This is a genomic window from Geodermatophilus sp. SYSU D00525, from assembly GCF_054050475.1.
The window spans coordinates 114,832-172,190 of the sequence record NZ_JBJGZK010000003.1 but is presented as its reverse complement, the minus strand read 5'-3'; the positions used below and the strand labels follow the sequence as shown (position 1 = coordinate 172,190).

Below are 57,359 nucleotides of genomic sequence, written 5' to 3'. Positions count from 1 at the left end.
AGCGGGACGAGCAGCGCGGTGCCGCCCACGACGAGGACGACCAGCAGGACCGGCAGCAGGCGGCGGGCGCGGCCGCGGCGCCGTGGCGGGCGCTGGGGTGCCACCGGCGCGGCGTGGCGGGCGGACGGCGGGGAAGACCGGTGGCGCACGGGGTGATTACCTCTTGAAGTCGACAAGTCGCTTTCTGTGACTTCGTGGAGAGTAGCCGTAGCCGGAGGTCACCCGGGAGGGTGACGTGACCGACGTCACATCACGAGTCGTGGGGGACGTCTCCGGGAGGCGCGGTGGGCTCCGGGTCCCCCTCCGGGCAGCATGGACGGACCACCACCCCGAGACGCGAGGAGCACGCCGCCGGTGAGCGACGTCTGGCTCGACATCGTCATGGTCGTCGTCTTCGTGTTGATCGGCGGCGTGTTCGCCGGCGCGGAGATCGCCCTGGTGTCCCTGCGCGAGGCCCAGGTCCGGGTGCTGTCCGAGCGGGGCCGCCGCGGCCGCGCGCTGGCTCGGCTGCTCGGCGACCCCAACCGGTTCCTCGCCGCCGTCCAGGTCGGCGTCACCCTCGCCGGCTTCCTGTCCGCCGCCTTCGGCGCCAGCACCCTGGCCGAGCCCTTCAGCGACTGGCTGGTCCGCCGCGGCCTCGGGGAGCGCGTCGCCGACCCGCTGGCCCTCGTGCTGGTCACCGTCGCCATCAGCTACGTGTCGCTGGTCGTGGGGGAGCTGACCCCCAAGCGGCTCGCGCTGCAGCGCGCCGAGGGCTTCTCGCTGCTCGTCGCCCGGCCGCTCAACACCATCGCCCGGCTCTCCCGCCCGGTCATCTGGCTGCTGTCGGCGTCGACGAACGTGCTGGTCCGGCTGCTCGGCGGCGACCCGAAGGCCAGCGGCGAGGCGATCAGCCAGGAGGAGCTGCGGGACCTCGTCGCCGCGCACGAGTCGCTGTCCAGCGACGAGCGGCGGCTCATCGACGAGGTCTTCCGCGCCGGCGACCGCGAGGTGCGCGAGGTCATGACCCCGCGCACCGAGGTCGAGTTCCTGGACGCGTCGACGACGGTCAGCCGCGCCGCCCGGCAGGTCGCCGAGTCCGGCTGGTCGCGCTACCCGGTCACCGGCCGCGACCAGGACGACGTCGTCGGCTTCGTGCACGTCCGGGACCTGCTGCTGCCCACGCACCCCGCCGGGCGCGCGGCGACCGTGGGCGACCTCGCCCGCGAGGTGAAGCGGCTACCCGGCACCGCGGGCGTGCTGACGGCGCTGTCGGAGATGCGCCGGGAGAACCAGCACCTGGCGATCGTCGTCGACGAGTACGGCGGCACCGACGGGATCGTCACGCTCGAGGACCTCATCGAGGAGGTCATCGGCGAGATCTACGACGAGTACGACGAGGAGGTCGCCGCCGAGGACGGCGAGGAGCCCGGCGGGCCGCACGACGTCGACGGGCTGCTCAACCTCGACGACTTCGCGCAGGTCACCGGCCTGCGGCTGCCCGAGGGCCCGTACGAGACGGTCGCCGGGTACGTGCTGGCCGAGCTCGGCCGGCTGCCGGACGTCGGCGACGCCGTCGAGGTCGAGGACCGCACGCTCACCGTCCTCGAGCTCGACGGGCGGCGGATCGCCCGGCTGTCGGTCACCCGGGCGCCCGACGTCGCGCCGGCCGGGGAGGACACCCCGGCCGGCTGAGACCCGGTCAGCCGCGCTTCTGCGCGACCTCCCACGCGTCGCGCACGATGCCGGTCAGGTCCGTGTGCCGCGGCGTCCAGCCCAGGTCCGCGCGGATGCGGTCGCTGGAGGCCACCAGCTGCGCCGGGTCGCCGGCCCGCCGGTCGCCCACCTGCACCGGCACCGGGTGGCCGGTGACCTCGCGGACGGCGTCGACCACCTGCTGCACGGAGAACCCGGTGCCGTTGCCCAGGTTGTAGATCCGGTGCTCGCCCGGCTCCGGGGCGGTCAGCGCGAGCAGGTGCGCGTCGGCGAGGTCGGAGACGTGGATGTAGTCGCGGATGCAGGTGCCGTCCGGCGTCGGGTAGTCCTCGCCGTAGACGGTCATCGCCTCGCGCTTCCCGGCCGCCACCTGCAGCGCGATCGGGATGAGGTGGGTCTCGGTGGTGTGCCGCTCGCCCAGGCCGTACGCGGCACCCGCCACGTTGAAGTACCGCAGGCTCACCGCGGCGAAGTCGTGGGCGGTCGCGTACGAGGTCAGCATCGCGTCGACGGCGAGCTTCGTGGCGCCGTAGGTGTTGGTCGGCTTCGTCTGCGCGTCCTCGCGGATCGGCACCTGCTCGGGCTCGCCGTAGGTGGCGGCGGTGGAGGAGAACACGATCCGCCGGCAGTCGGCCGCCCGCATCGCCTCGAGCAGCGCCAGCGACCCGCCGACGTTGTGCTCCCAGTAGATCTCCGGCTTGACCTGCGACTCGCCGACCAGGCTCTTCGCGGCGAAGTGCAGCACCGCCTCCGGCCGCACCTCGGCCAGCACCGGCGCCGAGTCCTGCAGCGTGGCCTGCACGAACCGGGCGCCCTCGGGCACCGCGTCGGCGTGCCCGGTCGACAGGTCGTCGAGCACGGTGACCTCGTGGCCGCCCTGCAGGAGGGCGGCGGTGACTACGCTGCCGATGTAGCCGGCCCCACCGGCGACGAGAACGCGCATGGGGCCACCCTAGGAGTCGTCGCCCGGGAGCACCGGGCGGGCGCGGAGGTCGAGCCCCGTGGTCACTGTCCGTCCGGCCGTCCAGGCGCTGCCGGCCTACAAGCCCGGCCGCAACCCGGCCGACCTGGCGCGGGAGCTCGGCGTCGACCGCGCCGTGAAGCTGGCCAGCAACGAGGTGCCCTTCCCGCCGCTGCCGGCCGTCGTCCGGGCGCTGGCGGAGACGGCGGGGGAGACCTACCGCTACCCCGACAACGGGGCCGTCGTCCTCACCGCCGCGCTGGCGGAGCGCTACGGCGTCGACCCGGCGCAGGTGGTCCCCGGCTGCGGCGCGGTCATGCTCTGCCAGCAGCTCGCGCAGTCCTTCAACGACCCCGGGACGGCGATCGCCTTCGCCTGGCGCTCGTTCGAGATGTACCCGCTGCTGGCGCAGGTCGCCGGCGCGCGCAGCCTCCAGGTGCCGCTGGTGCCCTCGGTCCCCGGTGGCGCCCCCGACACCCACGACCTCGACGCGCTGGCCGCCGCGGTGGACGACGACACCCGGCTGCTGTTCGTGTGCAACCCCAACAACCCCACCGGCACGGCGGTCCGGCGGGCGGAGCTCGAGCGCTTCCTCGACCGGGTGCCCGGGACGGTGCTGGTCGTGCTCGACGAGGCCTACCGCGAGTTCGTCACCGACCCCGAGGTCCCCGACGGCCTCGAGCTCGTGCGCGGGCGGCCGAACGTCGCGGTGCTGCGCACCTTCTCCAAGGCCTGGGGCCTGGCCGGACTGCGGGTCGGCTACCTGGTCGCGGAGGACCCCGCCGTCGCCGACGCCGTCCGCCGCACGCACGTGCCGTTCAGCGTCTCGGTGCTCGCCCAGGCCGCCGCCGTCGCCGCGCTCGGCAGCGAGGACGAGGTCCGCGGCCGCGTCGCCGCCGTCGTCGCCGAGCGCGACCGGCTCACCGCCGCCCTGCGCGGGCGCGGCCTGCAGGTCCCCGACAGCCAGGCCAACTTCGTGTGGCTGCCGCTGGGGGAGTCCTCCGCCGCGACCGCCGCGGCGCTGGAGGCGCGTGGCGTCATCACCCGGCCGTTCGCCGGCGAGGGGATCCGGGTGACCGTCGGCACGCCCGAGGAGGACGACCTGTTCCTCGCCGCGCTCGACGACGTGCTCGCCGCCGCCGACCCCGACACGGTGCGCCCCGGCGCGCCGGTCGCCTAGCGCCCGGCTGGTTTGATGGCCGTCGTGCCTCTTCCCCGTGTCCTGTCCGGCATCCAGCCGACGGCGGGCTCCTTCCACCTCGGCAACCACCTCGGTGCGCTCCGCCAGTGGGTCGCGCTGCAGGAGACGACCGAGGCCTTCTACTGCGTCGTCGACCTGCACGCGATCACGCTGCCGCAGGACCCCGCGGAGCTGCGCCGGAACACCCTGGTCTCGGCCGCCCAGCTGCTGGCCCTCGGCGTCGACCCGGAGCGCAGCACGCTGTTCGTGCAGAGCCACGTGCCCGAGCACCTGCAGCTGTCGTGGGTGCTCGAGTGCCTCACCGGCTTCGGCGAGGCCGGCCGGATGACGCAGTTCAAGGACAAGAGCCAGCGGGAGGGCACCGCCTCGGCCTCGGTCGGGCTGTTCACCTACCCGGTGCTCCAGGCCGCCGACATCCTCGTCTACCAGGCCGACCAGGTGCCGGTGGGGGAGGACCAGCGCCAGCACCTGGAGCTGACCCGGGACCTGGCCACCCGCTTCAACGGCCGCTTCGGCGAGACCTTCACGCTGCCGGAGACCCTCATCCCGGCCGGCGGCGCGCGGATCATGGACCTGCAGTCGCCGGACAAGAAGATGAGCAAGAGCCTGCCGCCGGCCGGCTGTGTGTTCCTGCTCGACGACCCGAAGGTGACGGCGAAGAAGATCCGCTCGGCGGTCACCGACACCGGCCGGGAGGTCGTGGCCGACCCGGTGGGCAAGCCAGGGGTCACCAACCTGCTGACCATCCACAGCGCGCTGTCGGGCACCCCGGTCGCGGAGCTGGAGGAGCGCTTCGCCGGCCGCGGCTACGGGGACCTCAAGAAGGAGCTCGCCGAGGTCGTCGCCGAGTTCGTGACGCCGGTCCGCGACCGCACGAACGCGCTGCTCGACGACCGCGCCGAGCTCGAGCGGCTACTGGCCGCCGGTGCCGCCCGGGCCCGCGAGGTGGCCGCGGAGACCGTCCGCACGGTCTACGAGCGGGTCGGCTTCCTCGCGCCGGTGGCGGGGTCGTGAACGACGACACCTTCGTCCCGCGCGGCCGGAACGCGCCGCCGGAGACCGCCGTCGTCGGGGTCCTGGTGCCGATCCCCGAGCCGTGGGCGCAGCTGCTGACCGACTGGCGCGCCAAGGTGGGCGACCCGCAGGCGGGCTTCGTGCCGCCGCACGTCACCCTCCTGCCGCCCACCGAGGTGCCCTGCGCCGACCGCGCGGCCATCACCGAGCACCTGGTCCGCGTCGCCGCGGCCCACCCACCCTTCGACATGCACCTGTCGGGCACCGGCACGTTCACACCGGTCTCCGAGGTGGTGTTCGTCGCCGTCGCCCGCGGCATCGGCAACTGCGAGCTGCTGGCCACCGACGTCCGGTCCGGCCCCCTGTCCCGGTCGCTGTCCTACCCGTACCACCCGCACGTGACCGTGGCCCACGACGTCCCGCGCGACATGCTCGAGCTGGCCTACAGCGGCCTCGGCGACCTCTCCGCGGAGTTCCGCGTCACCGCGTTCACCGAGTTCGAGCAGACGCCCGAGGGCACCTGGGCGGTCGCCCGCGAGTACCCGCTCACCGGCCCGCCGCTCTAGGCCCGCGCGCGGCACCCGCCTCCGGGGACCAGACTCGGACCGGTGGGTGCCCCCCGGGACGGACGGCCGCGCGCCGCCGACGTCGTCCGCGCGCCCTGGTCCCGCATCGCCGGCCTGGGCTCCCGGATCACCGCCGTCGTCGACGCGCAGCGCCGCCGCCGGCCCTGGTTCGACCACCTGGCGCGCGCCGGGGGGCGCTACACCCGCACCCAGGGCGACCTCATGGCCGCCGGCGTCACCTACTTCGTGTTCCTCGGGCTGTTCCCGGTCCTGCTGCTGGTCGCGTCGGTCATCGCGCTGGTCCTCTCCGGGGACGCGTTGCTGCAGCAGGAGCTCTACGACGCCATCCGCGAGACGTTCCCCGGCTCCACCGGGGAGCAGATCGTCCGTGAGCTGCGCTCGGCCGTCAGCGCGGCCGGCCTCACCGGCCTGATCGGGGTCGCCGGGTTCCTCTACGCCGGCCTGCGCGCGATGGACAAGCTGCGCATCGGCATGGAGCGGATCTGGAAGGGCGACGCCGACGAGCCGGAGTTCTGGCGGGACAACCTCGCCGACCTCGTCGCGCTGGTCGCCCTCGGCGCGGCCGGCCTGGCCAGCATCGGGCTGACCGGGTTCGCCACCCAGGCCACCAACGGCGTGCTGACGGTCTTCGGGGTCGAGGACGCGCCCGGCTGGGGCGTCGTCAGCAGCGTGCTCGGCATCGTGCTCGCCTTCACCGGCGACGTGCTGGTGTTCCTGTGGCTGCTGCGGGTGGTGCCCTCGACGTCGCACCCGCTGCGGCTGCTGCTGCCCGGCGCGGTCTTCGGTGCGGCCGGGTTCGAGCTGATGAAGCTGGCCGGCAGCCTCTACCTGTCGCTGATCTCCGGCAGCGTCACCTCGTCGGCGTTCGGCGGCGCCGTCGGCATCCTCGTCTGGATCAACCTCGTGGCCCGCTTCGCGTTCTTCACCGCGGCGTGGACGGCGACCCTCCCGGCCCTGGAGCGGGCGGCCCCTGCGGACCCCGAGGGTCGCGCCGACCCGGGGGACCCTGCCGACCCGCCGGTCCCGGCGGAGCCCGGCGCACCGCCCGCCGCCGGCCGATGAGGGTCGCGGTCACCACCGCGACCGCCGCCGCGCCGAGCGCCAGCGCGCCCAGCACGGGCGGGCCGTCGTCCGCGGGAGGAGCCGGCTCGGCCGGGCCGGCGGCGACCTCGGCCGGCCCGGCGGCGGAGGGGGCGGCGGTCGTCGTCGGCCCGGGAGGGACGACGTCGGCCGCGGAGTCGACCAGCGTGCCGACCCCGCCCAGCGACGGCGGCACGGTGAAGCCCCAGTCGAGCAGCAGCGCGGCCTGGTCGGCGGCGCGCCGCGGCACGTTCTCGGTGCCCATGACGCTGACCACCAGCCGCCGCCCGTCGCGCTCGGCGGCCGTGACGAAGGTGTGCCGGGCGGCGTCGGTGAAGCCGGTCTTGCCGCCCAGGTTCCCCGGGTAGCCGGCCAGCGGGTTCTGGTTCTGGATCTGGTAGCCGGGCGAGCGGCCCTCGACCGGGGGCATCTGCGCGGTGGGCGTCAGGAGGATCCCGGCGGTGACCGGGTCGGCGACCAGGGCCCGGAAGAACAGCGCGAGGTCGTAGGGCGAGGAGGACTGCCCGGTGACGTCGAGGCCCGACGGCGTGCCCGCGACCGTGTCGAAGGCGCCCATCTCCAGGGCGGTGGCGTTCATCGCGTCGACGGTGGCCGCCGTCCCGCCGAACGCCCGGGCCAGCGCGTTGGCCGCGTCGTTGCCCGACTGCATCACCAGCGCCTGGAACAGCAGCCCGACCGGGTAGTGGCCGCCGGCCACGATCCCGACCTTGCTGCCCTCCATCGCCTCGTCCTCGACGGTGCCGTCGACGACCGCCGCCGGGTCCAGCCGGTGCGCCAGGGTGAGCAGCGTCAGCGTCTTGAGCGTGCTCGCCGGGTAGTAGCGGCCGTGCGGGTCGCGGGCGGCCAGGACGTCGCCGGTGCCGGCGTCGGCGACCAGCCACCCGGCCGCGACGACGTCGGCCGGCAGCGGCGGCGCGCCCTCGACGACGACCGTGCCGCGGGTGTCCAGGCCCTCCCCGCCGACGGTGACCCCGCCGGGGCCCTCGCCCTGCGGCGGGCCGCCGGGCGGCGGCGCGGTCGGGGTCGGGGCGGCGAGGTCGACGGTGGGCCGCGCGGGGTCCGGGGCGGCCGCCGCCGTGGTGCCCCCGAGCAGCACGGCCAGCGCGGCCAGGACCGCCGCGAGCGCACCTCGTCGTCGCCGCACGGGGGGACGCTAGCCCCGGCGGGGCCCGTTCCGGTGACCCCGCGCAGTGGCGGGGGCCACGGATGCGGGCCGCTTCACAACGATCCCGTCTCGGTCCGCCGCAGGGATGGCGGCCCGCCCGGAGAGCGCGGTTAGCGTGCCGGGGTCGTCCACGTCCGGGCGGCCGCCCGCGGGCGGCCGCGACCAGGACCCACGGGAGCGCCCTCCGCGTCCTTCGCGGGCAGCTCCCTCCAGAGAGGAGATCGTCTTGCGCCGAGCGCGGAAGATGAAGGCCGCAGCGCTGCTGCTGGCCGGCAGCATGGCCCTGGCGGCCTGCGCGAGTGACGAGCCCGCCTCCGGTGGCGGCGGCGGGGGCGGCGGCACCGCCACCGAGGAGCTGCGCGTCGGCCTCGCCTACGACACCGGTGGCCGCGGTGACCGGTCGTTCAACGACTCCGCCTACGCCGGTCTGTCGGCGGCCGTCGAGGCCCTCGACGGCGAGCTGCAGGAGCTCAGCCCCAACGACGACGCCTCCAACCGCGCCGAGCTGCTCACCCAGCTGGCCGAGCAGGGCTTCAACCCGGTCGTCGCCGTCGGCTTCAACTACGACGACGTCATCGCCGAGGTCGCGCCGCAGTTCCCCGACACCACGTTCGCGCAGGTCGACGGGAGCAACGAGGACGGCGCCAAGGGCGACAACGTCACCGGGCTCGTCTTCGCCGAGGAGCAGGGCTCCTTCCTGGCCGGCGTCGCCGCCGCGCTGAAGAGCGAGAGCGGCCACATCGGCTTCGTCGGCGGCGTGGAGAGCCCGCTGATCGAGAAGTTCGAGGCCGGCTACGTGGCCGGCGCCCAGGCGGTCAACCCGCAGATCATCATCGACCGGCAGTACATCTCGCCGGCCGGTGACTTCACCGGCTTCAACGACCCGGCCCGCGGCCAGATCGTCGCCCAGGGCATGTACGACGCCGGGGCCGACATCGTCTACCACGCGGCCGGTGGCTCGGGCGTCGGCGTCTTCCAGGCCGCCGCCACCTCCGGCAAGCGCGCCATCGGCGTCGACTCCGACCAGTACCAGACGGTCGACGACCCGGCGCTGCAGGCCGTGATCATGACCTCGATGCTCAAGCGGGTCGACAACGCGGTGGAGCAGTTCGTCAACGACTTCGCCGAGGGCACCGTCGAGGGCGCCTCCGACGTCCGCTACGACCTGGAGGGCGAGGGTGTCGGCCTGTCCACGTCGGGCGGCTACATCGACGACATCCAGCAGGACATCGACGGCTACGCGCAGCAGATCATCGACGGCACCATCACGGTCCCGACGACGATCGAGTGACCCTCGTGCGGGCCTGCCCGCACGACTGATCCACCCTGCGACGCGGGCCCGGGCGGGAAACGCCCGGGCCCGCGGTGCGCCGGGGTCGCCCCGGGCTCGGACGGAGCCCGCGGAGTAGGGCACCATACGCACCGGCCCCCGGGCCCGAAGCCCGGCGCAGCGGCTGATCCCGCGCGCCGGCGCCGTCCGAAGTGACCTCCCGCCCACCGGCGGGCCACAGCGAGGAGATGCCGGCATGGCACCAGCGGACTCGCCAGCAGACAGTCCGGCGGCGGGCGAGGGCCCCCTCGCCGTCGAGCTGCGCGGGATCACCAAGCGCTTCCCCGGCGTGGTGGCGAACCGGGACATCGAGCTGCGGGTCCGCCGCGGCGAGGTGCACGCCATCGTGGGCGAGAACGGCGCCGGCAAGTCGACGCTGATGAAGACCCTCTACGGCGAGCACCGCCCCGACGAGGGCCAGGTCCTCGTCGACGGCCGCGAGGTGACCTTCCGCAGCCCGGCCGACGCCATCGCGGCGGGCATCGGCATGGTCCACCAGCACTTCATGCTGGCCGACAACTTCACCGTCCTGGAGAACGTCGTCCTCGGCAGCGAGCCCACCCGGCGCGGCCGGCTGGACCTCGCCGAGGCGCGCCGCCGCATCACCGGCATCTCCGACCGCTACTCCCTCGGGCTGCGGCCCGACGCGCTGGTCGAGGACCTCGGCGTCGGCGACCGGCAGCGCGTCGAGATCGCCAAGGTCCTCTACCGCAACGCGCGGACCCTGATCCTCGACGAGCCGACCGCCGTGCTCGTGCCGCAGGAGGTCGACGAGCTGTTCGCCAACCTCGCCGAGCTCAAGCGCGAGGGCCTGACGGTCATCTTCATCTCGCACAAGCTCGACGAGGTGCGCCGGGTCGCCGACTCGATCACCGTCATCCGGCGCGGCACCACGGTCGGCCGGGCCGACCCGAGGACGACGACGGCCAAGCAGCTGGCCGAGATGATGGTCGGTGCCGAGCTGCCCACCCCGGAGACCCGCGAGTCCACCGTCCGCGAGACCCCCGTGCTGCGGCTGACCGGCGTCACGGTCACCGACGTGGGGCACCGCCCCGTGGTGGACGACGTCACGCTCACCGTGCGGGAGGGCGAGGTCGTCGGCATCGCCGGCGTCGAGGGCAACGGCCAGGCCGAGCTCGTCGACGCGATCATGGGGCTGCGCACGCCGGCCGCCGGGTCGATCGTCCTCGGGACGGAGGACGTCACGGGCTGGAGCACCCGCGCCCGCCGGGAGGCCGGCGTCGGCTTCATCCCCGAGGACCGGCACCGGCAGGGCATGCTGCTGGACGCGCCGCTCTGGGAGAACCGGATCCTCGGCCACCAGACCCGCCCGCCGGCCGTGAAGGGGTTCTTCATCGACCGCCGCGGCGCCCGCGCCGACACCGCACGGATCATGCGGGAGTACGACGTGCGCGCGCCCGGTCCGGACACGCTGGCCGTCGCCCTCTCCGGCGGCAACCAGCAGAAGCTGATCGTGGGGCGCGAGATGAGCGCCGCGCCGCGGCTGCTCATCGCCGCCCACCCGACCCGCGGCGTCGACGTCGGCGCCCAGGCGGTGATCTGGGAGCTGCTCAAGGACGCCCGCGCGGAGGGACTGGGGATCGTGCTCATCTCCGCCGACCTCGACGAGCTCATCGGCCTGTCGGACACGCTGCACGTCATGCTCCGCGGCCGGCTGGTGGCCACCCTCGACCCGCGGCGGGTGACCCCCGAGGAGCTCGGCGGGCACATGACCGGCGCGCGCACGGCGGGTGCGGCGTGAACGGCCTCCTCCGCCGGGTGGGGCTCTCCCTGCTCGGCCCGGTGCTCGCCGTCCTGGTCGCCCTGGTCATCTCCGCGGTGGTCATCGCCCTCATCGGGCAGAACCCGCTCGAGGCGTTCCAGGTGATGGTCGACCTCGGCACCACGCCGTCGCAGCAGGTGCAGTCGATCGTCGTGATCCTCAACCGGGCGGTGCCGCTGTTCCTCGCCGGGCTGGCCGTCGCGGTCGCGTTCCGGATGGGCCTGTTCAACATCGGCGTCGAGGGCCAGTACCGGCTGGCCACCATCCTGGCCGCCGCGGTCGGCGCGGCCGTCGTGCTGCCCGGCCCGCTGCACGTGCTGCTCGTCGTGGTCGTCGCGATGGTGGTCGGGGCGCTGTGGGCCGGCATCGTCGGCGTGCTCAAGGTGACCCGCGGCGTCAGCGAGGTCATCAGCTCGATCATGCTGAACTTCGTCGCGCTGGGCCTGGCGTCGTTCCTGCTCACCGGCCCGCTGCGGGGCAGCCCGCCGGGTGCCTCGATCATCACGACCTCGGAGATCCCCGAGTCCGGCCGCTTCCCGAGCCTCAACGGGCTGCTCACCGGGCTGGGCCTGGCCGCGCCGCGCAGCGGTCTCTACGGCTTCCTGCTGGTCGCGATCGTGGTCGGGGTCGTGGTCGCCGTGCTGATCAAGCGCACCCGCTTCGGGTTCGACCTGCGCGCCACCGGCCTGTCGCCCTCCGCGGCCACCGCCAGCGGCGTCGACGCCCGGCGCATGGTCGTGAAGACCATGCTGATCTCCGGCGCGATCGCCGGCCTGATCGGCCTGCCCGACCTGCTCGGTTCGCAGTACGACTACGGCACCGAGTTCACCGCCGGCCTCGGCTTCCTCGGCATCGCCGTCGCCCTGCTGGGCCGCAGCACGCCGGTGGGCATCGCGCTGGCCGCGCTGCTGTTCGCCTTCCTCGACCGGGCGGCACTGCCCCTGCAGTTCGCCGACATCCCGTCCTCGGTCGTCACGATCATCCAGGGCACGATCGTGCTCGCCGTCGTCATCGCCAACGAGATCGCGCGGCGGCTGGCGCTGCGCTCGGCCGAGCGGGCCGGCGCGTCGGCCGGTCCGGCACCGGGTGGCGGCGGGGACGGCGCGACGCCACCGCCGCCCGCCCCGGACGGCGGGCAGCAGGTCCGCGCCGGTGCGCCCGGGGACCAGCAGGGAGCACGAGCATGAGCACCACGGCGACGACCAGTACCGGTCAGCCCAGCCGCGGCCCGCTGACCGACCTGCTGACCGGCGGTGGCCGGGCGCGGCGGGTGCTGTGGGTGCTCGTGGGCCTGTGGCTGCTGTTCTCGCTGGTCCGGGTGATCTCGGGCGAGCAGGAGCTCACCTCGTCCTCGACGCTCCGGGCCGCGCTGCTGCTCGCCGTCCCCATCGGACTGGCGGCGCTGGGCGGGCTGTGGTCCGAGCGCGCGGGCGTGGTGAACATCGGCCTCGAGGGGATGATGATCCTCGGCACCTGGGGCGCGGGCTGGGCCGGCTACCAGTGGGGCTGGGCCGGCGCGGTCATCGGCGGCGTGGTCTTCGGCGCGGCCGGCGGCCTGCTGCACGCGATCGCCACGGTGACGTTCGGCGTCGACCACGTGGTCTCCGGCGTCGCGATCAACATCCTCGCCGAGGGCGTGGTCCGCTTCCTGTCCGAGCTGCTGTTCAACGAGGAGACCGGCGGCGGCCCGACGCAGTCGCCGTCCCTGGCCGGTGACCCGCCGTCCTTCTCGCTGCCGGTGCTGTCCTCGGGACCGGACCTGCTCGGGGACCTGGAACGGCAGCACTGGTTCCTGGTCAGCGACGCGGCGGGCCTGCTGCGCGGGCTGACCAGCGGCGTGGGCCTGCTGACCCTGCTCGCCGTGCTGCTGGTGCCGGCCTCCTACCTGCTGCTGTGGCGGACGGCCTTCGGCCTGCGGCTGCGCTCGTGCGGCGAGAACCCGGCCGCCGCGGACTCCCTGGGCGTGCCGGTCTACCGGCTGAAGTACCTCGCCGTGGTCGTCTCCGGTGCGCTGGCCGGCCTGGGTGGCGTCTTCCTGGTGTTCGTGGCGGGCATCTACCGCGAGGGGCAGACCGGTGGCCGCGGCTTCATCGGCCTGGCCGCCCTGATCTTCGGCAACTGGCGGCCCGGCGGGCTGGCGGCCGGGGCGGGCCTGTTCGGGTTCGCCGACGCCCTGCAGCTGCGCAGCCAGACCGCGGTGGTGGCCCTGCTGCTGCTCATCGCCGTCCTCCTCGCCGTCCTGGCGGTCGTGCAGGCCCGGCGCGGGAAGTGGCTGGTCGCCGGCATCGCCGGGGTCTTCGCCGTCGCCTCGCTGGTCGGGTTCCTGACCATCGACCGGCTGCCCGAGGGGATCGTCTTCTTCACCCCGCACCTGACCACCCTGCTGGTCCTGTCGCTGGCGTCCCAACGGCTGCGGATGCCCAAGGCCGACGGGCTGGTCTACCGGAGGGGGGAGAACTAGATGGGGGACGTCGACTGGGACGCGCTGCGCGGCGCGGCCCGGGAGGCCATGACGCACGCCTACGCGCCGTACTCGCGGTTCCCCGTGGGCGTGGCCGGGCTGGTCGACGACGGCCGGGTGGTCACCGGCTGCAACGTCGAGAACGCCAGCTACGGCCTGGGCCTGTGCGCCGAGTGCGGGATGGTCAGCGACCTCGCCCGCACCGGCGGCGGCCGGCTGGTCGCGGTGGCCTGCGTCGGCGGGGACGGGGAGCCGCTCATGCCGTGCGGCCGCTGCCGGCAGCTGCTGTGGGAGCACGGCGGCGCCGAGATGCTCATCGAGACGGTGTCGCTGGGCATCGTGCCGATGCGCGAGGTGCTGCCCGACGCCTTCGGCCCCGACGACCTGGTCGCCGCGGCGGAGCGGGGGCAGGGCTGATGGCCGCGTTCGACGCCATCGACGTGCTGCGCGCCAAGCGCGACGGCGGCCGGCTCACCGACGAGCAGATCCGCTGGGTGATCGGCGCCTACACCGACGGCACGATCCCCGACGAGCAGATGAGCGCGCTGCTCATGGCGGTGTTCTTCCGGGGCATGTCCGCCGACGAGCTGTCGGTGTGGACGCAGGCGATGATCGACTCCGGTGAGCGCAAGGACCTGTCCTCGCTGGGCCGGCCGACGGCGGACAAGCACTCCACCGGCGGGGTCGGCGACAAGACCACCCTGCCGCTCGCGCCGCTGGTCGCCGCCTGCGGGGTGGCCGTGCCGCAGCTGTCGGGCCGGGGCCTGGGCCACACCGGCGGCACGTTGGACAAGCTCGAGTCGATCCCCGGCTGGCGGGCCGACGTGCACGAGGAGGCCTACCTCCGGCAGCTCGCCGAGGTGGGCGCGGTCATCTGCGCCGCCGGGCACGACCTCGCGCCGGCGGACAAGAAGCTCTACGCGCTGCGCGACGTGACCGCGACGGTCGAGTCGATCCCGCTGATCGCCAGCTCGATCATGAGCAAGAAGATCGCCGAGGGCGCCGACGCGCTGGTGCTCGACGTCAAGACCGGCTCGGGGGCGTTCATGAAGGACCCCGAGTCCTCCCGCGAGCTGGCCCGCACGATGGTCGGCCTCGGCGAGGCGGCCGGGGTGAACACCGTGGCGCTGGTGACCGCGATGGACCGGCCGCTGGGTCGTGCCGCGGGCAACGCCGTCGAGGTCGCCGAGTCGGTGGAGGTCCTCGCCGGCGGCGGCCCGGCCGACGTCGTCGAGCTCACCCTGGCCCTGGCGCGGGAGATGCTCACCGGTGCCGGGCGGCCCGACGTCGACCCCGCCGACGCGCTGCGCGACGGCCGGGCGATGGACGTGTGGCGGCGGATGATCGCGGCGCAGGGCGGCGACCCCGACGCGCCGCTGCCGCGGCCGGCGGAGAAGCACGTGGTGACCGCCCCGGCCACCGGGACGCTCACCCGCCTGGACGCCTACGCGCTGGGCGTCGCCGCCTGGCGGTTGGGCGCCGGCCGCGCCCGCAAGGAGGACCCGGTCTCGGCTGCTGCCGGCGTCACCTGGACGGCGACGGTGGGGGAGCGGGTCACCGAGGGCCAGCCGCTGCTCGAGCTGCACACCGACGACGCCGCGCGCATCCCGCGGGCGCTGGAGGCGCTGGAGGGCGCGGTCGGCGTCGACACCGGCGACGAGCCGCTGCCCCTGCTGATCGACCGCATCTCCGCCTAGCCGGCCCGTGCACGCCCGCGGATCCGCACCGTGCAGATCCGCGGGCGTGCACGGCGGCCGGGGCGGTCGGCGCGGGTCCGCAACCGGGGAGCACACTGGACCCTCGTGACCAGCACGTCCGCGGAACCGACCTCCGCCGCCGCCCCGCGCGCCGGGGAGCCCCTCGACCCGGACGCGGCGATCTCCGTCCGCGGGCTGGTGAAGCGCTACGGCGGCGCCACCGCCGTCGACGGCCTGGACCTCGACATCCGGCGCGGCGAGATCTTCGCTCTGCTCGGCCCCAACGGCGCCGGCAAGACGACGACGGTCGAGATCTGCGAGGGCTTCCGCGACCGCGACGGCGGCGAGGTGCGGGTGCTCGGCACCGACCCGGCCTCGGGCGGGCGGCGGTGGAAGGCGCAGCTGGGCATCGTGCTGCAGTCCGGCGCCGGGGACAGCCAGCTGACCTGCCGCGAGCTGCTGCGCGCGCAGGCGTCCTACTACCCCGACCCGCGCGACCCCGACGAGGTCCTCGAGCTGGTCGGGCTGACCGAGAAGGCCCGCGCCCGCGGCCGCTCGCTGTCGGGCGGCCAGCGCCGCCGGCTCGACGTCGCGCTCGGCATCGTCGGCCGTCCCGCGCTGCTGTTCCTCGACGAGCCGACCACCGGCTTCGACCCCGAGGCGCGGCGGCAGTTCTGGTCGCTGATCCGCTCGCTGCGCGACCTCGGCACCACGATGCTGCTCACCACCCACTACCTGGACGAGGCCGAGGCGCTGGCCGACCGGGTCGGCGTCATCGCGCGCGGGCGGCTGGCCGAGGTCGCCGTCCCGTCGGAGCTGGGCGGCCGGGGGCACGCGCCGGCGGTGGTCAGCTGGACCGAGGACGGCGTCCGGCGCAGCGAGGCCACCGCGACCCCGACGGCGTTCGTCTCCGCGCTGGCCGCGCGCTTCCCCGGCGAGGTGCCCGACCTGGCGGTGGCCCGCCCGACCCTCGAGGACGTGTACCTGCAGATGATCGGGGAGGCCCGCGCGTGAGCGCCGGAACCGTCGCCCAGGGCCGGACGGCACTGCCGTCGCTGCCCGCCGTCTACCGCTCCCGCGCCGGGGTGGAGCTCAAGGAGTTCTTCCGGCAGCGCGAGTCGGTGGTGTTCACCCTCGCGTTCCCGGTGATCCTGCTGGTCGTCTTCGGGGCGGTCCTCGACTACGACCTCGGTGGCGGCGTCACCTTCACCCAGTACTTCATGGCCGGGATCATCGCCGCGGGCATCCTCGGGGCGAGCCTGCAGAACATGGCGATCAGCATCGCCACCGAGCGCTCCGACGGGACGCTGAAGCACCTGTCGGGCACCCCGATGCCGAAGAGCGCCTACTTCGTCGGCAAGGTGGTGCAGGTCCTCGCGGTCACCGTGCTGATCGTGCTGATCCTGCTGGCGGTCGGGCGGCTGGCCTACGGTGTCGCGCTGCCGTCGGGCAGCGACTGGATCACCTTCCTGTGGGTGACCGCGCTCGGGTCGTCGGCGTGCACGCTCCTGGGCATCGCCGTCTCCAGCCTGGCCAAGAACGGCCGCTCGGCCTCGGCGATGGTCACCCCGATCGCGCTGGTGCTGCAGTTCATCTCCGGGGTGTTCTTCCAGTTCAGCCAGGTGCCGACGTGGATGCAGACGGTCGCCGCGCTGTTCCCGCTCAAGTGGATGGCGCAGGGCCTGCGGTCGGTGTTCCTGCCGGACTTCCTGGCCGCGCAGGAGCCGGCCGGGTCGTGGGAGCTCGGGCGGGTGGCGCTGGTGCTGGGCGTGTGGTGCGCGGCCGGCCTGGCGCTGTGCGTCCTGACCTTCCGCTGGCAGGAGCGCGGCACGAGATAGCGTCGGGCGGTGCCCGCACCACTCGACGCCGACTCGGTCCGCCGCGCGCCCAAGGTCCTCCTGCACGACCACCTCGACGGCGGGCTGCGTCCGCAGACGGTGCTCGAGCTCGCCGACGAGGCGGGCTACCGCGCCCTGCCCGCCCGCGACGCGGAGTCGCTGGGGACCTGGTTCCGCGAGGCCGCCGACTCCGGCTCGCTGGTGCGGTACCTGGAGACGTTCGCGCACACCGTCGGGGTGATGCAGCGGCCCGAGGCGGTGCACCGGGTGGCCCGCGAGTGCGCCCTCGACCTCGCCGCCGACGGCGTCGTGTACGCCGAGGTCCGCATGGCGCCGGAGCTGGTGACCGCGGGCGGCACCCCGATCGAGGAGGCCGTGGAGGCGATCCTCGACGGGTTCGCCGCGGGCAGCGCCGAGGCGGCCGCGGCGGGGACGCCGATCACCGTGGGCGCGCTGCTGTGCGCCATGCGGCAGGAGGACCGGTGGGAGGAGGTCGCCGGCCTCGTCGTCCGGTACCGGGACGCCGGCGTCGTCGGGTTCGACCTGGCCGGGCCGGAGATCGGCTTCCCGCCGGACCGGATCCCCGGGGCGATCGCGCTGCTCGACCGCGCCGGTGCGCACCGCACCGTCCACGCCGGCGAGGCGGCCGGTGTCGACAGCATCCGGGCCGCGCTGGACGGCGCCCGCGCCGAGCGGCTCGGCCACGGCGTGCGGATCGCCGACGAGGTGCCGATCGAGGGCCCGCTCGGCCCGCTGGCGCGGCGGGTGCTCGACGAGCAGGTGCCGCTGGAGGTCGCGCCGTCGTCGAACGTGCAGACCGGCGCCTACCCCTCGCTCGAGCGGCACCCGGTGGGCCGGCTGCACCGGCTGGGCTTCGCGGTCACGGTGAACACCGACAACCGGCTGATGAGCGGTGTCTCGGTGACCGGCGAGCTGACCGACGTCGCCGCCGCCCACGGCTGGGGCTGGGACGACCTCCAGACGGTCACCGAGCGGGCGCTGGCCGCGGCGTTCACCGACGACGCCGAGCGGGCCCGGCTGCTCGACGACGTCGTCCGCCCGGGGTACGCCGCCCTCCGCGGGTGATCACGGCCACCGCCCGGTGCGGAAGGGCGGACCGGGCGGCGCTGTTACCGTGGGTGTGCCGGCACTCGCCGGACATCCTCCCGGACGGTCCGTCCGGGCATGAGCGCATCCGTGCAGATCGCCGCGTCGTCGACGCCCGCGGTCGCCAGTGAGGACGCCTGGCCCCGTCGCAGGGGTGGCGCCCGCGCACCACCACGGGACGCGCCCGAGCTGTATCGGAGTCCCCACCCCCGCATGACCACGTCCGACACCGTCGACGTCCAGAGCACTCCCGACACCCCCGCCCCGGCGGGCCCCACGTTCGCCCAGCTGGGCCTGCCCCAGCAGCTGGTGACCGCCCTCGAGCGGCGCGACATCCGCGCTCCGTTCGCCATCCAGGCCTCCGTCCTGCCCGACGCCCTCGCCGGGCGCGACGTGCTGGGCAAGGCGGCCACCGGGTCCGGCAAGACCCTGGCCTTCGGCCTGCCGATGCTCGCCCGCATGGGCCTCACCGCCCGCCGCGGCCCGCGCGCCCCCCGGGCGCTGGTGCTCGTGCCCACGCGCGAGCTGGCCCAGCAGGTCTCCGACAACCTGGCCCCGCTCGGCCAGGCCGTCGGCACCCAGTTCGCCACCGTCTACGGCGGCGCCTCGATGGGCCGCCAGATCTCGCAGCTGCGCCGCGGCGTCGACGTCGTCGTCGCCACCCCCGGCCGGCTGCAGGACCTGATCGGCCAGCGCGAGGTCACCCTCGCCGACGTCGAGGTCAGCGTCGTGGACGAGGCCGACTTCATGTCCGACCTCGGCTTCCTGCCCGTCGTGCAGGAGCTGCTCGACCAGACCCGCCCCGACGCCCAGCGGCTGCTGTTCTCGGCCACGCTGGACGGCGAGGTGGACACGCTGGTCCGCCGCTACCTGACCGACCCCGCGCGGCACGAGGTCAAGCGCCCCGGCGACGACGCCCCGCCGGCCGAGCACCTGGCCTACAGCGTCGCCTTCCGCGACAAGGTGCCGGTGACCCAGGAGCTGGCCGCGCGGCCGGGCCGCACGATCGTGTTCGCCCGCACCCAGCTCGGCGTCGACCGGCTCACCGAGAACCTGCAGGCGGTCGGCATCAAGGCCGAGGCGATCCACGGCGGGCTGCCGCAGTCGGCCCGCCGCCGGGCGCTGGAGGCGTTCACCGACGCCCGCAGCCCCGTGCTGGTGGCCACCGACGTCGCCGCCCGCGGCATCCACGTCGACGACGTCTCGCTGGTCCTGCACTACGACCCGCCGGCCGACCACAAGACCTACCTGCACCGCTCGGGCCGCACCGCCCGCGCCGGCGCCGCCGGCGTCGTGGTCTCCCTGCTGCTGCCCGACCAGGTCGGCCAGGCCAAGCGGCGGTTCCGGCAGGCGAAGGTGGACCCGCAGGTCAGCCGCCTCCGGCCGGGCGACGCCCCGATCGCCGAGCTCGTCGCCAGCGGCGTGCCGGTGGAGCCGGTCGAGCGGCCGGCCCGCGAGTCGCGCCGTCCGCACGGCGGCCCCGGCGGCCGGCGTCCGCGCCGCGACGGCGACCGGCCGCGCCGCTCCTACGGCGACGGCGGCCGTCGCGACGACCGTCCGCGCCGGCCCTCCGGCGACCGCGACCGGTACCGCGGCCCCGGCGAGGGCCACCGCGGCGGCCGTCCCGACCGCTCGGCGCCCACGCACTGACGGCGTACTCCTGACGACGGCGGCCGGTCCCGGAACTCCCGGGGCCGGCCGCCGCCGTGTGCGGGGTCGCCCGTGCCGGCGGGGACGGCCGGGAGGTGGTCCCGCGCGCAGTCGTGGGGGGGGGGGGGGGGGGGGGGGGGGGGGGGGGGGGGGGCGGGGGGGGGGGGGGGGGGGGGGGGGGGGGGGGGGGGGGGGGGGGGGGGGGGGGGGGGGGGGGGCGGCGCCCCCGGCGGCCCCCCCCCCGGGCCCCCCCCCCCCCCCGCGCGGGCGGGGCGGCCGGCCCGGCTCAGAGGTACTGGCCGGTGTTGGTGGCGGTGTCGATCGCGCGGCCGGAGTCGTTGCCCTTGCCGCTGATGAGCGTGCGGATGTAGACGATCCGCTCGCCCTTCTTGCCCGAGATCCGCGCCCAGTCGTCGGGGTTGGTGGTGTTGGGCAGGTCCTCGTTCTCCTTGAACTCGTCGACGCAGGCCTGCATGAGGTGGCCGACCCGCAGCCCGGCGGTGCCGGTCTCCAGGTTCTCCTTGATGGCCATCTTCTTGGCGCGGTCGACGATGTTCTGCAGCATCGCGCCGGAGTTGAAGTCCTTGAAGTACAGGACCTCCTTGTCACCGTTGGCGTAGGTGACCTCGAGGAAGCGGTTCTCCTCGCTCTCGGTGTACATCCGCTCGACGGTGCGCTGGATCATCGCCTGGATGGTCGCCTCGGCGCTGCCGCCGTTCTCGGCGAGGTCGTCGGCGTGGATGGGCAGCGACGGCGTCAGGTACTTGCTGAAGATGTCGCGGGCGGCCTCGGCGTCGGGCCGCTCGATCTTGATCTTCACGTCCAGCCGGCCGGGCCGCAGGATCGCCGGGTCGATCATGTCCTCGCGGTTGGAGGCGCCGATGACGATGACGTTCTCCAGGCCCTCGACGCCGTCGATCTCGCTGAGCAGCTGCGGGACGATCGTCGACTCGACGTCGGAGGACACGCCCGATCCGCGGGTGCGGAAGATCGAGTCCATCTCGTCGAAGAACACGATGACCGGGGTGCCCTCGCTGGCCTTCTCCCGGGCCCGCTGGAACACCAGCCGGATGTGCCGCTCGGTCTCGCCGACGTACTTGTTGAGCAGCTCGGGGCCCTTGATGTTGAGGAAGTAGGACTTGGCCTGCCCCTCCCCCTTCACCGCGGAGACCTTCTTGGCCAGCGAGTTCGCCACCGCCTTGGCGATGAGCGTCTTGCCGCAGCCGGGCGGGCCGTAGAGCAGGATGCCCTTCGGCGGGCGCAGCTCGTACTCGCGGAACAGGTCCGCGTGCAGGAACGGCAGCTCGACGGCGTCGCGGATCTGCTCGATCTGCCGGGCCAGGCCGCCGATGTCGGAGTAGTCGATGTCGGGGACCTCCTCGAGGACGAGCTCCTCGACCTCGCTCTTGGGGATCCGCTCGTACACGTAGCCCGACCGCGCCTCCAGCAGCAGCGAGTCGCCGACCCGCAGCGGCTGGTCGGTGAGCGAGTCGGCCAGGTAGACCACCCGCTCCTCGTCGGTGTGGCCGATGACCAGGGCCCGTGGCGTGACGCCGTCGACAGGCTCCAGCAGCTCCTTGAGCATGACGACGTCGCCCTGCTTCTCGAAGCCGAGCGCCTCGACGACGTTCATGGCCTCGTTGAGCATGACCTCCTGGCCGGGCCGCAGCTCCTCGGCCTCGACGGCCGGGGACACCGAGACGCGCAGCTTCCGGCCGCCGGTGAAGACGTCGACCGTGCCGTCGTCGTGCCGCCCCAGGTAGACGCCGTAGCCCGACGGCGGCTGGCCGAGCCGGTCGATCTCCTCCTTGAGCGTCAGCAGCTGCTCGCGGGCGTCGCGCAGGGTGCCGGCGAGCTTGTCGTTGCGCTCGGAGAGGAAGGCAGCGCGGCCCTCCGCCTCGGCGATCCGCTCCTCGAGCACCCGCACCTGCCGGGGGCTGTCGGCCACCTTGCGGCGCAGGAGAGCGATCTCCTCCTCGAGGTAGGAGATCTGGGAGAGCAGGGCGGAGACGTCACGTTCGCGCCGCGCTCGGAACTCGTCGGGACCGCTGACAGGACCGGGGCCCATCGCGCACCTCCGCACATCGGGGGGAGCCAGGAGGCAAATCTATACACGCCTGCCGACGCCGCGCCCGCGTGCTCGCGGGGTCCGCGCGCCCCGGCGCGGCTACTTCTGGGGACGCCGCTGGCGGACCGGCGCGACCACGCCCTCGGCCAGCCGGCGGGCGGTCACGAGGAACGCGGTGTGCGCGACCATGCGGTGCTCGGGGCGCACCGCGAGGCCCACCGCGTGCCACGGGCGGACCAGCGACTCCCAGGCGTAGGGCTCGGTCCACACGCCCTGCGCGCGCAGCGCCTCGACGTAGGTGGACAGCTGGGTGACGGTCGCCACGTAGCCGATCAGCACGCCGCCGGGCCGCAGCGCCGCGGCCACCGTGGGCAGCACCGCCCACGGCTCGAGCATGTCGAGGACCACCCGGTCGACGACCTCGTCCGCGGGGTGGTCGGCGAGGTCGCCCAGGCGCAGGTCCCAGTTCTCCGGCACCCCGCCGAAGAAGGCGCCCACGTTGCCGCGGGCGACGTCGGCGAAGTCCTCGCGCCGCTCGTAGCTGGTGACCCGGCCCGACGCGCCGACGGCGCGCAGCAGCGAGCAGGTGAGCGCGCCCGACCCGGCGCCGGCCTCGAGGACCCGCATGCCGGGCCCGACGTCGCCGCTGCCGACGATCTGCGCGGCGTCCTTGGGGTAGACGACCTGGGCGCCGCGCGGCATGGACAGCACGAAGTCGGCCAGCAGGGGCCGGAACGCCAGGTACCCGGTGTTGGCCGTGGAGTGCACGACCGAGCCCTCGGGTGCGCCGATGAGGTCGTCGTGGGCGATGGCGCCGCGGTGGGTGTGGAACTGCCTGCCGGGCTCGAGGACGACGGTGTGCAGCCGGCCCTTGGGATCGGTGAGCTGCACCCGGTCGCCGACGGCGAAGGCGCCCGGCACCGGGGCGGCGACGGCGGCCGGCGGCCCGTCGTCCGCGGGGAGCGGCTCGGCGGCGGGGGCGGCGGCGGTCGCGTTCTGGCTGGGCTCGGGCTGCGGTTCCACGGGCGGCCAGCCTAGGCGAGCCGCGGGACGGGCCCGCCCGGCGCGGGCACTCGGAACTGTCGGAGGAGCGTCGTAGCGTCGGGTGCATGACGGCAGTGGCGCAGGACCCGGCGCACAGCGGCACGGTCTTCCCCGGCACGGCGTCCGACGGCGGCGGGCAGGCCCCCGACGGGGAGAAGGCGCCGCGCCGGCCCTCGCTGTCGCCCAGCCGGGCGGCCGACTTCAAGACGTGCCCGCTGCTCTACCGCTTCCGCACCATCGACCGGCTGCCGGAGAGGAAGAGCGCCGCGGCGGTGCGCGGCACGCTCGTGCACGCGGTGCTGGAGCGGCTCTACGACCTGCCACCGGCCGAGCGGACCGTCGAGGCGGCCCGCGGGCTGGTGGCGCCGGCGTGGGACGAGCTGCGCGCCGACCCGGAGGTCGAGGCGCTGTTCACCGCCGGCGAGGACGGGGCGGAGCCGCCGTCGCTGGAGGCCTGGCTGGACTCGGCCGGGACGCTGGTGGAGACCTACTTCCGGCTGGAGGACCCCACCCGCATCCAGCCCGAGGGCCGCGAGCAGCTGGTCGAGGTGACGCTGCCCGACGGGCTGCTGCTGCGCGGCTACGTCGACCGGCTCGACGTCGCCCGCAACGGCGCGCTGCGGGTGGTCGACTACAAGACCGGCTCGATGCCGCGCGAGGCGTTCGAGTCCAAGGCCCTGTTCCAGATGAAGTTCTACGCGCTGGTGCTGTGGCGCACCCGCGGCGTGGTGGCCTCCCAGCTCAAGCTCATCTACCTCGGCGACGGCGACGCGCTGACCTACGCCCCCGAGGAGGCCGAGCTGGTCCGCTTCGAGCGGACGCTGCTGGCGATCTGGGCGGCGATCGAGCGGGCGGTGGCCACCGGCGACTTCCGGCCCAACCGCACGCGGCTGTGCGCCTGGTGCGACCACCAGGCGCTGTGCCCCTCCTTCGGCGGCACTCCCCCGCCGTTCCCGGCCGAGGCCGCGGCGCGGGCCGGCTGGGCCACGCTGCCGATCGTCGAGCGCGACTGACGCTCCCGCCCGGCGCCCGGCGCCGGGCCGTCCCGCCCCGTGGGGACGATCATGGAGCCGCGGTGGCGACGCGCCGAGCGGTCGCGGCGTGTCGCCACCCGGACCCCGTGGTCGCGGGACACCGGCCCGGGCGCGTCCCCACGCAGCCGCCGCCCCTCCGCGGACCGGGCGGCTGGCGAGGTCGGCGCGTGAGTTGGGGATAACGGTCACCGCCGGCGACGGCGGGGGCGAACGAGACGCACCGGTCCCCGTCGACCGGCCGGCGCGGCCGGCCCTAGCGTCGGCTGCTCCCGCCACCCAGGAGGACCGGCATGCGGGGTTACCGGGCCGACCGCGCCTTCGACGGCGAGCGGGTGCTGCGTGACGGGGCCCTGCTGCTGGTCGACGACGGCCGGATCGTCGCCGTCGAGCCCGCCGGGGCCGCCCCGCCCGACGGCGTGCCCGTCACCGCCCTGCCCGGGACGACGCTGCTGCCCGGGCTGGTCGACACGCACGTGCACCTCTGCGGCGACAACGGCCCCCGCGCCCTCGACCAGCTCCCCGAGCTGGAGCCTGCGCAGGTGGACGCGATCGTCGCCGCCGCCCTGCGGCAGCACCTGGCCGCCGGGGTCACCGCGGTCCGCGACCTGGGCGACGTCGGCTGGGCGGTGGTCGAGCGGGCGCCCGCCGACGGCCCGACGGTGGTCGCCTCGGGCCCGCCGCTCACCTGCCCGGCCGGCCACTGCGCGGGGATGGGCGGCGTGGTGCGGGGAACCGAGGCGCTGCGGGGAGCGGTCCGCGAGCGCGCCGAGCGGGGTGCGGACGTCGTCAAGCTGATGGCCAGCGGCGGCGTGATGACCGCGGGCACCGACATGACCGCCTGCCAGTTCACCACCGCCGAGGTGCGCGCCGTCGTCGACGAGGCGCACCGGCTGGGCCTGCCGGTCACCGCGCACGCGCACGCGCTGAGCGCCGTCCGGCAGGTGCTGGCCGCCGGCGTCGACGGCATCGAGCACTGCTCGTGCCAGACCGCCACCGGCTGGGGCGTGCCGCCGGCGCTGGCCGCCCAGCTCGCCCGGGCGGGCACCGCCGTCTGCCCGACGCTGGGCCTGGCCGACGGCGCGGTGCCGCCGCCCCGCATCCAGGAGCTCCTCGACCGGATGGACATCACCGAGGAGGCGCGCGCCGCCGACGCGGCCCGCATGCACCGCGCGGGCGTCCGGGTGGTCAGCGGCGTCGACTCCGGGATCGGCCCCGGCAAGCCGCACGGGCTCCTGCCGCGCGCGGTCGCCTCGCTCGTCGGCGGTGGGGTGCCCGCCCCCGAGGCGCTGGCGACGGCGACCTCCGCGGCGGCCGCCGCCTGCGGCCTCGGCGGGCGCACCGGACGGCTGGCGCCCGGCCTGGACGCCGACCTGCTGCTGGTCGACGGCGACCCCACCGTCGACGTCGCCGCGCTGGAGCGGGTGCGGCTGGTGGTCTCCTGCGGCCGGGAGGTCGTGCCGGCCGGGTGAGGGCTCAGCGGCGGGGTGCGGCGTCCCGCCCGAGCAGCAGCCCCTCGAGGTCGGCGAGCCCGACGCCGGCCAGCGTGTCGCGCAGCACCAGGCCCGGCGCGGGCGCCAGCGGCTGCAGCGCGGGCACGCCGAGGACGGTGGCGCCCGCGGCCAGCCCCGCGGCCACCCCGGCCGCGGAGTCCTCGACGACGACGCAGTCGGCCGGGTCCACGCGAAGCGCGGCCGCGGCCTGCAGGTAGGGCGCCGGGTCGGGCTTGCGGGCGGGCACCTCGTCGCCGCACACGGTGACGTCGAACGGCGGCACGTCCGGGAACGCGGCCTCGACCTGCGCGAGGACCACGTCGGCCAGGCGGCGCGGCGTGGTCGTCACCAGGGCCGTGGGCAGCGCGGCGGCGCGCACCTCGGCCAGCAGCTCGCGCGCGCCGGGCCGCCAGTGCAGGTCGGTGGCGAGCAGGCCCGCGACGGTCTCCTCCACCCAGGCGACGTCGGCGCTCGTCTCCTCGGGCGTGCGCTCGATCCCGAGGTCGGCCTGCAGGATCCGCATCGACGTCGCCATGCTGGTGCCGACGGTGGCCTCGCGGGCGGTGGCGCTCAGCTCACCGCCGAGGCGCCGGGCGAGGGCGAACAGGGCGTGTCCCCAGTGCTGCTCGGACTCCACCAGCGTGCCGTCCATGTCGAACAGCACCGCGCGCAGGCCGGAGCGGGGATCAGGAGCAGGGAGGGTCACGGCAGGTCTCTCGGGCAGAGGGCAGGGGCACGACGGCCCGCGCCGGCCGACGTCCCCAGTGTCCCACCGTCCCGGGCCGGGCCGGTGCCCGCACGGGGGCGGTCAGTCCTCGACGCGGAACCCGATCTTCAGCGTCACCTGGACGTGCGCGACGTCGCCGTCGACGACCTGGCCGCGCACCTCCTGGACCTCGAACCACTCGACGTGCCGGATGGTCTGCGACGCCTTGCCGACGGCGGTGCGGATCGCGTCGTCGATGCCGGTCGGGCTGCTGCCGACGACCTCGGTGAGCCGGTACACGTGGTTGGCCATGGCGGTCTCCTCCCCGCACCCGGCGGCGCCGGGCGCGGGTCGATCCTGGCCCCGGGGGTGCCGGGCGGGGAACCGGGCGGATCAGCCGGGCAGGGTGTTGACCACCCGGGCGAGGACCACCACGAGGACGCCGAGGGAGATCAGCGACTGCAGCGCCATCAGGCCCTTCACCCGCAGCGTCAGCGGCATCGTGTCGGTCGGGCTGAAGGCGACCAGGTTGGTGAATGCCACGTACAGGTGGTCGCCGAAGTGGGGCCGCCATCCCGGCGGGGCGAGGCCGGGCGCGTCGGTCTGGGGGAACTGGAAGTCGGGGTGGGGCCGCGGCTCCGCGACCCGGCCGGCCGGCCCGCCGCCGTCCAGCTGCCAGTAGACCAGCGCGAAGGTGACCACGTTGACCAGCAGGACCAGCGCCGCCGCGACGAGCAGCCGGTCGGCGGTGAGCGGGACGTGGTCGACCTCGCCGCCGTCCAGCACGAGGACCACGAGCCGGGCGGCCGCGCCGGCGTTGGCGACCACGAGGGTGCCGAACAGCGCGAGCACCAGCGACCGGGCGCCGCGGGGCACCGGCCCGGGCCGGGCCGCGATGCCCAGCAGCACCAGCAGCGCGATCCCCTCCACCACCGGGACGAGCAGCGGCGGGCCCACCCGGTAGCCGGCGGGGATCAGGACCTGCAGCAGGATGACCACCACGACCGTGAGCAGCGGCCAGGTGTAGCTCTCCGGGGTGCCGGACCGGGTCCGGTCGACCGTGCGGTCCATCGCACCACCGCGTCCCTCCCGCCCCCGGGCGGCGCGGGTCGCCGGGAGGGCGGGCCGCGACGAGGGCGCTCCCGCGGCCCAGCCTCCGCAGCAGGGGCTCCGGCCGCGTCACCCGCCGCGGACGAGGGAGCGAGGTCAGGCGGTGCGGCGGCGCAGGCGGCGCAGCAGCACCGCGCCGACCCCGCCGGCCACGGCGACGCCGATCGCGAGCCCGGCGCCGTTGCCCTCGGCCGGCATCTGCGTGGCCGGCGGGCAGGCCGGATCGGCCTTGCGGGCGGCCAGGTTGGTGCTGCCCAGGTGCCACATCGGCCCGCCGCCGTTCCCGACGGTCACGGTGAACACGGCGTGCCGGACCCCGGGTGCGAAGGTCGTCGGCTGCGGCTCCCCGAGCGGGGCCGGCGTCACCTGGTTGGCCGGGCCCACCGGGATCTCCACCGTCTCCCCGGTGCGGTTGTCGTAGCCGAAGACCGCCGTCCAGGTGCCGTCGGCGTGCCGGACGACGCAGTCGACCAGCGGCACCACGTCCGGCGGGTCCGAGCGGTCCGGTGCCGCCGCGGCGACCCCGGGGGTCAGGGCGACGACGGCAGCGGCCGCCGTCGCCGCGAGCCCGCGCGCGAGGCGGGTCCGCCCGCGTCGCTCGGCCGTCGGTCCTGTCCTGTCCATGGCGTCCCGTTCGTGTGGGCGGCATCGTGCACCTGACACGGGACCATCGGCAGGGACCCGGCGGTCCTCCAGCGCGGCCGCCGGACGCCACCCGGGCGGGTGAGGCCTACTCGAAACGCACCGGCTGCCCGGTGGCCTCCAGCACCGACATCCACAGGTCGCCCAGCGGGTCGACGTGGTTGCGCCGGCTGACCGCCAGGGACATCGGGAGGTGCACGAAGCGCCGCCGCCGGCGCGCCACGATCACCTCGGTGCGGCCGGCCATCGCCGCGTGCACGGCGGCGTGCGCCAGCCGCAGGCAGTAGGCGCTGTCGTAGGGGTTGGCCGGCACGCTGCGGATGGCGTAGCTGGGGTCGAAGTAGCGGACGTTGTTCTCGACCTTCGCGTCGTCGAGGTGCTCGGTGATCAGCCGGCGCAGCAGCCGCCCGATGTCGCCGAGCCGGACGTTGCCCGACGCGTCGCGGCCGGGCTCGTGCTCCTCGATGTGCTCCTGCCCGGCCCCCTCGGCCACCACGACGACGGCGTGCCCGCGCTCCTCCACCCGGCGGCGCAGGTGCTCGAGGAAGCCGTGCTCGCCGTGCAGCGCGAACGGCACCTCGGGGATGAGCACGTAGTCGGCGTCGTCCTTGGCCAGCGTCGAGTAGCAGGCGATGAACCCCGAGTGCCGGCCCATGAGCTTGACCAGGCCGACGCCGCCGGGCGCCGACCGGGCCTCCACGCTGGCGGCGTGGATCGACTTGGTCGCCTCCGACATCGCCGTCTGGAAGCCGAAGCTCTGGTCGATGTAGGGGATGTCGTTGTCGATGGTCTTGGGCACCCCGACGACGGCGATCTTCAGGCCACGCTCCTCGACGACCCGCACGACCTCCATCGCCCCGCGGATCGTGCCGTCGCCGCCGATGACGAACAGGACGTTGATCGCCAGCCGCTCCAGGGCGTCGACGATCTCCTCGGGGTCCTGCATGCCGCGCGAGGTGCCGAGGATGGTGCCGCCCTCGTCGTCGATGTGCTGGACCACCTCGGGCGAGAGGTCGACGACGTCCTCGCCGTAGTGCGGGATGAAGCCGCGGTAGCCGTTGCGGAACCCGACGATGCGGCGCACGCCGTAGTGCCGGCACAGCTCGAGGACCAGCCCGCGGATGACGTCGTTGAGGCCGGGGCACAGCCCGCCGCAGGTGACGATGCCGACCCGGGTCTTGGCCGGGTCGAAGTAGATGCGCTTGCGCGGCCCGCCCGGCTCCAGGCTGGGCAGCCGGTCGACCGGGACGCCGCGGCTGCCGGCCATCGACAGGGTGTCGTCGAAGAGGATCCGGTCGTCCTCCTCCACCGAGTGCTGCGTGGTCTCCCGCGCGGCCAGCCGCTCCGCCAGCGGCGAGTCGATGCGGCACGGACCCAGCGTCCGCACGGCGAGGTCCTCGTGTCCGATCACGAGGGTCAACGCTCCCACACCGGGGTGCCGCCGCTGCGCGCGGCACCCCGGTCGTCAGGACGTCATGTCGACCTGGATCTCGGGGCCGGGCCCGGACCCCTCCGGCCGCCGCCCGGCGAGCACCTCGCCCACCTGCGCGAGCCCCACGGTGGCGGCCACCAGCGGCCGCGGGTCCACGGTGCCGGCGGCGTACGCGGCGACGGTGTCGGCCAGCCCCGGCGAGGCGGACAGCACGCCGACGGCGGTCACGTCGCCGAGCACCAGCGCCCGGGTGTCGACGGCGCTCGGGCGGCCGGCCGGCCCGACGCAGACGACCCGGCCGGCCGGCTTGACCAGCCCCAGCGCCCGCGCGGGGGCGCCGGCGTCGGTGGAGGCGTCGACGACGGCGTCGAACGGCCCGTCGGGCACGGTGTCGGCGGCGGTGAACCCGAGGTCCCGGGCGAAGGCCAGGGACCCGGGGGTGACGCCGAGCAGGTGCACCTCCGCGCCGGCCGCGTGCACGAACACCGCCGTCAGCAGGCCGATGGTGCCGGGTCCGACCACCAGCACCCGGTCCCCCGGCCCGGCCCCGGTGGCGCGGGCCGCGCGCAGCGCGTTGCCGCCGGGCTCGACCAGCGCGCCGAGCCCGGCGTCGACCGCGTCCAGCAGGGCGTGCAGCGACCGCGCCGGCACCGCGAGCCGCTCGGCCAGCGCGCCGGGCCGCCCACCGCGGATGCCCACCTCCTGGCGCTGCGCGCACACGTGCTGCTGCCCGCGCCGGCAGCGCCGGCAGGTGCCGTCGCCGAGCATCGTGTCCCCGGTGACCCGCCGGCCGGCCCAGCCGGGGTCCACCCCCTCCCCCACCGCGGCGACCGTGCCGGCCCACTCGTGGCCCAGCCGCATCGGGTAGGCCGCGTGCCCCTGGTGCAGGTAGGCCATCTCGCCGGTCCAGAACTCGACGTCGGTGCCGCACACGCCGACCCGCTCGACGTCGACGACCACCTCCCCGGGCGCCGGGACCGGTCCGGCCCCGCTGCAGGGTCCCGCCGCGAGCCTGCGAGTGGCGGGGGGCAGCGGGGTCCTTCGTCTAGTCGACGAGGTCGAGCGCCGCGCCGACCAGCGAGTCGACGTCGAGCCCGTGGTACCGGTACACGCCGTCGAGGTCGCCGCTCTGGCCGAACCGGGTGACGCCCAGGTGCGCCGCCGGCACCCCGCGGACCCCGGCGAGGAACGCCAGGGTGTGCGGGTGCCCGTCGAGCACGGTGACCAGCGGCGTGGCCCGGTCGGCGGGGAAGGCGCCGTCGAGCACCCACGGCGCGGCGTCGTCGAGGCCGCGGCGGGCCTGCACCGCCCGGAACAGCAGCCCGGGGCTGGTCACCACGACGACGTCGGCGGGGAACCCGAGCCCGTCCAGCCGCTCGGCGGCGGCCAGGGCCTCGGGGACGACGGCGCCCATCGCGGCCAGCGTCACCGCCGGGTGCGGCACCCGGCGCAGCGGGTACGCCCCGGCGACGACCTGCCGCCGGCGCCGCTCGCGGGCCGCGGCGTCGGCGGGCACCGCGGCCAGCGCCTGGTCGACCGGACGCGTGGACAGCCGCAGGTAGGCCGACTGCCCGCCCGGGCGGCCCATCTGGCCGAGCGCGGCGAGCAGGCACCACTCGGTGTCCAGGGCGAAGGCCGGCTCGTAGGTGAGGCAGCCGGGCTGCTCGAGGCCGATCGACGGCGTGGTGACCGACTGGTGCGCGCCGCCCTCGGGCGCCAGCGTCACCCCCGACGGCGTGCCGACCAGCAGCGACTGGCCGCCCGCGTAGATGGTGAACGACCACGGCTCCAGCGCCCGCTCGACGAACGGGTCGTAGAGCACGCCGATGGGCAGCAGCGGCTGGCCCCAGCGCGACCAGGTGGCGCCGAGCTCGCCGATGGCGCCGACCAGGTTGGTCTCGGCGATGCCGAGCTCCACGTGCTGCCCCGACGGCTTCTCCCGCCAGTGCAGGATCGTCTCGGCGTCGTCGGCGAACCAGTCGCGGCGGTCCTCGTGCGACCACACGCCGACCTTGTTCACCCAGCCGCCGAGGTTGGTCGAGCTGGACACGTCGGGGCTGACGGTGACCACCCGCCGGCCCACCTCCGGGGCGGCCCGGTTGAGGTCGAGCAGCGTGCGGCCCAGCGCCGCCTGCGTGGTGGCGGTGCCCGACGGGGTGCGGCCCAGGTCGGCCGGCACGGGAGGGGCGACGGCGTCGTCGACCGGCGGCCGGGCCAGCCGCCGCGCCGCGGCGGCGAGCAGCTCGGCGGGGCGGCCGCCGGCCGGGAACCCGGCCCACGGCCGCGCCGGGTCGACGCCGACGCGGGCGGCCAGCTCGTGCAGCTGGGCCTCGGTGAGCAGCGCGGAGTGGTTCTGGGGGTGCCCCTCGGTGGCCAGCCCGTAGCCCTTGAGCGTGTAGGCGATGACGACGGTGGGCCGGGTGTCGTCGATCTGCGCGAAGGCGGTCCGCAGCGCGGTGAGGTCGTGCCCGCCGAGGTTGCGCACGGCGGCGACCAGGTCGGCGTCGGGCACGCCGGCGATCAGCTCCCCGATCGCGGCCGCGCCGGGGCCGTCCCCGGGCAGCTCGCGGCGGACCTCCGCGGGCGTGCGGCGCAGCAGCCGCTGGTACTCGGCGTTGCTCATGCCGTCGATGCGGTCGCGCAGCGCAGGCCCGCCGGGCCGGGTGAACAGCTCCTCCAGCAGCGCCCCGTACTTGACGGTGAGCACCTGCCAGCCGGCCGCGGTGAACATGCCCTGCAGCCGGGTGGCGCCCATGGTCGGGACGACGCGGTCCAGCGACTGCCGATTGAGGTCGACGATCCAGTTCACCTCGCCGAGCTCGGCGACCATCGGGTCGAGCACGGCCTCCCAGACGGCGCCCTCGTCGAGCTCGGCGTCGCCGACCAGCGACCACTGCCGCCCGGTGCCGCCGGCGCCGAACTGGGTGTTGACGTAGCGGCGGGCCAGCGCGCCCCAGATCGGCGCGGTGGCCCCGATGCCGACCGAGCCGGTCGAGTAGTCCGCCGGCACGGGGTCCTTCAGCCGCGAGGGGTAGGACTGCAGCCCGCCGAACTCGCGCAGCGTGGTCAGCCACGAGGCGTCCAGCTGGCCGAGCAGGAACTCCAGCGCGTGCAGCACGGGGCTGGCGTGCGGCTTGACGCTCACCCGGTCGTCGGCGGCGAGCTGCTCCAGCCACAGCGCGGTCATGATCGTGACCATCGAGGCGCTGGACGCCTGGTGCCCGCCCACCTTGAGGCCGCTCGGGTTGGGGCGCACCCGGTTGGCGTGGTCGACGATCGCCGTCGCCAGCCACAGCACGCGCTGCTCGATCTCGCGCAGCGCGGCGTCGTCCGAGCCGGTGGCGGGGGGCCGCGGGGCGGCGAGCGTCATGGTCACTCCTGTCGGGTGGGCGGAGGACCAGCATCGCGCGTGCGCGCGGCTCCCCCGGAGAGAGGTCCGGTGTGCCACCGTGCGCCCCGTGACCGCCCCGGACCGCCCTGCCCTGCTGCACTCGCTCTACCGGGCCTTCACCGCCCGCGACGTCGACGCGGTGGTGGCCGCCATGGCGCCGGACGTGGACTGGCCCAACGGCTGGGAGGGCGGCCGGGTGCTCGGCCGGGACGGGGTGCGGGACTACTGGGAGCGGCAGTGGGCACGGATCCGCCCGCTGGTGCGGCCGACCGGCGTCGAGGAGCGCCCGGACGGCTCGGTCGCGGTCACCGTGGCGATGACCGTGCGCGACCCGGGCGGCACGGTGCTCGCGCGCGAGACGGTGCGCCACGTCTACCGGTTCACCGGCGACCTCGTGCAGCGGATGGACATCGAGCGGATGTACACGGAGCGGCAGGACACGGAGCGGTAGGACACGGAGCGGTAGGACGTCGGGTGGGGACGCGGCCCCCGGCCGGGGCGGGCCGGGGGCCGCGCCCGCTCACGGCACGAGGATCGCGCGTCCCCGTACCCGTCCGGCCGACAGGTCGTCGATCGCGGTCTGGTAGTCGTCGAGCGCGTACCGCTGCGTGTGCAGGGTGACCTTCTGCTGGGCGGCCAGCGCCATGAGCTCGACCAGGTCGTTGTAGCTGCCGACCAGGTTGCCCAGGATGTTGATCTCGCTGGAGATCAGGTCGATGGTCGGCACGTCGATGTTCTCGCCGTAGCCGACCACCAGGTAGTCGCCGGCCCGCCGGGTCATCGCCAGGCCCTCGGCGGTGGACCCGCCCTCGCCCACGAAGTCGATGACGACCTCCGCCCCGGCCACGCCGGTGAGCGACAGGACCTGCTCCACCTGGCCGCCGTCGGCGTGCACGGTGTGGTCGGCCCCGACCGACTGCGCCAGCTTGAGCGCCTCGGGGTTCCGGTCCACGACGATCAGCTCGGCGGGTGAGAGGGCGACCATGACCTGGATGCCGATGTGCCCCAGCCCCCCGGCGCCGATGATCACGCACCGGTCGCCGGGGCGCAGCCGCCGGGCCGCCTTGGCCGCGGCGTGGTAGGCGGTCAGGCCGGCGTCGGCGAGCGCGGCGACGTCGGCCGGCTCCAGCGACTCGTCGATCCTCACGCAGCTGCGCGCCGAGGTCTTGAGGTACTCGGCGTACCCGCCGTCGGTGTCGATGCCGGGGAACTGCGAGTTCTCGCAGTGCACGTCGTCCCCGGCGCGGCAGGCGCGGCACAGCCCGCAGGTGACCAGCGGGTGCAGGATCACCTTGTCCCCGACGGCCACGTTGGTCACCGCGTCCCCCACCGCGTCGACCCAGCCGGCGTTCTCGTGGCCGATCGTGTACGGCAGCGTGACCTGCGACTTCTCCGCCCACTGCCCCTCGAGGATGTGGATGTCGGTCCGGCACACCCCGGCCCCGCCGATCCGCACGACCACGTCGTGCGGGCCGGTCACCTCGGGCTTCGGGACGTCGTCCATCTGCAGCGGCTCGTGGTAGCCGACGACGCGGACGGCCTTCATGGCAGCACCTCCAGGGGGATGAGCGGACGCTCGTCGGGACGGGGGGTCTGGTCGGCCTCGGAGCCGGGGTAGCGGGTGGTGAGCAGGCCGCGGCAGAAGTGCGCGTTGCCGTCGACGGAGATCCGCACCGAGCGGGCCCGGCGCAGCACCGTCGGCGCGTCTTCGGGGCCCGGGCGGGTGCCGTCCTCGCGCAGCAGCACCGGGGCGGCGTCGTCGACGGGCAGGCCGAGGGCCGCGCGCCGGCGGCGCAGGGCGGCCGCGGCGTCGGCCGGGAGGTCGCCGAGGGTGACCCCCGTGACGTCGGCCGCCGGGTCGCTGCGGAGCAGGGCGGCGAGCGCCCGCTCCATCGCGGCGGTGTGCGCCTTGCGGGTGAACGTCGCCCGCAGCCCGTCCAGCGACTCCTCCGCCTCGTGCCCGAAGGTGCCGCGGTAGCCGAGCCCGGCGGCCAGCCCCCGGTTGATGAGGTCGGAGTCGTGGGGGGGGGGGGGGGGGGGGGGCGGGGGCGGGGCCCCCCGCCCCCCCCCCCCCCCCCCCCCCCCCCGCGCGCCACCCCGGGGACGGCGCTGACGGCGTCGTGGGCGTCGGAGACCATCAGCCAGGCGAAGTTCGGGGCGCAGAACGACGTCGGCAGCCGCAGGTGCACCTCGGCGGTCCCGCCGTCCGGGGAGTCGTGGACGGCCACCGAGCGGACGAACCCGAGGTCGGTGATCGGCTCGTCCAGCTCGGGGTCGACGACGGTGCCGAGCGCCGCGCGGACCTCGGCGACGAGGTCGGGCAGGACGGCGGTCACCGGGCACCCGCGAGGTCGGCCGCGGCCGGCTCGCGCGGGCCGGTCTGGGTCTCGTCGGCCTCGGGCAGCCGCAGGTGCTCGGGCACCGGCAGGTCGTAGAGGCGGGCGGCGTTGAGGCCGAGCACCTTCTTCTTCTGCTCGACGGTGATCGGCGCGTACTCCGGGCTCATGTCCTCGGGGACCTGGAAGTCCACGAACTGCTCGACCAGCCACTTCGGCGTCCAGAGCGCGTAGTCGCTGGAGAACAGGATCCGGTCCTCGCCGAGCCAGTAGAGGAGCTCGCCCATGATCTGCGCGAAGTAGCGCGGGCGGGTGTGGATGAACGGCATCGCCACGGCCAGCCCGGCGACCACGTTGGGCTCCTGGGTGGCGATCCAGCAGAAGTCCTCGAGCCGCGGCAGGCCGCAGTGCTCCACCACGAACGTCAGGTCGGTGAAGTCGGTGGCCACGTGGTCGACGTCGGCGACGTCGAAGGCGTCCCGGTCCAGCGGCCGGATGGTCGGGCCCTTGTGGATGTGGATGTTGGTGATGCCGAGCTCCCGGGACAGCTCCAGGTAGCGGCGGGCCATCGGGTCGGTGAGCTTCCAGCCGCGGGACTCGCCGTGCCAGTCGGCGGTGTAGAGCTTCACGCCCTTGAGGTGCATCCGGTCGGCGGCGGCGCGCAGCGCGTCCAGGCCCGCCTCGCCGTCGCGGGGGTCCCAGTAGTGGTTGTAGGTGAGCTTGTCCGGGTGGGCCTGCGCGAGGGCGAACGCCTCCTCGGTCTGGCCGAACCCGCGGTGGTAGAACTCCGCCAGCCGGGCCGGCTGGAAGACCGCGTGGTCGACGATGCCGTCGACGAACACGTCCCGCATCAGCCGCTCGCCGCCCTGGTACAGGTACTCCTCGTAGCCCCAGGTCTCGGACTCCGGGCTGAGGTTGCGGTGGTAGTCGTAGAAGCAGTCGATGAACTGCTTGCCGTGCACGTTGCGCTGGTTCTCCGGGCGCGCGTCCCACAGCGCGATGTGCGCGTCCACCACGTAGTACTGCTCGCCGTCCCTGGTGTACATCCGTCGGCCTCCGTCGGCTCCGGTCGTGAGCTGGGTCACGTTCTCGCCGCCGACGCTAGGGCGGGACGCGGCCACCGCGAACGGTCCCGGTGTCTCACTCTGAGACGCCGCAGCCGCCGCCGGGACGGGTACCTTCCCGTGACACGGGACACAGGCGTCCTGCCGTCCGGAGGTGACCGTGGACGAGCTGGTCGGTCCCCCGGAGCCGCTGCCCGACCCCGCACTGGCCGCCCGGGGCAGCGCCCCGCGGGTGCGCGCGTCGTGGCGGCGCAGCCAGGGCTACGGCGTGCCGCCCGACGAGGTCGTGCCGGTGTTCACCGGGACGCCGGACACCGGGTCGCTGCTCTACGAGTGCGCGCACCGGGTGCTCACCGACCTGCAGACCACGATCGCCGACGAGCCGGTGAGCCTCATGGTCGCCGACCCCGCCGGGTTCGTGCTGGCCCGCCTCGGCGACGACACCTCGATCCAGCGCGCGCTGGACCGGGTGCACCTGGCGCCGGGCTTCTCCTACGCCGAGCGCAACGCCGGCACCAACGGCCTGGGACTGTCCCTGGCCGACCGGGCGCCGTCGCTGGTGCGGGCCGGCGACCACTGGGTCAGCGACCTGCGCGGCTACACCTGCGCCGCCGCGCCGGTGCTCGCACCGGTCACCGGCGAGCTGGCCGGCAGCATCAACCTGACCACCTGGTCGGACTCCTCCTCCGACCTGCTGCTGGGCCTGGCGCAGACGGCGGCCAGCGCCACCAGCGCCCTCATGGCGGTCCGCTCGGGCGGCCGGCTGCTGCGCCCGGCGCCGCGCGGCGAGGTGTTCCGGGTGGTCGGCGGGTCACTCGCCCCCGACGACGGCGACCCGTGCGTCTCCGCCTCCTGGCGGGCGGCGGTCGACCGGGCGGGGGTCGCGGTCTCCTCGGGCCGGCTGGCGGTCGTCGTCGGCGAGGCGGGCGCGGGCAAGGCGACGGCGGCCGCGCTGGCCCGGCGGCGACTGCCCGGCCGGCAGCGGCTGCTGCACGCCCGGGCGCCGGAGGCCGGGGACGTCGCCCCGTGGCTGGAGCTGTGGACCCCCGAGCTGCGCGACGCCGACACGTGCGTGATCGTCTCCGGGCTGCACCGGCTGCCGGCCTGGGCCGCCGGGGAGCTGGCGCAGGTGCTGGCCGCGGTCCGCCGCGCCGGGCGCCCGCAGCCGGCGGTGCTCACCGCACCGGAGTACGCGGCGCTGCCCGAGCCGATCGCCCGGCTGGCCGACGCCGTCGTCGAGGTGCCGCCGCTGCGCGACCGGGTCGACGACGTGCTGCCGCTGGCGGCCTGGACCGCGCGGCAGGAGCGGCACCGGGACGTGTCGTTCACCCCGCGCGCGGCCCGGGCGCTGGCCGCCTGCGGCTGGCCGGGCAACGTCGCGCAGCTGCGCCGGGTGGTGCGGGAGGCGGCGGCCCGCACCGACGTCGTCGACGTGCACCACCTCGCACCGGAGGTGCTCGACGGCGGCGCCCGCCCGCTGTCCCGGCTGGAGCGGCTCGAGCGCGACGAGATCGTGCGGTGCCTGACCGAGCCGGGCACCACGATGACCCGCGTCGCCGAGGAGCTCGGCATCGGCCGGGCGACCCTCTACCGCAAGATCGCCCACTACAGGATCACCGTCCCGGACCGTGCCCCCGGGAGCCATTAGCGCGACGAAGGCGCTCTAGTCCTCGTCGGTGCGGTAGCCCAGGTTGGGGGCGAGCCAGCGCTCGGCCTCGGCGAGCGTCCAGCCCTTGCGGCGGGCGTAGTCCTCGACCTGGTCGCGGCCGATCCGGCCCAGGTTGAAGTACCGCGCCTCCGGGTGCGAGAAGTACAGCCCGCTGACCGCGGCGCCGGGCCACATGGCCATCGACTCGGTCAGCTGCAGCCCGATCGAGGCCTCGACGTCGAGCAGGTCCCAGATCGTCTGCTTCTCGGTGTGCTCGGGGCAGGCCGGGTAGCCGGGCGCGGGGCGGATGCCGCGGTAGCGCTCGGCGATCAGGGCGTCGTTGTCCAGCCGCTCGTCGGCGGCGTAGCCCCAGAACTCCCGGCGCACCCGCTCGTGCAGCCGCTCGGCGAACGCCTCGGCCAGCCGGTCGGCCAGCGCCTCCAGCAGGATCGCCGAGTAGTCGTCGTGGGCGGCCTTGAACGCCGCGACCCGCTCGGCCGACCCGAGCCCGGCGGTGACGGCGAAGGCGCCGACGTGGTCGCGCAGCCCGGTCTCCCTCGGCGCGACGAAGTCCGCGAGCGACTTGCGCGAGGCGCCGTCGCGGCCCTCGGTCTGCTGCCGGAGCTGGTGCAGCACGGCGCGCACCTGGGTGCGGGACTCGTCGGTGTAGACCTCGATGTCCTCCCCGCCGACCCGGGCCGCGGGGAACAGCCCGAGGACGCCGTTCGCGGTGAGCCAGCGCTCGGCGACGATCCGGTCGAGCATCTGCTGCGCGTCGGCGTACAGCCGCCGCGCCGCCTCGCCGGTGGCCGGGTTGTGCAGCAGGTCGGGGAACCGGCCGCGCATCTCCCAGGCGGTGAAGAACGGCTGCCAGTCGACGTACCCGCGCAGCTCCTCCAGCGGGTAGTCGCGCAGCACGCGGGTGTACCCCACCTCGGCGTCGCCGTGCGCGTGGTCGCAGGCCGGCCCGGTGCACACGTCGCGGGCCTGCTGCAGCAGCATCCGCGGCCGCGGCGGGGTGTAGGCCGACCAGTCCAGCGCCGGCGCGGCGGCGCGGGCGGCGGCCAGCGGCAGCAGCGTGCGGGTGTCGGTGCGCGCGGCGTGCCGCTCGCGCAGGGTCTCGTACTCGGTCTCGGTGGCCGCCAGCAGGCCGGGGCGCTGCTCGTCGGACAGCAGCGCCGCGACGACGGGCACCGACCGGGACGCGTCCTTCACCCAGATGACCGGGCCGTGGTAGCGCGGCGCGACCTTGACCGCGGTGTGCGCCCGCGACGTCGTCGCCCCGCCGATGAGCAGCGGCACCTCGAAGCCCTGCCGCTCCATCTCGCCGGCCAGGTTCACCATCTCGTCCAGCGACGGGGTGATCAGCCCGGACAGGCCGATGACGTCGGCGCCGACCTCCTTGGCGGTGTCGAGCACCTTCTGCGCCGGCACCATGACGCCGAGGTCGACGACGTCGTAGTTGTTGCACTGCAGCACGACGCCGACGATGTTCTTGCCGATGTCGTGGACGTCGCCCTTCACCGTCGCCATGACCACGGTGCCGTTGCTGCGGTCGGCGTCGCCGGGCTGCTTCTCCGCCTCGATGAAGGGCACGAGGTGGGCCACGGCCTTCTTCATGACCCGCGCGGACTTCACCACCTGCGGCAGGAACATCTTCCCGGCGCCGAACAGGTCGCCGACGACGTTCATCCCGCCCATCAGCGGGCCCTCGATGACCTCGATCGGCCGGCCGCCGCGCGCGGCGATCTCCAGCCGCAGCTCCTCGGTGTCGGCCTCGACGAAGTCGTCGATGCCCTTCACCAGCGCGTGGGTGATCCGCTCCTCGACCGGCAGCGCCCGCCACTCCTCGGCGGCGGCCTCCTCGGCGGCCCCGGAGGCGGCGTACTCGCCGGCGATCTCCAGCAGCCGTTCGGTGGCGTCGGGCCGGCGGGCCAGGACGACGTCCTCGATGCGCTCGCGCAGCCGCTCGGGGACCTCCTCGTACACCTCGAGCGCGCCGGCGTTGACGATGCCCATGTCCATGCCGGCGCCGACGGCGTGGAAGAGGAAGACGGCGTGGATGGCCTCGCGGACGCGGTTGTTGCCGCGGAAGGAGAACGAGACGTTGGAGACGCCGCCGGACACCAGCGCGCCCGGCAGGTTCTCCTTGATCCAGCGGGTGGCCTCGATGAAGTCCAGGCCGTAGCGGGCGTGCTCCTCGATGCCGGTGGCGACGGCGAAGACGTTGGGGTCGAAGATCACGTCCTCGGCGGGGAAGCCGACCCGGTCCACCAGGATGTCGTAGGCGCGGCGGCAGATCTGCTGCCGGCGCTCGAGGGTGTCGGCCTGCCCGTCCTCGTCGAAGGCCATGACGACGACGGCCGCGCCGTACTTCCGGCACAGCCGCGCCTGCTCGACGAACTCCGCCTCGCCGTTCTTCAGCGAGATCGAGTTGACGATCGACTTGCCCTGCAGCTGCTGGAGGCCGGCCTCGATGACCTCCCACTTGGAGGAGTCGACCATCACCGGCACGCGGCAGATGTCGGGCTCGGCGGCGATCAGGCGGGTGAAGCGGGTCATCGCCGCGACGCCGTCGATCATGCCCTCGTCCATGTTGACGTCGATGACCTGCGCGCCGGCCTCGACCTGCTGCCGGGCGACGGCCAGCGCCGTCGGGTAGTCGCCGTCGCGGATCAGCCGGCGGAAGCGGGCCGAGCCGGTGATGTTGGTGCGCTCGCCGACGTTGACGAACAGCGAGTCGGCGTCGACCGTCAGCGGCTCCAGCCCCGACAGCCGCAGCGCCGGGCGGACGGCCGGCGGCGTGCGCGGCGGCAGCCCGTCGACGGCCGCGCCGACCGCCGCGATGTGCTCGGGCGTGGTGCCGCAGCAGCCGCCGACGACGTTGACGAAGCCGTCCTCGGCGAAGCCGTGCAACACGCCGGCGGTGTCGGCGGGCGCCTCGTCGTACTCGCCGAACGCGTTGGGCAGCCCGGCGTTGGGATAGCAGGAGACGAACGCGTCGGCGACCCGCGCCAGCTCGGCCACGTAGGGCCGCATCTCCTCGGCGCCCAGCGCGCAGTTGAGCCCGACCACCAGCGGCCGCACGTGGCGCACCGAGTGCCAGAACGCCTCGGTCGTCTGGCCCGACAGCGTCCGGCCGGAGGCGTCGGTGATCGTGCCGGAGATCATCACCGGCCAGCGGCGGCCCCGCTGCTCGAACAGTGTCTCCAGCGCGACGATCGCGGCCTTGGCGTTGAGCGTGTCGAAGATCGTCTCGACCAGCAGCAGGTCCGCGCCGCCGTCGACCAGGCCGCCGGCCTGCTCGAGGTAGGCCTCGACCAGCTCCGGGAAGGTGACGTTGCGGGCGCCGGGGTCGTTGACGTCGGGCGAGATGGACGCCGTCCGGGTGGTGGGGCCGATCGCGCCGGCGACGTACCGGGGCTTCCCGGGGGTGCGTGCGGTGGCCGCGTCGGCCTCCCGGCGGGCCAGCCGGGCCGCCGCGACGTTGATCTCCCGCGACAGCTCCGCCATGCCGTAGTCGGCCAGCGAGACGGCGTTGGCGTTGAAGGTGTTGGTCTCGACCAGGTCGGCGCCGGCGTCGAGGTACTCGCGGTGGATGCCCGCGACCAGCTCCGGCTGGGTGAGCACGAGCAGGTCGTTGTTGCCCTGGACGTCGACCGGCCAGTCGGCGAAGCGCTCCCCGCGGTAGCCGGCCTCGCTCGGGCGGTCCCGCTGGATCGCCGTCCCCATCGCGCCGTCGAGCACGAGGATCCGCTGCTCCAGCAGGGCGGTGAGCTCCGCCGTCGCGTCGGGCCGGAGGTCGGGGGCGTCGGTCACGGGCATCCTCGGGGTGCGTTCGGAACGGTGCCGGGAACTCCTGTGCAAGCGTGCCCGACACCGGAGCCGGGTGGTCCGAGGAGCAACCCGGGACGTCCGGGACATCTTCCCATCCCGCTCCACCCGGGTCAGGCGGCCCGACCGACGTAGGCTCGCAGGGGTGATCGACCCGAAGTCCGCTCCCGAGGACCTGCCCCAGCTGGACCGGCCGGTGGCGGTGGTCGCCTTCGAGGGCTGGAACGACGCCGGGGACGCCGCGACCGGGGCGCTCGAGCACCTGGAGCTCATCTGGGACGCGACGCCCCTGGCGGCGCTCGACCCCGAGGACTACTACGACTTCCAGGTCAACCGGCCCACCGTCTCGCTCGTCGGCGGGGTGAGCCGGCGCGTCGAGTGGCCGACGACGCGCGTCTCGGTGGCCCGCCCGCCGGGCAGCGACCGCGACGTCGTCCTGATCCGCGGGATCGAGCCCAACATGCGCTGGCGCGGGTTCTGCGCCGAGCTGATCGAGCTGTGCGAGGAGCTCGGCGTCCAGACGGTGGTGGCGCTGGGTGCCCTGCTCGCCGACACCCCGCACACCCGGCCCACCCCGGTCACCGGCTCGGCCTACGACCAGGAGTCCGCGCGCGCCTACGGCCTGGAGACCTCCCGCTACGAGGGGCCGACCGGCATCCTCGGCGTCTTCCAGGACGCGTGCGTGCAGGCCGGCCTGCCGGCGGTGAGCTTCTGGGCGGCGGTCCCCCACTACGTCTCCCAGCCGCCCTCGCCGCGGGCGACCGTCGCGCTGCTGCAGCGGGTCGAGGAGGTGCTGGAGCTGGCCGTGCCGCTCGGCGCGCTCCCCCAGCAGGCCGACGAGTGGGTGAAGACCGTCGACGAGATGGCCCAGGAGGACGCCGAGGTCGTGGAGTACGTGCGCTCGCTCGAGGAGCGCGCCACCGAGACCGACCTGTCCCAGGCCGACGGCGACCAGATCGCCCGCGAGTTCGAGCGCTACCTCCGCCGCCGCGGCTCCTCCCCCAACTGAGCGGGCCGCCTCTCCCCGTCGAGATCACGTGATCTCGCACGTCCCGGACCCGTCCGTTGGGCGAGATCACGTGATCTCGCACGTCCCGGGCCCGTCCGCTGGGTGAGATCACGTGATCTCGCCGCCTCACCCACCGGCTCTCCCCGCGGCCGAGACCGTGGCGGAGTTGGGGCCGCGGAGTTGGGGATAACGGTCGACGGGCGCTCAGGCGGGCGCCGACGACCGCGACCGGCACGATCACTCCCGGCGCAGCAGCGGGGCCATGCGGGCCGCGGCGTCGTCGCCGAACAGGCGGTCGTGGGTGGCCAGCGCGTACCGGTCGGTCATCCCCGAGACGTAGTCGACGACCTGGGTGACGACGTCGGCCTCGGTGTCCCGGTAGGACGCCGGGATGAGGCCGGGCGCGGCGAGGTGGTGGTCGACCAGCCGCCGGATGACGTCGACCGCCAGCTGCTTCTGCCCCGCGGCGGTCTCGGACAGGTAGACCCGCCGGAACATGAACGTCCGCAGCTCGTCCATCGCGGCCAGCGGCCCGTCGGCCATGACCACCGCGCCGCCGTCGGCCAGGGACCCGGCGACGACGGCGTCGACCATCGCGCCCACCATCGCGCTGCCGGGCTCGCCGAACAGCTCGCAGGCGCGGGCCGGCAGGTCGGGCACGCGGAGCACCCCGGCGCGGACGGCGTCGAGCGCGTCGTGGGAGAGGTAGGCGATCCGGTCGGCGTACCGCACGCACTCCCCCTCGCGGGTGGCCGGCGGCGGGCTGATCTTCCAGCTGTGCGCGCGGATGCCGTCACGCACCTCCCAGGTGAGGTTCAGGTGCTCGAGCACCTCGACGATCCGCACCCCCTGCGCCGCGTGGTGCCACCCGCCGGGGACGTAGGGGTCGAACGCGTCCTCGCCGATGTGGCCGAACGGCGAGTGGCCGACGTCGTGGCCCAGCGCGATCGCCTCGGCGAGGGTCTCGTTGAGCCCCAGCGCGCGGGCGATGGCGCGGGCGACCTGGGTGACCTGCAGCGTGTGGGTGAGCCGGGTGACGAAGTGGTCGCCGTCGGGGTTGAGGAAGACCTGCGTCTTGTGCTTGAGCCGGCGGAAGGCCTTGGCGTGCAGGATGCGGTCCCGGTCGCGCTCGAAGGCGGTGCGCAGCGGGTCCTCGGGCTCGTCGACGGCGCGGCCGCGGGTGGCCGCCGAGCGGGCGGCGGCCGGGGCGAGGTCCTGCTCCGCCCGCTCGCGCGCGGCGCGGTCGGTGAAGCAGAACCCCGGGGGCATCAGGCCTCCCGCAGGGCGGTGTCGAGCTCGACGCCGAGCAGCGCGTCGACGGCGTCGGCGACGATCGCCGGGGCGCCGTCCTCGGCCTCCCCGTCCCCGGCCAGGGTCGCCTGCGCCCAGGCGTCGACGGCGGCGATCGCGCCGGGGCTGTCGAGGTCGTCGGCCAGCCGGTCGCGCAGCGCGGCCAGCACCGGCGCGGCCGGGGCGCCGGCGTCGCGGGCGGTGGCCTGCCGCCAGGTGGCCAGCCGCGCCTCGGCGGTGGCCAGCAGGTCCGGCGTCCAGGCGCGGTCGGTGCGGTAGTGACCCGACAGCAGCGCCAGCCGGATCGCCATCGGGTCGACGCCCTCGCCGCGCAGCTTGGAGACGAACACCAGGTTGCCCCGGCTCTTGCTCATCTTCTCGCCGTCCAGGCCGATCATCGCCGCGTGCACGTAGGCCCGGGCGAAGGGCTTGGTCCCGGTGAGCGCCTCGGCGTGGACGGCGGAGTACTCGTGGTGCGGGAAGACCAGGTCGCTGCCGCCGCCCTGCACGTCGAAGCCCATGCCGATGGTGTCCAGCGCGATCGCGGCGCACTCGACGTGCCAGCCGGGCCGGCCCGCGATGCCGCGCGGGCCGGGCCAGGACGGCTCGCCCTCGCGGGCGCCGCGCCACAGCAGCGGGTCGAGCCGGTTGCGCTTGCCCGGGCGGTCGGGGTCACCGCCGCGCTCGGCCGACAGCGCGAGCATGGTGGCCTCGTCGTACCCGGACTCCTCGCCGAAGCCCGGCGCCTGCGCGACGTCGTGGTAGACGTCGCCGGTGCCGTCGTCGAGGACGTAGGCCAGGCCCGCGTCGAGCAGCGTCTCCACGTGGGCGACGATCATCGGGATCGCCCCGACGGCGCCGACGTAGTCCTCCGGCGGCAGCACCCGCAGCGCGGTCATGTCCTCACGGAACAGCGCGGTCTCGCGCATGCCGAGGACGACCCAGTCCTCGCCGTCGCGCTCGGCGCGCTCGAGCAGCGGGTCGTCGATGTCGGTCACGTTCTGCACGTAGTGGACCGCGTGGCCGGCGTCCCGCCACACCCGGTTGACCAGGTCGAAGGCCAGGTAGGTGGCGGCGTGGCCGAGGTGGGTGGCGTCGTAGGGGGTGATCCCGCAGACGTACATCCGCGCCACGGCGCCGGGCTCGGTGTCCACGACCTGCCCGCGCGCGGTGTCGTAGAGCCGCAGGACCGGACCGGAGCCCGGGAGGGTCGGCAGGAGCGGGGCGGGCCAGCTGAGCACGTCGTCGAGCCTAGTTGCGCTCCCGGCGCGCCCGCGGGACCGGCTGCCTGCTGGTCGCCGGCTACCGGTCGCCCGGCTACTGGTCGTCGTCGTCGACCCACTCGAGGGTCCGGCTCACCGCCTTCTGCCACTTGCGGTAGTACCGGTCGCGGGTGGCCTGGTCCATGTCCGGGCTCCACCGCTTGTCCTCGGCCCACTGGCTGGTGAGCTCCTCCTCGTCGGCCCAGAAGCCGACCGCGAGGCCGGCGGCGTAGGCCGCGCCCAGCGCCGTCGTCTCGGCGATCTTCGGGCGGACGACGTCGACGCCGAGGATGTCCGCCTGGAACTGCATGAGCAGCTCGTTGACCACCATGCCGCCGTCGACCCGCAGCTCGGTGAGGGCGACCCCCGAGTCGGCGTTCATGGCGTCGACGACCTCGCGGGTCTGGTAGGCCGTGGCCTCCAGCACCGCCCGGGCCAGGTGGCCGCGGTTGACGTAGCGGGTGAGCCCGACCAGCGCGCCGCGGGCGTCGGAGCGCCAGTGCGGGGCGAACAGGCCGGAGAACGCCGGCACGAAGTAGGCGCCGCCGTTGTCGTCCACCGACCGGGCCACCGCCTCGATCTCCCCGGCGCCGCCGATCAGCCGCAGGTTGTCCCGCACCCACTGCACCAGCGAGCCGGTGACGGCGATCGAGCCCTCCAGCGCGTACACCGGCTTGCGGCCGCCGATCTGGTAGCAGACCGTCGTCAGCAGGCCGTTGCGCGACGACACCGCCTCCTCGCCGGTGTTGAGCAGCAGGAAGTTGCCGGTGCCGTAGGTGTTCTTGGCCATGCCCTTCTGGAAGCAGACCTGGCCGAAGGTGGCCGCCTGCTGGTCGCCCAGCGAGCCGGCGATCTTCACGCCGGCCAGGGCGCCGGCCTTGCGGCCCTCGCCGTAGACCTCGGAGTTGGACCGGATCTCCGGCAGCATCGACACCGGGATGCGCATGTCCGCGGCGATCGACTCGTCCCACGCCAGGGTGCTGTAGTCCATGAGCATGGTGCGCGAGGCGTTGCTGACGTCGGTGATGTGCAGGCCGCCGTCGGTCCCGCCGGTCATCTGCCACAGCAGCCAGCTGTCGATCGTGCCCATGAGCAGGTCGCCGCGCTCGGCGCGCTCGCGGGCGCCCTCGACGTTGTCGAGGATCCAGGTCACCTTCGGCCCGGCGAAATAGGTGGCCAGCGGCAGGCCGACCTTCTCCTTGTACCGGTCCGCTCCCCCGCCGAGCTCGCCGAGCTCGGTGACGATGCGGTCGGTGCGGGTGTCCTGCCAGACGATCGCGTTGTACACCGGCTCGCCGGTGTTCTTGTCCCACACGACGGTGGTCTCGCGCTGGTTGGTGATGCCGACGGCGGCGAGGTCGGAGCCGACCAGGTCGGCGCGGGCCAGCGCCTGCCCGACCACCTCGCGGACGTTGCTCCAGATCTCCACCGGGTCGTGCTCGACCCAGCCGGCGCGCGGGAAGATCTGCGCGTGCTCCTTCTGCGCCACGGCGACGACGGCGCCGTCGTGGTCGAAGACCATGCAGCGGGTGCTGGTGGTGCCCTGGTCGATGGCGGCGATGTAGCTGCTCACGGTTCCTCCGGGTGCGACGTTGCAGGGGGACGGTGCAGGGGACGGGTGCGGACGGTCGGGACGGGTGGCCGGCGGGACGGCCGGGCCGTCAGAAGCCCTGGGCGAGCAGGCCGGCCAGGGCACCGCCGACGAGCGGGCCGACGACGGGGACCCACGCGTAGCCCCAGTCGCTGCCGCCCTTCTTCGGGATGGGCAGCACCGCGTGCGCGATCCGGGGGCCGAGGTCGCGGGCCGGGTTGATCGCGTAGCCGGTGGGCCCACCGAGCGAGTTGCCGATCCCGATGACCAGCAGGGCGACGGCGATCGGGCCGATCTCGCTCGGCGTGTTCCCGAACCTCAGGATGATGTACACGAGCACGAAGGTGCCGATGGCCTCGGTGACCGTGTTCCACGGCAGGCTGCGGATCGCCGGGCCCGTGGAGAAGGTCGCCAGGATCTCCCCGGGCTCGTCGTGCCGGGCGTAGTGCTTCTGGTAGGCGAGCCAGGCGACGACGGCGCCGAGGAACGCGCCGACGAACTCCCCGGCGAAGTAGACCAGGGTGCTGCCGAACGTGACGTCCACGCCGGGGGCGTACTCGTCGGCCCCGGAGGCCCACAGCCCGACGGTGACCGCCGGGTTGAGGTGGGCACCGCTGCGGTAGGCCGCGTAGACGCCGGCGAAGACGCCCAGGCCCCAGCCGAAGTTGATGAGCAGCCAGCCGCCGCCGTGGCCCTTGGAGTCGGTGAGCAGGACGTTGGCGACGACGCCGACGCCGAAGAGCAGCAGGACCGCGGTGCCGAGCACCTCGGAGAAGAAGACGGAGGTCAGTGACACGCTGAGACACCTCTCTGTGTCCGGATGTGCCGTGATGGGGGCCCGCCCGGTCCGGGCGGGACGTGCCGTGCCCTGCGTCCACCTCCTCTCCGGGAGCGGCGGTCGGGTCGGGCCGGCGGGACGCCCCGCCGGCCCGCGGTCTCAGGAGGCCCCGGCGAAGGGCCGGATGTCCGGCGCCCGCAGGCGCGCCCGCTCGGCGGAGGTGTCGTCGGGCATCGCCTCGGCGGCGCGCTCGGCCTCCACCCGCGCCAGGTAGGTGCTGATCTCCCGCTCCCGCTGGGCGTCGTCCCAGCCGAGCAGGGGCGCCATGAGGTCGGCCGCGGCCCGCGCGGAGGCGGTGCCCCGGTCGGCCTGCTCGTAGGACAGCCGGGTGCGGCGGGTGAGCACGTCCTCCAGGTGCAGGGCGCCCTCGGCGGTGACCGCGTAGACGACCTCGGCCGGCAGGTAGTCCGGCGCGCCCTCCAGCGGGCGGCCCATCTCCGGGTCGGCGTCGACCAGGGCGAGCACCTCGTCGACCAGGCTGCCGTAGCGGTCGAGCAGGTGCTCCACGCGCTTCTCGGTCCAGCCGTGCGCGGCGGCCAGGTGCGCCTTGCGGTTCCAGCGCACGCGGTAGCCGTCGGCGCCGGCCAGGGGCAGCTCCTCGGTGAGCGAGGACGGGATCGGCGCGTCGGGGTCCTCGCCGGGTGCCCGGTCGGCCAGGGCCATGTCGACGACGTCGCGGGCCATGACGCGGTAGGTCGTGTACTTGCCGCCGGCGATCATCGTCAGGCCGGGCCGGACGGTGGCGGCGGTGTGCTCGCGCGAGACCCGCGTCGTCCCCCCGGCCTCCTCCCCGACCGGCTGCAGCAGCGGGCGCAGGCCGGTGTAGACGCCCAGGACGTCCTCGCGGGTGAGCGGGCGGGCGAGCACCGCGTTGGCGTGGTCGAGCAGGTAGTCGACGTCGGCGGCCGAGGCGACCGGGTGGTCCTTGGCCAGGTCCCACGGGGTGTCGGTGGTGCCGATCACCCAGTGCGTCGGCCACGGGATGATGAACAGAACGCTCTTCTCGGTGCGCAGGATGAACCCGTCCTCGCCGGCGATCGCCTCGCGCGGCACGGCGATGTGCACGCCCTTGGAGGCGCGCACGGTCAGGCCCTGGGCGCGGAAGAGCTCCTCCGTCTCGTCGGTCCACACGCCGGTGGCGCCGACGACGTGGCGGGCGCGGACGGTGAGCTCGCGGCCGGTCTCGAGGTCCACGGCGCGCACGCCCGCGACCCGGCCGTCCTCCTCGAGGTAGCCGGTGACCTGGGTGCGGCTGGCGGCCAGCGCGCCGTGCCCGACGGCGGTGCGCACGAGCACCTGCACGAGGCGGGCGTCGTCCACCTTGGCGTCCCAGTAGCGGATGGCGCCGACGGCCACGTCGTCCTTCAGCGAGGGCGCGGCCCGCCGCAACCCCTTCTTCGACAGGTGCCGGTGCAGCGGCACGCCGTGGCCGTCGCGGCGGCCGAGCAGGCCGCCGAGGGTGTCGTAGAGCGCGATGCCCGCGCCGATGTAGGCGCGCTCCCACACGCGGTGCCGGATCGGGTAGAGGAACGGCACCGGGTGGACCAGGTGCGGGGCGAGCCGGCCGACGAGCAGGCCGCGCTCGTGCAGCGCCTCGCGGACCAGCGCGAAGTCGAGCATCTCCAGGTACCGCAGGCCGCCGTGCACCAGCTTGCTGGCCCGGCTCGAGGTGCCCGAGGCCCAGTCGCGCTGCTCGAGCAGGCCGACCGTCAGGCCGCGGCTGGCCGCGTCGAGCGCGGCCCCGGCCCCGGTGACCCCGCCGCCGATGACCAGGACGTCCAGCACGTCCCGGGACATGCGGTCGAGGGCGGAGGTGCGGACCTCGGGCGAGAGGGCTGTGGACACCGGGCACTCCTGAGGTGGTGCGGGGGTGGTGCGGGGCGCCGGCGGGGTGCCGGCACCCGAGGACGAGGGTCAACCTGCACCTGTTGGGCTCGCAGGGCAACCACCTGCACCTCCGTGCACGACCGGCCTAGCGTGGACGCCGACCGCGGGGTGTCGCCCGCGTCGGGAGGGAGGGCGGCGTGGCGTCCGAGGACGACCTCGAGCGGGTGGCCCGTCGGTACTGGCTGGACCGCGTCCGGATGGAGGACATCGCCGCCGAGGAGGGGGTCTCGCGGTCCACCGTGTCCCGCATGCTGGACGCCGCCCGGGCGCTCGGCATCGTCACCGTCGCGGTCAGCGCCGTGCACGGACGTGCAGCCTCGATGGCGGGCGAGCTCGGCGCCCGGTTCGGCGTCACGGCCCGGGTGGTCACGGTGCCCGAGGACGCCCCCGACGTCGCCCGGCTGCAGCTGGTGGCCGACCGGACGGCGGCGGTCCTCGACGAGGCGATGGGCGACGGGATGACCCTCGGGCTGGCGTGGGGCACCACCACCAGCGCCGTCGGCCAGCACCTGCGGGCCCGGCCGCTGCGGGACGCGCACGTCGTCCAGCTCAACGGCGCGATGAACACCCACAGCAGCGGCGTCGGCTACGGCAGCGACGTCCTCGGCCGGTTCGGCACCGCCTGGGACGCGCAGGTGCACCACTTCCCCGTGCCGGCGTTCTTCGACCGGTCCGAGACCCGCCAGGCGATGTGGCGCGAGCGCAGCGTGCGCCGGGTGCTGGCGATCCAGCAGTCCGCCGACGTCGCGCTGTTCGGGGTCGGCGCGATGGCCGGCCCGGTGCCGAGCCGGGTCTGGGCCGAGGGCTACCTCGGCCCCGCCGACCGCGCCGACCTCGCCGCCGCCTCCGTGGTGGGCGACGTGTGCACCGTCTTCCTGCGCGGCGACGGGACCTGGGAGGGCATCCCGATCAACACGCGCACCAGCGGCCTGGTCCCGCCGGCGCTGCGCCGCATCCCGCGGCGGGTGTGCGCGGTCGCCGGCGTCAGCAAGGTCACCGCGCTGGCCGCGGCGCTGGCCGGCGGGCTGGTCACCGACCTGGTGCTGGACCAGCGCACCGCCGCGGCGCTGCTGCTGCGCCGGGCCGCGCCCCGCCCGGTGCCGGCCCTGTGGGCCCGCTGACCGGCTAGCGTCGGGGCCCGTCCCCGCGCGAGGAGGCCGCGATGGAGCTGTCGGGCTACCTGCCGGTGCTGCGGCGCACCGACGCCCGGTTCGCCGACGCCGCCGCCGAGGCCGTGCTGGCCGGCGGCTGGACCGCCCCGGTACCGGGGTGCCCCGGCTGGACGCTGGCCGACCTGGTGTGGCACCTCGGCGAGGTCCAGCACTTCTGGGCGTGGGTGGTGCGCACCCGCGCCGCCGACCCCGGCGGGTACGTGCAGCCGCACCGCCGTCCCGACGACGAGCTGCTGGGCTGGGCGTCCGGGCAGTCCGCGGAGCTGGAGGCCGCGCTGGCCGGCGCCGACCCCGCCGAGCGGGTGTGGACCTGGGCGCCCCGGCAGGACGTCGCCTTCGTGCTGCGCCGCCAGGTGCAGGAGGCCGTCGTCCACACCGTCGACGTCGAGCAGGTGCTCGGCGACGTGCGGCCCATCCCCACCGACGTCGGCCTCGACGGCCTCGACGAGTGGCTGGAGGTGATGGTGCCCGGCGCGCTGCCCGACGGCCCGCCCGAGGGCGCGCACCCGGTGGTGCTGCACGCCATCGACGCCGGCGTCGAGCGGACGCTGTTCGCCGGCACCCGGCCACAGCCGGTGGCCACGCTGCGCGGCACCGCCGGTGACCTGCTGCTGGCGTGCTGGCGGCGGGTGCCGCTGGAGGTGCTCACCGTCGACGGCGACGGCCTCCAGGCGGCCGCGATGATCGCCGCGGTCGACCTGACCTGACCCGGTCCGGGCCCACCCGACGGCCCGCCGGCGCGTGAGCGTGTGCGCCGACGCGGGGTTCCGGCGTCCCGGGTGCGGCGTCAGCGCACACCGTCGAACGCCCACGGCCCGTTCCGGCACCCGAGTGGGCCGCCGGCGTACGACGGTGCCCGGGTCGGGCGCCGCGACCGGTCAGAAGGGAGGCCAGGGCAGGGCGGGCCAGTCCCCCGACGGCTCGGGGTGCAGCTGGGTGCGCAGGAGCTCGGCCACCCGCTGCTGCGTGCAGCGGACCTCGCGCCGGGTCAGGTGCTCGTGCAGCGCCGCGCCGAGGTCCCCGCGCAGGTCGTCGGCCAGCCGCTCGAGCACCGCCAGCGCCTCCAGCGGCAGCGGCCGGCCCGCCCAGCGCCACAGCAGGGTGCGCAGCTTCGGGTCGGTGGAGAAACAGATGCCGTGGTCGACGCCGTACACGTGGCCCGACGTCGTCGGGATGATGTGCCCGCCCTTGCGGTCGGCGTTGTTCACCACGGCGTCGAACACCGCCATGCGGCGCAGCCCCGGGTGGTCGGAGCGGACGAACGCGGCCAGGTCGACGTCGGGGTCGCCGTCGATCCACAGCTGCACCATGCCGGGGCCGAACGGGCCCTCGCGCAGCACGGTGGGCGGGACGACGTCCCAGCCGGTGGCCTCGCTGACCAGCGCCGCCGACACCTCGCGCCCGGCGAGGGTGCCGTCGGGGAAGTCCCACAGCGGCCGCTCGCCGGCGACCGGCTTGTAGACGCACTCGGCCTCGAGCGTGCCGGTGCGGACGGTGCCGAACAGCGTCACGTTGCTCGCGTCGAGCATGCGGCCCTCGACGTCGATCTCGCCCTCGCGCAGCAGGGCGCGCGCCTCGGCGGCGGTGGCCGGGGCGCGGAGGTCCTCCGCGGGCTCGCTCATCGCCGTCGTCCGGGGATCAGCGGCGGTAGCCGTTCTGCCGGGGGCAGACGTGCCCGGTCGGGTCCAGCGGCAGCGAGCACAGCGGGCAGGAGGGCCGGCCGGCGGCGACGACGCGGCGGGCGCGGGCCACGAACGAGCGGGCGGCGCCGGGGGTGATGGTCACCCGCAGCGCGTCGGGGCCCTCCTCGGCGTCGGACAGGATGGCCTCCTCGTCGACCGGCTCGTCGGTGGCGGCCACGGCCTCGACGACGACGGCCTGCGCCTCGCCGTCCCAGGCCAAGCCCATGGCGGCGACGCGGAACTCCTCGTCGACGGGCGCGGTGAGCGGCTCGAGGTCGTCGACGTCGGCGGTCGGCGGGACGGCGGTGCCGGGGCGGGTGGAGATCTCGTCGAGCAGCTCGTCCATGCGCTCGGCGAGGACCTGCACCTGCGACTTCTCCAGCGCGACGCTGACCACGCGCCCCTCGGCGTCGGACGCCTGCAGGTAGAAGGTGCGGTCCCCGGGCTGGCCCACCGTCCCGGCGACGAACCGGGACGGGCGGTCGAAGCGGAAGACCTGGCGAGGCACGCGCCCAGGTTACGCGGGGAGGCGGACGGTTGCGTTCAGGTCGCGGCCGCCCCGGCCCCGCCGCCCACCACGGCGTCGGAGTCGGCCTTCCGCTCCTTCGGGAGGAGTGCCGCGACGTCGCCGCCGGTGTCGTTCACCCGGACGACGAACGGCCGGGTCTCGGTGTAGGTGACCACCGAGATCGACGCCGGGTCGACGACGATCCGCTGGAAGGCGTCCAGGTGCAGGCCGAGGGCGTCGGCGAGGACGGCCTTGATGACGTCGCCGTGGCTGCACGCCAGCCACACCGCGTCGGGCCCCAGCCGCGCGTTCCACTCGCGGACGGCGGCCACCGCGCGCGCCTGGGTCTGCGCCAGCCCCTCCCCCTCCGGGCCGGGGAACACCGCGGCGGAGGGGTGCTGCTGCACGACCTTCCACAGCGGGTCCTCGACCAGCTCCTCGAGCTTCCGGCCGGTCCAGTCGCCGTAGCGGGCCTCGCCGAGCCGGTCGTCGGCCTGCAGCTCCAGGTCGCGGTCGGCGAGGACCGCCTCGGCGGTCTGCCGGCAGCGCTCCAGCGGGCTGCTGACCACCGCGGCCAGCGGCACCGGCGCCAGCCGCCGGCCCACCGCGGCCGCCTGCTCCTGCCCGGTCTCGTCGAGCCGCACGCCCGGGGTCCAGCCGGCCAGCACGCCGCCGGCGTTCGCCGTCGTCCGGCCGTGCCGCAGGAGGATGACGGTGGTCACGACGCCCGAGCCTAGGCGTCAGCGCGGGGCCAGCACCCCGACGCCGACCAGCGCGAGCAGCGCCAGGCCGAGCACCACGCGGTAGACGACGAACGGCGTGAACGTGCCGCGGTCGAGGTAGCGCAGCAGCCAGGCGATCACCGACAGGCCGACGCCGAAGGCGATGACCGTGGCCAGCAGGGTCGGCCCCCAGGAGACGGTCTCCCCCGCGACGTCGCCGGTGAGCGCCTCGTAGACCTGGAAGAAGCCCGACCCGAGCACCGCCGGGATGGCCAGCAGGAACGAGTACCGGGCGGCGGCCGCGCGGGTGTAGCCGAGGAACAGGCCCATGGTGATCGTGCCGCCGGAGCGGGACACGCCCGGCACCAGCGCCATCGCCTGGGCCAGGCCGAACAGCAGCCCGTCCCGGACGGTGAGCTGCCGCAGCTCCCGCCGCTTGCGGCCGACCCGGTCGGCCCAGTACAGGACCAGCGAGAACGCGACCAGCGAGATGGCGACGATCCGCAGGTCCCGGAACGTCGTCTCGATGTCGTCCTGGAACAGCAGGCCGAGGACGACGATCGGGATGCTGCCGACGATGATCAGCCAGCCCATCCGGGCGTCGGGGTCCGACCGCTTCGACCGGTCGCGCAGCGCCCGCAGCCAGGCGACGACGATCCGCGCGATGTCCTTGCGGAAGTAGAGGAGCACCGCGGCCTCGGTGCCGATCTGCGTGATCGCGGTGAACGCCGCGCCCGGGTCACCCCAGCCCGCGGCCTCCCCGACGACGCGCAGGTGCGCGCTGGAGGAGATCGGCAGGAACTCGGTCAGCCCCTGCACCAGCCCCAGGACGACCGCCTCGAACCACCCCACCGGCGCTCAGCCCCGGGTTCCGGGGGTCGGGCGGGACGCGGTGCGCGGGTTCCGTCGGAGCACGGGAGGACAGCCTAGGTCGGGTCGCCGGGGCCGGCCCGCCACCACGCGGGTCGCCGTCCTCACACCGCCGCGCCCACCGGCCGGTGTCGTCCCGCGACGGTAGGTTGGCCGGTCGTGGAACAACGGGCGCTGGGACGCAGCGGCCTGGTCGTCTCCCGGCTGGCGCTGGGCACCATGACCTGGGGCCGGGACACCGACGAGGACGAGGCGGCGCTGCAGCTCACCGCCTTCGTCGACGCCGGCGGCACCCTCGTCGACACCGCCGACGTCTACTGCGACGGCGACAGCGAGCGGACCCTGGGCCGGCTGCTGGCCGACGTCGTCCCGCGGTCGGAGGTGCTCGTCGCGACCAAGGCCGTGGGCCGCACCGGGCCCGGGCCGCTGGGCCGCGGCGCCTCCCGCGGGCACCTGCTGGCCGCGCTCGACGCGTCCCTGGCCCGGCTGGGCGTCGACCACGTCGACCTGTGGCAGCTGCACGCCTGGGACGACCACACCCCCGTCGAGGAGACCCTCGCCGCCTGCGACACCGCCGTCGCCAGCGGGCGGGTCCGCTACGTCGGCGTGAGCAACTACACCGGCTGGCAGACCGCGCAGGCCGCCACCTGGCAGCGCGCCTGGCCCGGCCGGACGCCCCTGGTGAGCACCCAGGTCGAGTACTCGCTGCTGCAGCGCGGCGTCGAGCGGGAGGTCGTGCCCGCCGCCGAGGCGCTCGGGCTCGGCGTGCTGGCCTGGTCCCCGCTGGGCCGGGGCCTGCTCACCGGCAAGTACCGGGCGGCGACGCCGGAGGGCTCGCGCGGCGCCTCGCCGCAGTGGGCGGGGTTCATCGACGACCTGCGCTCGGCCACCGCCGACCGGATCGTCGAGGCGGTCGCCACGGCCGCCGACGGCCTGGGCACCACCCCGCTGGCGGTCGCGCTGGCCTGGGTGCGCGACCGGCCCGGCGTCGCCGCGCCCGTCGTCGGCGCCCGCACCGCCGTCCAGCTGCAGGCCTCGCTCGACGCCGAGAGCGTGCGGCTGCCCGCCGCCATCCGCACGGCGCTGGAGGACGTCTCCGCGCCGCACTTCTCCTACCCGGACCAGCGCACCGCCCGATGACCACCACCCCCGTGAGCACCGCTCCCGCCCCCGACCCCGTCTTCGCCGCCTTCGTCGCCGCCGGCCTGTGGCCGGGCCTGGGCAAGCGGGCGGCCGGCGAGCTGCCCGCCGCCGGCATCACCTCCCCCGACGACGTCACCGCCGCGAAGCTGCTGAAGATGCCGCGGGTCGGCAAGCAGCGCGCCGAGCGGCTGTTCTCCTCGTTCCTGTCCGCGCAGCCCACCTACGGCGTCGTCGAGCTGCTGGTGCGGGCCGGGCTGGACGCGAAGCTGGCGTCCTCGGCCGCCGACGCCCTGGGCGACGACGCCGCGCGCCGGCTGCGCGACGACCCGTGGGCGCTGCTGGGCCTGCACGGCGTCAGCCTCACCGACGCCGACCGGCTGGCGATCTCCCTGATGCCCGGCGCCGACCGGCAGGACTCCCGCCGCGGCCGCGCGATCGTCGTCATGACCCTGCGGACGGCCAGCCGCGACGGGCACACCGTGCTGCCCGCCGACCTGGTCGTGGCCGCGCTGCGCGCCGAGGGCGTCGCCGACCCGGCGGCGGCGATCGTCGCGGCGGTCGAGTCCGGCGAGGTGCTCGACCACGAGCCGCCGGAGCCGGAGTGGGACGAGTCCTCCGACAGCGCTCCTGACGCCGAGCCGCCCGAGCCGGACCCGGCGCTGCGGATGCTGTCGCTGGGCCGGTTCGGGATGGCCGAGGAGGCCGTCGCCGAGGGCGTGGCCCGGCTGGCCGCCACCGCCGGGCGGATCGCCGACCCGGCCGCCGTCCGCTCGGTGTCCCAGGGCCTCGACGAGGCGCAGAAGCGGTCCGTCGCGCAGGTGCTCGGCGCCGGCGTCTCGCTGCTCACCGGCGGCCCGGGCACCGGCAAGAGCCGCACCGTGGCCGCGATCGTGCGGCTGCTGCGGGCCAAGGGCACCGAGGTCGCGCTGGCCGCCCCCACCGGCCGGGCGGCCAAGCGGCTGGAGGAGCTCACCGACCACCCCGCGGTCACCGTGCACCGGCTGCTCGGCGCGCAGGGCTTCGGCGGCGGGTTCGCCCGCAACGAGGAGTGGCCGCTGGACGCCGACGTCGTGGTGGTCGACGAGGCCTCGATGCTCGACGTCGAGCTCACCGCCGCGCTGCTGGAGGCCTGCCCGGACGGCACCCACCTGCTGCTCGTCGGCGACCCCGCGCAGCTGCCCTCGATCGGCCCCGGCCACGTGCTCGGCGACCTCATCGACTCCGGCGTCGTCCCGGTGACCGAGCTGACCACGCTCTACCGGCAGGCCGAGGGCGGCGCGATCGCCCGGCTGGCGTCGGCGGTGCGCACCGGGGAGCTGCCGCCGGTCGACTCCCCCGACCGCGAGGTCGTCGTCGTACCCGCGGCCGGCAGCGGCGAGGCGGCCCGGCGGGTGGTGCAGCTGGTCACCGACTCGATCCCGCGGGCGCTGGGGATCGACCCGCGCAACGTCCAGGTGGTGACGCCGGTGCACCGCGGGCCGGCCGGCACCATCGAGCTGAACAAGGCGCTCAAGGAGCGGCTCAACCCCGGCGACGGCACGGTGTTCGGCTTCGACGTCGGCGACCGGGTGGTGGCCACCGCCAACCACCTGGACCTCGAGCCGATCGGGTTCGCCAACGGCGAGGTCGGCGTGGTCACCGGCACCGGCGAGGGCTCGCTGACCGTCGACTTCTCCTCCGGCCCGGTGACGGTGACCGGCGACGCGCTGCCCGACCTGCGGCACGGGTGGGCGATCACCGTGCACCGCGCCCAGGGGTCGGAGTGGCCGGGCGTCGTCGTGGTGCTGCCGCCGGAGGCCGGGGGGATGCTGTCGCGGCCGCTGGTCTACACCGCGCTCACCCGGGCGCAGCAGCACCTGTCGATCGTGCACGCGTCGGGCGCGGCGCTGGCGCGGGCGGTGCGGGAGGTCGACGTCCGCCCGCGGCGCACCCGCCTGGCCCGGCTGCTCCAGGAGAACCTGGACGCCTGAACGGCCCGTGCAGCGCTGTTGGTCCC

Annotated in this window: 49 protein-coding genes and 2 pseudogenes (2 of these 51 only partly in view); 25 read left to right on the top strand and 26 right to left on the bottom strand. The window is 75.2% G+C overall.

Annotation, left to right across the window (positions count from 1 at the left end; translation table 11 throughout):
• Together ACI796_RS04130 and ACI796_RS04125 are read left to right on the top strand one after the other, a co-directional pair.
• Positions 1–156, top strand: the final stretch of a protein-coding gene (locus ACI796_RS04130; protein ID WP_456939997.1) for a hypothetical protein. Its footprint begins 591 nt before the window's first position; the window shows 156 of its 747 coding nt (coding positions 592–747); its start codon lies off the left edge, out of view; its stop codon occupies positions 154–156.
• A gap of 198 nt (positions 157–354) precedes the next feature.
• Complete coding sequence (locus tag ACI796_RS04125) at positions 355–1,674, top strand: hemolysin family protein (RefSeq protein ID WP_456939996.1); 1,320 nt, start codon at positions 355–357, stop codon at positions 1,672–1,674.
• Between the two features lie 7 nt (positions 1,675–1,681).
• On the opposite strand, the gene galE is transcribed toward ACI796_RS04125, so the two are convergent.
• Positions 1,682–2,638, bottom strand: a complete 957-nt coding sequence (galE, locus tag ACI796_RS04120) for a UDP-glucose 4-epimerase GalE (protein ID WP_456939995.1) — start codon at positions 2,636–2,638, stop codon at positions 1,682–1,684.
• Between the two features lie 58 nt (positions 2,639–2,696).
• Between galE and hisC the strand changes: the two genes are divergently transcribed.
• The 4 genes and pseudogenes from hisC to ACI796_RS04100 all read left to right on the top strand — a co-directional run.
• Positions 2,697–3,836 carry a histidinol-phosphate transaminase gene (gene hisC / locus ACI796_RS04115; protein WP_456939994.1) on the top strand — a complete coding sequence of 380 codons (1,140 nt, stop codon included), beginning with the start codon at positions 2,697–2,699 and terminating at the stop codon, positions 3,834–3,836.
• 15 nt (positions 3,837–3,851) lie between these two features.
• Entirely contained in the window at positions 3,852–4,871 is a 1,020-nt protein-coding gene (gene trpS / locus ACI796_RS04110) for a tryptophan--tRNA ligase (RefSeq protein ID WP_456939993.1), read from the top strand.
• The gene (locus tag ACI796_RS04105) at positions 4,868–5,437 is read left to right on the top strand and encodes a 2'-5' RNA ligase family protein (protein ID WP_456939992.1); all 570 of its coding nucleotides are present in this window, start codon (positions 4,868–4,870) and stop codon (positions 5,435–5,437) included. Before trpS ends, ACI796_RS04105 begins: the two co-directional genes overlap by 4 nt.
• A 222-nt stretch (positions 5,438–5,659) precedes the next feature.
• Positions 5,660–6,349 (top strand): annotated as a pseudogene (locus tag ACI796_RS04100) (YihY/virulence factor BrkB family protein); the annotation flags it as partial.
• Positions 6,350–6,380: 31 nt separating this feature from the next.
• Here the strand turns inward: ACI796_RS04100 and ACI796_RS04095 are convergent.
• On the bottom strand, positions 6,381–7,703 hold the full coding sequence (locus ACI796_RS04095) for a D-alanyl-D-alanine carboxypeptidase family protein (RefSeq protein WP_456939991.1): 1,323 nt from the start codon (positions 7,701–7,703) through the stop codon (positions 6,381–6,383).
• Positions 7,704–7,950: 247 nt separating this feature from the next.
• Between ACI796_RS04095 and ACI796_RS04090 the strand changes: the two genes are divergently transcribed.
• From ACI796_RS04090 to ACI796_RS04045, 10 genes are all read left to right on the top strand, one after another.
• Positions 7,951–9,015: a BMP family lipoprotein gene (locus ACI796_RS04090; protein ID WP_456939990.1), complete on the top strand. Its 1,065-nt coding sequence runs from the start codon at positions 7,951–7,953 to the stop codon at positions 9,013–9,015.
• A gap of 235 nt (positions 9,016–9,250) precedes the next feature.
• Positions 9,251–10,816 (top strand): ABC transporter ATP-binding protein, encoded by a 1,566-nt coding sequence (locus ACI796_RS04085; protein ID WP_456939989.1) that lies wholly within the window; start codon positions 9,251–9,253, stop codon positions 10,814–10,816.
• Positions 10,813–12,024: an ABC transporter permease gene (locus ACI796_RS04080; RefSeq protein ID WP_456939988.1), complete on the top strand. Its 1,212-nt coding sequence runs from the start codon at positions 10,813–10,815 to the stop codon at positions 12,022–12,024. The genes ACI796_RS04085 and ACI796_RS04080 overlap by 4 nt, the downstream gene beginning before the upstream one ends.
• On the top strand, positions 12,021–13,298 hold the full coding sequence (locus ACI796_RS04075) for an ABC transporter permease (RefSeq protein WP_456939987.1): 1,278 nt from the start codon (positions 12,021–12,023) through the stop codon (positions 13,296–13,298). Before ACI796_RS04080 ends, ACI796_RS04075 begins: the two co-directional genes overlap by 4 nt.
• On the top strand, positions 13,299–13,715 hold the full coding sequence (locus ACI796_RS04070) for a cytidine deaminase (RefSeq protein ID WP_456939986.1): 417 nt from the start codon (positions 13,299–13,301) through the stop codon (positions 13,713–13,715).
• The gene (locus ACI796_RS04065) at positions 13,715–14,995 is read left to right on the top strand and encodes a thymidine phosphorylase (protein ID WP_456939985.1); all 1,281 of its coding nucleotides are present in this window, start codon (positions 13,715–13,717) and stop codon (positions 14,993–14,995) included. The genes ACI796_RS04070 and ACI796_RS04065 overlap by 1 nt, the downstream gene beginning before the upstream one ends.
• A 105-nt stretch (positions 14,996–15,100) precedes the next feature.
• The gene (locus ACI796_RS04060) at positions 15,101–16,009 is read left to right on the top strand and encodes an ABC transporter ATP-binding protein (protein ID WP_456939984.1); all 909 of its coding nucleotides are present in this window, start codon (positions 15,101–15,103) and stop codon (positions 16,007–16,009) included.
• A complete protein-coding gene (locus tag ACI796_RS04055) occupies positions 16,006–16,833 on the top strand; it encodes an ABC transporter permease (RefSeq protein WP_456939983.1) in 828 nt (275 codons plus the stop codon). The genes ACI796_RS04060 and ACI796_RS04055 overlap by 4 nt, the downstream gene beginning before the upstream one ends.
• 9 nt (positions 16,834–16,842) lie before the next feature.
• The gene (locus ACI796_RS04050) at positions 16,843–17,919 is read left to right on the top strand and encodes an adenosine deaminase (RefSeq protein ID WP_456939982.1); all 1,077 of its coding nucleotides are present in this window, start codon (positions 16,843–16,845) and stop codon (positions 17,917–17,919) included.
• 234 nt (positions 17,920–18,153) lie between these two features.
• Complete coding sequence (locus tag ACI796_RS04045; protein WP_456939981.1) at positions 18,154–19,590, top strand: DEAD/DEAH box helicase; 1,437 nt, start codon at positions 18,154–18,156, stop codon at positions 19,588–19,590.
• Between the two features lie 286 nt (positions 19,591–19,876).
• On the opposite strand, the gene arc is transcribed toward ACI796_RS04045, so the two are convergent.
• Positions 19,877–21,658 carry a proteasome ATPase gene (gene arc / locus ACI796_RS04040; RefSeq protein WP_456939980.1) on the bottom strand — a complete coding sequence of 594 codons (1,782 nt, stop codon included), beginning with the start codon at positions 21,656–21,658 and terminating at the stop codon, positions 19,877–19,879.
• Between the two features lie 99 nt (positions 21,659–21,757).
• The gene (locus ACI796_RS04035) at positions 21,758–22,681 is read right to left on the bottom strand and encodes a tRNA (adenine-N1)-methyltransferase (RefSeq protein WP_456939979.1); all 924 of its coding nucleotides are present in this window, start codon (positions 22,679–22,681) and stop codon (positions 21,758–21,760) included.
• An 86-nt stretch (positions 22,682–22,767) separates the two neighbouring features.
• On the opposite strand from ACI796_RS04035, the gene ACI796_RS04030 reads away from it, so the two are divergent.
• Both ACI796_RS04030 and ACI796_RS04025 read left to right on the top strand, forming a co-directional pair.
• A complete protein-coding gene (locus ACI796_RS04030; RefSeq protein ID WP_456939978.1) occupies positions 22,768–23,715 on the top strand; it encodes a RecB family exonuclease in 948 nt (315 codons plus the stop codon).
• Between the two features lie 311 nt (positions 23,716–24,026).
• Entirely contained in the window at positions 24,027–25,205 is a 1,179-nt protein-coding gene (locus ACI796_RS04025) for an amidohydrolase family protein (RefSeq protein WP_456939977.1), read from the top strand.
• 4 nt (positions 25,206–25,209) lie between these two features.
• On the opposite strand, the gene ACI796_RS04020 is transcribed toward ACI796_RS04025, so the two are convergent.
• The 7 genes from ACI796_RS04020 to ACI796_RS03990 form a co-directional block, all read right to left on the bottom strand.
• Positions 25,210–25,932, bottom strand: a complete 723-nt coding sequence (locus tag ACI796_RS04020) for an HAD family hydrolase (protein WP_456939976.1) — start codon at positions 25,930–25,932, stop codon at positions 25,210–25,212.
• A 102-nt stretch (positions 25,933–26,034) separates the two neighbouring features.
• Positions 26,035–26,244: a dodecin gene (locus ACI796_RS04015; RefSeq protein ID WP_456939975.1), complete on the bottom strand. Its 210-nt coding sequence runs from the start codon at positions 26,242–26,244 to the stop codon at positions 26,035–26,037.
• An 81-nt stretch (positions 26,245–26,325) separates the two neighbouring features.
• The gene (locus ACI796_RS04010) at positions 26,326–27,003 is read right to left on the bottom strand and encodes a hypothetical protein (protein ID WP_456939974.1); all 678 of its coding nucleotides are present in this window, start codon (positions 27,001–27,003) and stop codon (positions 26,326–26,328) included.
• A gap of 135 nt (positions 27,004–27,138) precedes the next feature.
• Entirely contained in the window at positions 27,139–27,666 is a 528-nt protein-coding gene (locus ACI796_RS04005; RefSeq protein WP_456939973.1) for a hypothetical protein, read from the bottom strand.
• Positions 27,667–27,772: 106 nt separating this feature from the next.
• Positions 27,773–29,095, bottom strand: coding sequence for an ATP-dependent 6-phosphofructokinase (locus tag ACI796_RS04000; protein WP_456939972.1), 1,323 nt, complete (start codon positions 29,093–29,095; stop codon positions 27,773–27,775).
• Positions 29,096–29,149: 54 nt separating this feature from the next.
• Entirely contained in the window at positions 29,150–30,076 is a 927-nt protein-coding gene (locus ACI796_RS03995; RefSeq protein ID WP_456939971.1) for a zinc-dependent alcohol dehydrogenase, read from the bottom strand.
• Between the two features lie 85 nt (positions 30,077–30,161).
• On the bottom strand, positions 30,162–32,486 hold the full coding sequence (locus ACI796_RS03990; RefSeq protein WP_456939970.1) for a transketolase-like TK C-terminal-containing protein: 2,325 nt from the start codon (positions 32,484–32,486) through the stop codon (positions 30,162–30,164).
• An 88-nt stretch (positions 32,487–32,574) separates the two neighbouring features.
• Here ACI796_RS03990 and ACI796_RS03985 point away from each other — a divergent pair, with 88 nt between their 5' ends.
• The gene (locus ACI796_RS03985) at positions 32,575–32,958 is read left to right on the top strand and encodes a nuclear transport factor 2 family protein (protein WP_456939969.1); all 384 of its coding nucleotides are present in this window, start codon (positions 32,575–32,577) and stop codon (positions 32,956–32,958) included.
• A 69-nt stretch (positions 32,959–33,027) separates the two neighbouring features.
• Here ACI796_RS03985 and ACI796_RS03980 read toward each other — a convergent pair whose 3' ends face one another.
• The 4 genes and pseudogenes from ACI796_RS03980 to ACI796_RS03965 all read right to left on the bottom strand — a co-directional run bounded on the left by ACI796_RS03980 (position 33,028) and on the right by ACI796_RS03965 (position 35,889).
• Entirely contained in the window at positions 33,028–34,053 is a 1,026-nt protein-coding gene (locus ACI796_RS03980; protein ID WP_456939968.1) for an NAD(P)-dependent alcohol dehydrogenase, read from the bottom strand.
• Positions 34,050–34,400 (bottom strand): hypothetical protein, encoded by a 351-nt coding sequence (locus ACI796_RS03975; protein ID WP_456939967.1) that lies wholly within the window; start codon positions 34,398–34,400, stop codon positions 34,050–34,052. Before ACI796_RS03975 ends, ACI796_RS03980 begins: the two co-directional genes overlap by 4 nt.
• 257 nt (positions 34,401–34,657) lie before the next feature.
• Positions 34,658–34,843, bottom strand: a pseudogene (locus ACI796_RS03970) (iron-sulfur cluster assembly protein); the annotation flags it as partial.
• On the bottom strand, positions 34,840–35,889 hold the full coding sequence (locus ACI796_RS03965) for an amidohydrolase family protein (protein WP_456939966.1): 1,050 nt from the start codon (positions 35,887–35,889) through the stop codon (positions 34,840–34,842). The gene ACI796_RS03965 and the pseudogene ACI796_RS03970, both read right to left, overlap by 4 nt.
• Before the next feature lie 172 nt (positions 35,890–36,061).
• Here ACI796_RS03965 and ACI796_RS03960 point away from each other — a divergent pair, with 172 nt between their 5' ends.
• Positions 36,062–37,555: an AAA-type ATPase lid domain-containing protein gene (locus ACI796_RS03960; protein WP_456939965.1), complete on the top strand. Its 1,494-nt coding sequence runs from the start codon at positions 36,062–36,064 to the stop codon at positions 37,553–37,555.
• Between the two features lie 15 nt (positions 37,556–37,570).
• Here ACI796_RS03960 and metH read toward each other — a convergent pair whose 3' ends face one another.
• Positions 37,571–41,374, bottom strand: coding sequence for a methionine synthase (metH, locus tag ACI796_RS03955; RefSeq protein ID WP_456939964.1), 3,804 nt, complete (start codon positions 41,372–41,374; stop codon positions 37,571–37,573).
• Between the two features lie 160 nt (positions 41,375–41,534).
• Here metH and ACI796_RS03950 point away from each other — a divergent pair, with 160 nt between their 5' ends.
• Positions 41,535–42,398 (top strand): PAC2 family protein, encoded by an 864-nt coding sequence (locus ACI796_RS03950; RefSeq protein WP_456939963.1) that lies wholly within the window; start codon positions 41,535–41,537, stop codon positions 42,396–42,398.
• 237 nt (positions 42,399–42,635) lie between these two features.
• Here the strand turns inward: ACI796_RS03950 and ACI796_RS03945 are convergent, their stop codons facing one another.
• From ACI796_RS03945 to ACI796_RS03925, 5 genes are all read right to left on the bottom strand, one after another.
• Positions 42,636–43,667 carry an HD domain-containing protein gene (locus ACI796_RS03945; protein WP_456939962.1) on the bottom strand — a complete coding sequence of 344 codons (1,032 nt, stop codon included), beginning with the start codon at positions 43,665–43,667 and terminating at the stop codon, positions 42,636–42,638.
• Positions 43,667–44,929 carry a cysteine--1-D-myo-inosityl 2-amino-2-deoxy-alpha-D-glucopyranoside ligase gene (gene mshC, locus ACI796_RS03940; protein ID WP_456939961.1) on the bottom strand — a complete coding sequence of 421 codons (1,263 nt, stop codon included), beginning with the start codon at positions 44,927–44,929 and terminating at the stop codon, positions 43,667–43,669. Before mshC ends, ACI796_RS03945 begins: the two co-directional genes overlap by 1 nt.
• Positions 44,930–45,005: 76 nt before the next feature.
• Positions 45,006–46,523, bottom strand: a complete 1,518-nt coding sequence (gene glpK, locus ACI796_RS03935) for a glycerol kinase GlpK (protein WP_456939960.1) — start codon at positions 46,521–46,523, stop codon at positions 45,006–45,008.
• Positions 46,524–46,611: 88 nt separating this feature from the next.
• Positions 46,612–47,337, bottom strand: a complete 726-nt coding sequence (locus ACI796_RS03930) for an MIP/aquaporin family protein (RefSeq protein WP_456939959.1) — start codon at positions 47,335–47,337, stop codon at positions 46,612–46,614.
• Between the two features lie 141 nt (positions 47,338–47,478).
• Entirely contained in the window at positions 47,479–49,224 is a 1,746-nt protein-coding gene (locus ACI796_RS03925) for a glycerol-3-phosphate dehydrogenase/oxidase (protein WP_456939958.1), read from the bottom strand.
• A gap of 179 nt (positions 49,225–49,403) precedes the next feature.
• On the opposite strand from ACI796_RS03925, the gene ACI796_RS03920 reads away from it, so the two are divergent.
• Positions 49,404–50,387 carry a sugar-binding transcriptional regulator gene (locus ACI796_RS03920; RefSeq protein WP_456939957.1) on the top strand — a complete coding sequence of 328 codons (984 nt, stop codon included), beginning with the start codon at positions 49,404–49,406 and terminating at the stop codon, positions 50,385–50,387.
• A 41-nt stretch (positions 50,388–50,428) separates the two neighbouring features.
• Positions 50,429–51,145, top strand: a complete 717-nt coding sequence (locus ACI796_RS03915; RefSeq protein ID WP_456939956.1) for a maleylpyruvate isomerase family mycothiol-dependent enzyme — start codon at positions 50,429–50,431, stop codon at positions 51,143–51,145.
• 171 nt (positions 51,146–51,316) lie between these two features.
• On the opposite strand, the gene ACI796_RS03910 is transcribed toward ACI796_RS03915, so the two are convergent.
• Genes ACI796_RS03910 through ACI796_RS03895 form a run of 4 tightly spaced genes read right to left on the bottom strand, consistent with a single transcriptional unit; the run spans position 51,317 to position 54,202 of the window.
• Positions 51,317–52,060 carry an SCO1664 family protein gene (locus ACI796_RS03910; protein ID WP_456939955.1) on the bottom strand — a complete coding sequence of 248 codons (744 nt, stop codon included), beginning with the start codon at positions 52,058–52,060 and terminating at the stop codon, positions 51,317–51,319.
• Positions 52,061–52,076: 16 nt separating this feature from the next.
• Positions 52,077–52,628, bottom strand: coding sequence for a DUF3090 family protein (locus tag ACI796_RS03905; RefSeq protein ID WP_456939954.1), 552 nt, complete (start codon positions 52,626–52,628; stop codon positions 52,077–52,079).
• 35 nt (positions 52,629–52,663) lie between these two features.
• The gene (locus ACI796_RS03900) at positions 52,664–53,350 is read right to left on the bottom strand and encodes a histidine phosphatase family protein (protein WP_456939953.1); all 687 of its coding nucleotides are present in this window, start codon (positions 53,348–53,350) and stop codon (positions 52,664–52,666) included.
• Positions 53,351–53,368: 18 nt separating this feature from the next.
• Positions 53,369–54,202: an undecaprenyl-diphosphate phosphatase gene (locus tag ACI796_RS03895; protein WP_456939952.1), complete on the bottom strand. Its 834-nt coding sequence runs from the start codon at positions 54,200–54,202 to the stop codon at positions 53,369–53,371.
• Positions 54,203–54,379: 177 nt separating this feature from the next.
• Between ACI796_RS03895 and ACI796_RS03890 the strand changes: the two genes are divergently transcribed.
• Both ACI796_RS03890 and ACI796_RS03885 read left to right on the top strand, forming a co-directional pair.
• Complete coding sequence (locus ACI796_RS03890; protein ID WP_456939951.1) at positions 54,380–55,360, top strand: aldo/keto reductase; 981 nt, start codon at positions 54,380–54,382, stop codon at positions 55,358–55,360.
• Complete coding sequence (locus ACI796_RS03885; RefSeq protein WP_456939950.1) at positions 55,357–57,333, top strand: AAA family ATPase; 1,977 nt, start codon at positions 55,357–55,359, stop codon at positions 57,331–57,333. The genes ACI796_RS03890 and ACI796_RS03885 overlap by 4 nt, the downstream gene beginning before the upstream one ends.
• A gap of 25 nt (positions 57,334–57,358) precedes the next feature.
• Here ACI796_RS03885 and ACI796_RS03880 read toward each other — a convergent pair whose 3' ends face one another.
• Position 57,359 carries a 1-nt sliver of a DUF2470 domain-containing protein gene (locus tag ACI796_RS03880; RefSeq protein ID WP_456939949.1) on the bottom strand. The gene runs 770 nt beyond the window's last position, so just 1 of its 771 coding nucleotides falls inside the window; the start codon falls outside the window, past its right edge; its stop codon straddles the right edge of the window (only 1 of its three bases is visible, at position 57,359).

What these genes read in the sequence shown, in the direction of transcription:
- galE (WP_456939995.1), bottom strand. Translation starts at nt 2,638, where the DNA reads ATGCGCGTTCTCGTCGCCGGTGGGGCCGGCTACATCGGCAGCGTAGTC.
- trpS (WP_456939993.1), top strand. Translation starts at nt 3,852, where the DNA reads ATGGCCGTCGTGCCTCTTCCCCGTGTCCTGTCCGGCATCCAGCCGACG.
- ACI796_RS04085 (WP_456939989.1), top strand. Translation starts at nt 9,251, where the DNA reads ATGGCACCAGCGGACTCGCCAGCAGACAGTCCGGCGGCGGGCGAGGGC.
- ACI796_RS04075 (WP_456939987.1), top strand. Translation starts at nt 12,021, where the DNA reads ATGAGCACCACGGCGACGACCAGTACCGGTCAGCCCAGCCGCGGCCCG.
- ACI796_RS04070 (WP_456939986.1), top strand. Translation starts at nt 13,299, where the DNA reads ATGGGGGACGTCGACTGGGACGCGCTGCGCGGCGCGGCCCGGGAGGCC.
- ACI796_RS04065 (WP_456939985.1), top strand. Translation starts at nt 13,715, where the DNA reads ATGGCCGCGTTCGACGCCATCGACGTGCTGCGCGCCAAGCGCGACGGC.
- ACI796_RS04045 (WP_456939981.1), top strand. Translation starts at nt 18,154, where the DNA reads ATGACCACGTCCGACACCGTCGACGTCCAGAGCACTCCCGACACCCCC.
- arc (WP_456939980.1), bottom strand. Translation starts at nt 21,658, where the DNA reads ATGGGCCCCGGTCCTGTCAGCGGTCCCGACGAGTTCCGAGCGCGGCGC.
- ACI796_RS04030 (WP_456939978.1), top strand. Translation starts at nt 22,768, where the DNA reads ATGACGGCAGTGGCGCAGGACCCGGCGCACAGCGGCACGGTCTTCCCC.
- ACI796_RS04025 (WP_456939977.1), top strand. Translation starts at nt 24,027, where the DNA reads ATGCGGGGTTACCGGGCCGACCGCGCCTTCGACGGCGAGCGGGTGCTG.
- ACI796_RS04015 (WP_456939975.1), bottom strand. Translation starts at nt 26,244, where the DNA reads ATGGCCAACCACGTGTACCGGCTCACCGAGGTCGTCGGCAGCAGCCCG.
- ACI796_RS04010 (WP_456939974.1), bottom strand. Translation starts at nt 27,003, where the DNA reads ATGGACCGCACGGTCGACCGGACCCGGTCCGGCACCCCGGAGAGCTAC.
- ACI796_RS04005 (WP_456939973.1), bottom strand. Translation starts at nt 27,666, where the DNA reads ATGGACAGGACAGGACCGACGGCCGAGCGACGCGGGCGGACCCGCCTC.
- ACI796_RS03990 (WP_456939970.1), bottom strand. Translation starts at nt 32,486, where the DNA reads ATGACGCTCGCCGCCCCGCGGCCCCCCGCCACCGGCTCGGACGACGCC.
- ACI796_RS03980 (WP_456939968.1), bottom strand. Translation starts at nt 34,053, where the DNA reads ATGAAGGCCGTCCGCGTCGTCGGCTACCACGAGCCGCTGCAGATGGAC.
- ACI796_RS03975 (WP_456939967.1), bottom strand. Translation starts at nt 34,400, where the DNA reads ATGGAGCGGGCGCTCGCCGCCCTGCTCCGCAGCGACCCGGCGGCCGAC.
- ACI796_RS03965 (WP_456939966.1), bottom strand. Translation starts at nt 35,889, where the DNA reads ATGTACACCAGGGACGGCGAGCAGTACTACGTGGTGGACGCGCACATC.
- ACI796_RS03945 (WP_456939962.1), bottom strand. Translation starts at nt 43,667, where the DNA reads ATGCCCCCGGGGTTCTGCTTCACCGACCGCGCCGCGCGCGAGCGGGCG.
- ACI796_RS03915 (WP_456939956.1), top strand. Translation starts at nt 50,429, where the DNA reads ATGGAGCTGTCGGGCTACCTGCCGGTGCTGCGGCGCACCGACGCCCGG.
- ACI796_RS03910 (WP_456939955.1), bottom strand. Translation starts at nt 52,060, where the DNA reads ATGAGCGAGCCCGCGGAGGACCTCCGCGCCCCGGCCACCGCCGCCGAG.
- ACI796_RS03885 (WP_456939950.1), top strand. Translation starts at nt 55,357, where the DNA reads ATGACCACCACCCCCGTGAGCACCGCTCCCGCCCCCGACCCCGTCTTC.